This window comes from Leptolyngbya sp. DQ-M1 (assembly GCF_039962505.1).
Taxonomy (GTDB): Bacteria; Cyanobacteriota; Cyanobacteriia; order Leptolyngbyales; family Leptolyngbyaceae; genus Leptolyngbya.
The window spans coordinates 1-43,481 of the sequence record NZ_JAMPLJ010000014.1; the positions used below are offsets into that span (position 1 = coordinate 1).

The following is a 43,481-nucleotide window of genomic DNA, read 5'->3' on the forward strand; positions in this document are numbered from 1 at the left end:
TAGTTTTTCTCTCAAACCTATCACGTTCGCCTATTTCAGCCATCGGGAGGTGTGTAGCAACTAAAGTCTCCCACTGAAGTGGGTAGTTTCGACTAGCGTGCTGGGACAATGAAACCGAGTCGTCAAACGAATTTTGCTTTGCAGCAGTAGTTCTACTTTCCTGTACAGTAGTGATTGCTATACAGCATGGCTAGATCTCCATTCATCAGCATCTATACTATATTCCTCTTTCCACTCCAGGCAGAAGAGAGGCTGAAACTCATGCTTAGAGGGCTACGATGTTGACAGCCAGAAAATTGATTGAGTATCCGAATCAAGTCCGCAAAACCTCGTTCCAATACTGGAATTGCAAATACTGATAACCTAAGTAGCACTGCTTATGTCTTACAGCTTGAGAATTCTATCTGCCATTCGAGGCTAATCAGCGATAAGTGAGCAGGATGAGCAATGAATTCTTTGGCAGCCAGCAAGCCTGCAATGCTCCAGGTTTGATACAATCGAGCTTCTTTTCCAATCAAGCGTCCGGAGCGACCGTCATAGTATTCTGGATAGTCGTCCTGCACTAAACGATGTTCGGCGATCGCAATCGCACGTTCTGCTAACTCCACTCGACCTGTTTTTTGCGCCGCGATCGCAAATGCCCAAAGTAACACCACCCAGTTGCCTCCATTGTGATACGACCAAGGCGAATTTTTGGGATCACAGCCCGTGAGTGTGCGCCATTCTTCTCCCTCGATCGCAGGATAGCAAAGCTTCACGGGCATATAACCAATTAAATCCTGCCAACGCTGCTCAAACAAATTCATAATACTTTGAGATTCAGCTTCATTCGCCAGTGAGAAGACGATCGCTAACAGGTTCCCCAATGCGAAAAAGCGAAAATCGAGCCGTCCAGGTCCCAAGTTTCCAGCGAGATAGCCTCCACTTTCAGGTAACCAATCCGTTAACCAAGCAGGAATCGATTCTGGATAGATATTGAACTTGTTTGCAATGTTCTCACCATATTCATCGACCTCAAACCGATAGATTTGATTGAGGCGCTTTAGATCAATCCAGTAGTATTCCCACACATGATAGTGCAATGCCCCTAGACGCTGGTTAACCGCTTTGAGGTAGCGTTCTTCTTCTGGCAGTAGAAATTCCTGTGCGACTCGCAATGCTGCATAAAAAAGCACCTGAATCTCTAGAGGATGACCATACACACCCATGCGTCGATCGATCATAAAAGCACCATCGGGAACAAGCAGCGTCGGATAGAGCGAGAACCGATGAGCCAAACATAGATCGAGAATGAGCTTAATTCCGGTTTGGAATTTGGGCTGGTGTGCGAGTGCTACGTCTCCGGTTGCTTGAACGTAAGCTCGGAGTAAGATCAGCCACCAGAGACATGAATCAGTAGGCGGAACTCGTGCGATCGCTGCTTCTCCAAAATCCGCCTCTAACCACTCTTTCCCATCTGCCTGAACCACTTTGAAGCTTGCAGGCATCAATCCCGTTTCTGCTTCAAAGCAGTCCATTTCTTTCGGTTGGCTTTGCAAGTTCAGTGTTTCAATCAAGAAGTTCCGAACAATATCGGTTCGACCTTGCATCAGGAAGACCAAGGCAGAGGGAACAAAATCGCGAATAAAACACTGATCGTAGTTCAGAGCATTGGCGGTAGGATCTTGTGCAGCGATCGTGCCTACAGGCTGACCTCGGTAATACAGAATTGACTTATTGAGGAGGTTTACTGCCTCGTTTAAGTGACGATCTGTGGATTGTTGAATGTTCATTGAAGAATTGTCGCAATGAGTTTTAATTTGGATTGAAAAATCACTTGATCAGCTTTCAATCTAGGCAGACCAAGATTCCCGAAAATCGGCGTAGAGCGTTAGTCCGCCATCAATAAACAAAGTTTGTCCCGTGATGTAAGTTGCTTCGTCAGAAGCGAGAAAGGCAACCGCAGCCGCCATTTCCTCAGGGGTTCCGGCGCGACCCATTGGAATGTGGCTTTCGACGATCGCTTTCTGCTCCGGATCATCTGTCCAGGATTCATTGATTGGCGTAACCGTTGCACCAGGAGCGATCGCATTGACTCGAATTCCTCGATCGGCATATTCCAGCGCTAAGGTTTTCGTCAAATTCCCCATACCGCCTTTACTGATTGAGTAAGTTAGATACGTCGGTCGAGGAATGACTTCATGAACGCTAGAGACATTGATGATCGTGCCAGGTTGATTCCGAGAAACACAATGCTTAATCGCTTCTCGCGCACATAAAAATGCACCCCGCAGGTTAATCGATAGAATGCGATCGAACTCCTCGATCGGAATTTCATGAGAGGGACGCTCTGTTTGCACTCCGGCATTGTTGATCAAAATATCCAAGCTGCCAAATTGATCAATGGTTGTGTTTACCATCTTGAGAATGTCTTCCTCTTTGGACACATCCCCTTGAATCAAGAGAGACTTGACCCCACAAGCGTCAACTTGACCACAAGCTTTTTGCAGCGCAACATCCTCTGTGGTTTCAGCTTCCTCGGCACTCTTGCGATAGTTGATGGCAATATTGCAGCCTTCTTGAGCGAGACGAATCGCAATGGCTTGCCCAATCCCGGAACTTGCTCCTGTAATGAGCGCATTCTTTCCAGCTAATCCTTTCATCACGTTTCCCTCTCAAGTATCCGTTATAGATTCACGCTACAGATTCACGCTACAGATTTACATTGGGTGGCAAGATGATGCGATCGACAATATGCACCACCCCGTTTGCTGCTTGTAAATCCGGTTGGATGACGCGCGCCTCATTCACCCGAACCTGCTGTCCATCCACTTGCACGTTGACTGAGTTCCCAGCTTGCGTCTGGACTTGACCGGGCTGCAATTGACTTGCGGTTAAACTGCCAGGAACCACATGGTAAGTCAGGATTTGGCGGAGTAATTGTCGATTCTCCTCTCGAAGCAGGCGCTCACGAGTTTCAGCAGGAAGGGCTGCAAATGCTTGATCCGAGGGTGCAAATACGGTGTAAGGTCCGCCTTGCCCCAATGTATTGCTTAAATCTGCCTCATTGATGACAGAAGAGAGTGTGCTGAGCGAAGGATTATTACGAATGAGATCCGTTACATTCCCAGCGTTTGCTTGTGTACCTGGAGCAGGGGAACCTTGAACGCCCGGAGAAGCAGGAGCAGTTGTCGCTTCAGGAGCAGGAGTGGGTGCCTCTGCGGTGGGTTGTCCACCACAGGCAGCGACGATCGGCATCAGAATAGCGCCTAAAGCAGTTGCTGCAATTGTTTTTTTCAGTTGTTGTCTCATGATATGACTCTAAATGTTTTCGTAAGTGTGAATAGATGATAGTGAGCGAACTTATTGTTTGAGATTGGCGGGAACGTTTTCTGGAACGGTCCAGTAATAGATTGTTCGCCCATCGACATTTTCAACTCGTTCCGGTTGCCAATCGCCCATGTCAAAAGCGTGAGAAACAATGCGAGTACCGGGTTTCAGTTCGCTGAGCAATTTGGGACGCAATCGTAGATTGACTTCAGGCAGTAAGTAAAGTGTGACAACGGTTGCTTCGCGCAAGTCGGTTTGGAATAAATCTTGCTGGCGAAACTCTGCACGATCAGTCACATTCGCTTGTTGGGCATTTTGGTTTGCTTCTTGTACCCGTTGAGGATTGATATCAACCCCGATCGCCCGTTGGACATTGAATTGCCGAACAGCAGTAATCGGAATCCGACCATCGCCACTGCCTAAATCGTACACCACATCATTTTGATTCACATTCGCAATCTGTAGCATCCGATCCACAACAGGCTGAGGAGTCGGGACATACGGAACATCCGGAGAACGATCTGGCGCTGGCGCTTGAGGCGGTTGAGCGATAGTGGGATTAGTCTGAGCCTCGGCTTGAAAATCGCGCTGTTGAGTGCATCCGACACCCACTCCTGCAACACTCAGCCCAATCACAAATCTAGCTAACACACGTTTAAACCGCATAGTTCTAACTCCTAAATTGTTTTATGAACGACGATGTTGAATGCGAGACCAATACAAAAACGGGATACCCAGAGCTACAACAGCGATGCCAACGATCGCACCTAAGCCTGTATAAACTATGCTGGAGTACAACAGATAGCCACAGACAGCGCAAAAGAGAAGCGGTGTCACTGGGTAAAGTGGAACTCGAAACGGGCGAGGTCGATTTGGCTCTCGCGCTCTGAGTAAAAATACAGAAATGCCACTCAAGAGAAAGAAGAACCAAAACACCGGAGCAGTGTAATCAACCATTGCTTCAAATCCGTTGCGGGTGAAGGTTCCCATGAGAACAAGAAGCAGTGAGATCGCGCCTTGTACCAGAAATCCGGTCATGGGCGTTCCTGCCTGAGACCGCCAGCGCCCTAGAAAGCTAAACAAAGGGATATCTTGTCCAAAGGCATAGTTTGTTCTTGCTCCCGTGAAGATTGAAGCATTCAATGAGCCTAAAGCAGTCATTGCGATCAGCACACTAATTAAAATGGCTCCAGGCTCTCCCAAAACTTGTCGCATTAAATCGGCAGCGATCGCTTGAGATTGTGCCATACCGGACACACCCAATCCTCGCAAAAATGCCACATTAATCAGCAAGTACAGGGCAGTGATAATGCCAATGCTCCAGAGCAGCGATCGCACAATATTACGCTGAGGCTTTTGAATTTCCGCAGAGATGTAAGCGGCTTCATTCCAACCCCCATACGATAACAGCACAAACAGCATTGCTGAACCCCAGTTACTGGATGCAAGCGCAGGCGCTGTTAACTGAGGTGAGGGACGAGCTAACACCAACCCTAGAACAATGATCGTGACAAGTCCCAGAATTGTGATGACGGTCAGCCAATTCTGAATCCGCTTGCCTTGTTGAACGCCGATCACATTGAGGCTCGTTAGAAGCGCGATCGCACCGACAGCATAGATCGAAGATGACCCCGATCCCAAACTGAAGAGTTGAGACGCATAATCACCAAACACAAAGGCGAGTAGAGCAATTGATCCGGTTTGAACCACGGTCATCCGTGCCCAAGCAAACAGAAATGCGACATTCTGTCCAAATGCCCGTTTCAGGTACTCATAGTTTCCTCCAACGTGCGGATAGGTTGTAGCTAACTCGGCATAGCATAAGGCTCCAACTAAGGAGACAGTTCCACCCACGAGCCAAGTGAGTAAGACAATAAAACTGTTACTGCTATTTGCAGCAACGAGCGCAGGAGTTTCAAAGATGCCTGCTCCAATCACAATGCCAACAATAATGGCGATTGCATCGGGAAGCGTCAGGGTGGGTGACTTCAAAGCTGAATGACTAGCAGATGAATTCAAAGAATAAGGTGTGTCTAGTTTAGTCACAGGTTCCTCGCAGTTCCCAAAGAGTAATCGCGTCTCAGGTTCATTGATTTAGACAAGTTCTAGTTGAGTTTTAATTGAACTGGTCTGCAAGCCGTTGAATCACTGTTCCAGTTGAATTAAAGGTAATATTTGTCCCGTCTGAGCGAGTAATTGAGTAGGTATTTAATGTACCTGATTGTGCATCTGGGATACCTACAACAGTCACAGGCTCATTCGGCTGTAGATCGATCGCTTCTCGCTTGTTCACAGTCAATAACCCAAGATTAGAATTGAGGCTAAACTGAGTTCCACGAACTTGTTTAATACGTCCATACACCATAATTAGAGGCGCACTATTATTCACCTGAACGCTGGCATCCTGAGAGGATTGAGGGCGATTTGCAGGTGGTGCAACTTGTGCAACAGCCGGAAATGCTGTACCCGTCAAGACAGCGGTAGATATCAGCAACCAAACTCGTCTCATGATTGACTTCTCCTAATACGGCGTGTGCATTATTCATAAACCTCGCGGCTAGTACGACGAACTGTTAGAGAATGACATGCTTGAACTGCAAGCGATAGATGCTTTATTCTTAGCGTCAATAGTAAATGTGACGCGAAAGTGACAAAATTAATAAATTGCTCATAATTGCTAATAAAGTCCTTAAGATATCTCTAAAGTAGTAGTTGAAGAAAACGCTGTTTTGCAAATTGAAGTAACAGTATTCAAAGCGTATTGCTAAAAAATCATCCAACTTTGGATAGATTTAAAGTTAGAAAAGATAAATGTGGTCGTTCACATAGATGACTGAAGCGGAAGCATAATTTGGAATACTGAGCCTTGTCCAACTGAACTTCGAGCGGTAATCGTTCCGCCATGCGCCGCAATAATTTGCTGTGCGATCGCAAGCCCCAATCCCGTTCCTCCCTTCTCTCTAGAACGTTCCCGATCCACCCGATAAAACCGCTCAAAGATATAAGGCAAGTCAGCATCGGGAATCCCGATTCCAGTGTCTTCTATTTGAACGATCGCTTGGCGAGACTGAACAAACAATCGGAGGTTAACCCGTCCATCAGCAGGCGTATATTTACAAGCATTCGTGATCAGATTTGTGATCGCTTGCTTCAGAAGTTCCTGATCTGCCCGAATCGTGACAGATTGTTCAGGAAAGTCTAAGCTCAACTGAACCCACTGAGCAGCCGTCCGAATCGTGGGTTCGTTGATCAGCTCCTGTAACACATGGCTTAAATCTGTCGCCTGTAGTGCTTCATCCGCAATCCGACCGGAACGCCTTGCCAAAAACAGAAGATTGCTAATTAAAACCGTCATTGATTTCGCAGTTGCAGTAATTTTTTCGAGTCGCTGATGTTTGCTCTCTCCCTTTTCCATCGGAGCTAGCAATCCAACTTGAGCATTACTCAAAATTGCTGCAAGCGGAGTGCGGAGTTCGTGAGACGCATCGGCGGTAAATTTCTGCAAGTGATCATAGGATTCCTGAATCGGTCGCATTGCCACGCCGCTTAATGCCCACGCTGCAACTACGATAGCAGTTAGAGCAATCAGAATGGCGACCAAGGATACCAGTAAATCTTGCTGTAATTCACTTTGCAAGGGAGCAAGCGGAACTGCAACTTGCAAGTAGCCCAACAATTCCCCCCGATATTGCACAGGCAGCGTAATCTGCCGCACTAATGTTGGTCGATTGCTCAGGAGTCCTGCTTCAATCGTCAAAGTTTGTAACTCTGGAACATCTTCCAACAGTGCAGGCGGCGAAGCAATTCCAAAAAACTGCTGTAATCGTCCCTGGGGGTCATACCATCGTGCGTACACTGCATCACTTCCCGGTGGCAACGGAGACTCTCCCAGAAACGGAACATTCTTGAAGTCAATTTGGCGTTGTCCATCTCGCTGCTTGTACTGCACCGTCGCGGCAACCACCTGAGCTTTCTTATACAGCAGTTGATCCAGATACCTCAGGCGCTCGATCGCAGTCAGATAATAGCGAGTAACCGCAAAGACCATCAGAATACTTCCCATTGAAAGCATAAACCAACGAGAAAGATTCCGACGGCTGCGCGTGAACATAAACGGGCAAACTCCTACACTTTCGGACTCAGGCGATAGCCCATGCCATAAACAGTTTCAATCCAGTTCGCAACCTCAAGGGATTCCAAACGCTGCCGGAGTCGCCGGACAAGAGCGGTGATAGCGTTGCTTTCCGGTTCGTCCCCCCACTCCCATAACGCTTGCTCTAACTGGTCGCGGCTGAGAACTTGACGCGGATGGCGCATCAGATATTCCAGCAATTGAAATTCTCGGGTTGAGAGTTGAATGGCACGATCGTCGCGTTCCACAGAGAGCATCGTTAAGTTGAGCGTGAGGTCTTCGAGGTAAAGCGTTTCGCCCTGCCACAGTGGAGAACGTCTGCCCAATGCCCGAACTCTTGCCAGCAATTCAAACAGATCCACAGGCTTAACAAGATAGTCATCCGCTCCCGCATCTAAGCCAGTGATCTTATCGCTTGTGGTATCCTTTGCCGTGAGCATGAGCACAGGTGAAGCTTTCCCGGCGCTTCGGTATCTTCGACAAAGATCAATTCCACTGACCTCGGGCAGCATCCAATCCAGAATCAGCAGATCATAGTGACGCTGCGACAAAATCCACTGCGCGATCTCACCGTTTTGTACTGCATCAACAATATGCCCCACCTCCGATAACGCAGCATGGAGGGGTTCGAGTTGTTCAGGATCATCTTCAACGAGTAGAATTCGCATTGCTGACTAAAATGCTACTCCTCCAAATTATAGAGATCGATGTTCACAAGCGTCCTGCTCTGGCAAGATTTCAAATCTTTCTTCAGGCATTAGACTAGCCAACGGTCTAGAGAAGATGGATATGAAACGACTCCGACGAGTCATTCAACAAGTTAAATTGATCGGCGCAGAGTTTTGGTTGGCGTTAGTAGTCGCTGGCATTCTATTCTGGCTGACGGGAAGCGCGATCGCGCATCAAGTCTTGCACGGCTCCTATACCAGCCCAAGCCAGCTTCAAGCTGATACCCAGTTGGAAATGAAGCTGTCGGTCACAGTTTTGGTGATTCATGCCGAGATTGATCAGCGCCGGAAAACAACCGCAGTCTCGATTAAAACAACTGACTCCAATCTAAAGAAATTAGAATACGAGTTCCCGATCATTGATGCGAGACAAGTTGAATCTGTGATCGCTGAGGAGATAGGGCTACCCATTCAAGAGGTAAGAAAGCTCGTTCGCTATCGAATCGTCAACTGATGCAATATTTGTTTTTCCAAACTGGTACCAGACAGAGATACTGGAGAACATTGTTATGCACGACACACCAGGTCAAAATTTTTCAGTGCAGTACGATTTTGATCAGTTGTCGGACGGTTCTGCATCCAAGCGAAAAAAGCAGCCGTACCGAGTAGAACAAGCGTCAAAAATCCGACCAGTTGAAGCATAATACTGTAACGCATGGTCTTTCTTTGTTCCTCCGTTGATTCATGCTAAGTTGTAATGCTCTAAATGCACATTCGTCACGGGTACATTTAGTTCGTGCAGAGCACGCTCCACTTGATCCATCATTTTGGGAGACGCACAGGTGAAATAATGCCGAGTGCCTCGACGCTTGGGAATATGACGATCGAGCAATTCTTTATCGACATATCCCGTTTCTCCTTCCCAACCCTCCGGGGCTTCACGCAGCACAAGAACGATCTTTAGATCCAGTTTTGTTTTAAGCTCTTCGATCGCTTCGCGATAAGTAATTTCATCCCAAGTCTTGTTTGCATAGATAAGGGTGTAGGGGCGATCGTCCCCTCGCTCTGCTGCTGTAATCAACATACTCATAATCGGTGTGATTCCAATGCCGCCAGCAATTAACACAAATCCAGCCGCATCTTCATAACGATCCGTTGTAAACACGCCATAGGGACCATCCAGATAGGCTTTTGTTCCAGGTTTATAGTCCTTGATGCGACTGGTGAAATCTCCCACTGCCTTGATGCCAAACTCTAACCGCTCCGAGTGTTCTCCACTCGATGACATCGAAAAGGGATGTTCCCGCATACTAAATGGGGTGATGTTCAGGGTGATCCAAGCAAACTGACCAGGCTGAAACTGGAAGCCATCATGACCAACGGGGCGCAGGGCAAGCGTCCAAACATCACCGCGCTCTGGCTTGATTTCCTCAACCAGAAACGGCTTTTTTGTCATGAGCCAGGGTTTAACCAAACGAATGTAAACAATCAACCAAAGTGAAACCAGTGCGATCGCTGACCACAAGACAGCTTTCCAAAACAATCCGAGATAGTTCCCTACCCCCAATGCGTGTCCCAGTCCTAATGCCACCGCTAACACCGACAAAATCGAATGAGACAAACGCCAAGGTTCATAGGGAATCTTGAGGGGCTTGCGCCAAATTGTTGTCACAATCAGAGCGATAAATGCCAGGGTAGACAATACCGCCATTTGTGCCCGCAGGGGAGCCACGGGAAAATTCAGCAATCCAAGGGTACTAGGTTGCACCCAGAACAGAACCAGCGGATGCACCAACACCATCACAAAAGCAACAAACGAGGTGTAACGGTGAAACGACAAAATCAAATCGATTCCGTAAGAAGCCTCAACTCGATTGATTCGCGCTGTCAGTGCAAACTGTAGCGCCATGAGTGCCAAGCCAATGAAGCCAAGCGCTACCGAAAAGTCAAGCCAAAACCCTCGGCCCGCTGGAGGTGGATAGATAAGCAGAACCAGTAGAGGTAAAACCGTAAAGAACAGAAATGCAATGATCCAACCGAGTGCAACCACGATCGGGCTGTGCATTAATAAGCTTCGCATCCTTAACCCCCCGTCTGTTGTTGTGAAGCCGCTTGAAATCGACGATTAATCTCGTTCCAGTTAACAACATTCCACCAGTTATTCAGATAGTCAGCGCGGCGATTTTGGTAGCGGAGATAGTAAGCGTGTTCCCAAACATCGTTCCCCATGATGGGATAGTTACCTTCCATGATTGGATTATCTTGATTCGCAGTTGAGACGATTTGGAGCTGTCCTTGAGGATTTCGCACCAGCCAAACCCAACCGCTCCCGAAGCGCTCGCCCCCCGCTTCATTAAACTGCTTACGGAAATTCTCAAAACTTCCAAAGCTTTGATTGATTGCTTGAGCGATCGCTCCTGTTGGTTGTCCGCCCCCATTTGGACTCATGATCTGCCAGAAAATCGTGTGATTGAGATGGCCTCCCGCATTGTTGCGAATCGTGTTCCGAATGTTTTCAGGAACAGCGTTAAGGTCACGTAGCATCGCTTCAACACTCAAATTTTGCAAGTTTGGCTGATCTTTGAGGGCATTATTGAGATTGGTGACATAGCTTTGATGATGGCGATCGTGGTGAATTCGCATGGTTTCAGCATCGATCGCTTTACTGAGTGCGCCTGGATTATAGGGCAAGGGTGGCAATTGAGCAGGAGAAGCACTCAAGGGACGATCGACATAGGCAACTGGAGCAGAAGCGGTAGGCAACGCAGTTTGGCTCTGTGTCGGGGCTTGCTGAGTGGAGGCTTGCGGCTGGCAAGCAACAAACAGTAGACCGACGATAAAGGGAAGAAGTAACGTAATCGGATGCTGTGAGAATTTACGCATAGAACCAATTCCTGCAAGCTTAAATAAAAGACAGAAGAATCGAATTGATGATTGATAAAGCGATCGAGCCAATCAAAGCGCTCCAAAATCCATAGCGCAATCGGAATCCCTCAACGATCGCTGCTGCAATGCCGAAAATGATTGCATTCAGGACAAATAAAAATAATCCGAACGTAACGAGAATGAGGGGAAATCCAAGAAGGAATAAGATTGGTCGTAGCAACGCATTCAGTAGCCCGAAAACAGCCGCAGCGATTGCAGCTTTCCTAAAACTAGCAATCTCGACACCGATGGGCAGCCTGGAAATAATGAGAAAGCTAACAGTCGTCACAAGCCACGTCAAGAGAATGTCGCCCATTCCAACCTCCTTGCTACTTTAAATTTCAGCTACTTCCACAATTTATTGAGATTGTGACCCAAAAATGACAACTCAACAAATTTCAGCGGGATCTAAACAGCAATAAAGCCCTACCAAATGAATCTTACCGTGAGAAGAACATTCGGAAATACCCATCAAGCTAGAGTTTTTGCTTGTCAAGCAAGTTAGTATTGAGTTGAGTAAAGGTGATAACACTTGAAGCTAGGAACCGAACCGATTGTTCCAGGAGAAGAAAGAGAATTTGGGACGATTGGATGAAGTCTGCTTAGAATTTATTGCTGGCTCGATGACACTGACAGGCTGAAGTGTAATTAAACCCGTTTGCACTATGGATTGCACGACAGGAATAAATTGAGCAATCATCTCTGCTTGATCAACGATCGTAACTACCACTGGTAGGTCAGTTGAACTCGCAAGAGTATTAGTAGTCCGAATTCTAGCTTTTTCACCAAATCCCGCGATTTCTCGCGTAACTGTTGCACCTGCTAGCCCGTGAGCATGAGCAGTTTCAACTAAGACAGCGTGAAGCGATTGCTGCTTCCAGTGATTGGCTTCACCAACATAAATATTGAGCTGGTGCCATTCATTCATCATTGCCTCCCATTCCAATCTAATTGAACTAAACAAACCTACTGAGTTAAAGCGTGTAGAAATCTATTCAATGACTCAAGGTAATGCAAGAGCAACTGAAGCAGTGAACATCGCTTTACTTCAGAAGAAACGAACTTAAATTGCCAAAGCAGAAAGCCAGGTATTTACGATCGATACCTAGCTCTTGATGAATTATTTATCGTTGTGATTGATTGTTCGAGTTAATTGCTTCTCGTCCGACAATGCGCTGAGAGGCAGGACATTATCAGCCAACGGCAACAACCGCCCTTGATTAACTAAGGCTTGGTGGATAAAAGCTGCCATTTCACCACGAGTTGCAGGCTGATTTGGTTTGAGCAACCTCCGGTTTGGATGATTGACAACGATTCCTGCCCGTGTCACGTTAGCAACTGAATCGATCGCATACTGAGGAACTTGATTAGCATCATCATAATAGCGACTCAGCGTCGTTCTAGCAGGAACTTGAGCCGGATCGCCCGTTGGTGTAGGAGTTCCCGCAGCTTGTTGAGTGGGTTGAGCAGGTTGAGATGCAGCAGCAGGAGTACGCATCAATGGTTGTATTAAAGTTAGGGCTGCAATCGGGAAGAAAATTTGTCGTCTTGCTCGTTGACGGGTCGGTTGTGCTGCCGTTTGAGTGGCTTGTGTTGGAGTGGCTTGTGTTGGAGTGGATGCACTTTGAGGAGTGCTTGGAACTCGCTGCCTCAGTTCTAAGTTTCTTGATAACGAAGTCAGCGCTTCGACTCGCGTTACGGATTGTCTTGGGCGAAACGTATTATCTGGGTAGCCGCGCATAAATCCCATTTCGTAAGCTTCTTTGATTTGTGATTCTGCCCAGTAGCCCTGCGGTACATCCCGGTAAATGCTGCCACTGGCAATCTGTCTCTCCCGATCTTGATTAAAAGCTTCCCGAATAATGGCAGCGAATTCATCCCGCTCAACTGGACGAGTGGGACGAAAGGTGCCATCTGGATAGCCATTGAGAATGTTGCGTTGAGCCAGGGCAGCAATAAAGGGTTGTGCTCAGTGGTCTTGAGTATCTGGAAAATTTGCAGCCGTGTTATCTTGAGGAGTCGATTGAGCAACCGCAACAGACTGCGGCTGAGATGAAGAAGATACCAAGGCTACGATCGTCACTCCTGTAATGAAACCTCCAGCAATGGATAAGCGAGATAAACGATTCACAAGCTGTGCTCCTTAAAGTCTACTTTGTAGTTTTCTTAAGTGTTAAATTCTTGATCTAAAACCGTTTTTAATGCTCGAAGGCACTTTCTCAGACATAGCAACACCTCCGGCTCAAGTGTTGAGGGTGTATCTACGTTCGCTTGAGATTGTGAGTTGTAATTATGACGAAAAAGTGACAACTTCTCAGAACTAATAGACCAATCAAGAATTCAAAGGGGGACGATCGCTCAAATCTCTTAAATTTCGGACTCTAAATTGTCACTTTCTTGTCATATTTCTACGGCACATATTGGAGGTAAGACAACTTTAAAGTCCACGCTTTCCAATTCGTTGAGCAACGCAAACGATGCTGTCAACACGATCTTCTCGCTCTCAGAGATTGACTCGTAGACGGTTTACAACGCTTTCTACGATGAGCTTTCTGAGCCTCATGGCATCCAGTACAGGAGCTGTTGTGGCATACCCACAGCTTAAGCATCTAGTACGAATGGCTAACTCGTTCAGGTTAGGGACTACATTCAGCCAACTTCAGTGTGAGTATCTCAATCTAGACTATAAAGAAACATTCCGCCAGATCTGTGATCTTGGTTTCTACCGAATCCGTCTCTGTAGCTATTGGAATGAACTAGAACCGATCGAGAATCAATATAACTTTAGCGTTCTCGATTGGCTCTTAGAAGAAAGCGATCGACGTAAGTTGGAAGTAGTACTGACTGTTGGAATGAAAGCACCAAGATGGCCCGAATTCCATTTCCCAAAATGGTTAGAAGCCCAACAAGACACTCGAAATACATCTCAACCCATCGATTACAATCGGGAGATCGCGGATCGTACCCTTCGATTGGTCGATCGTGTCATCCATCATACTCGTACGGCTCGGAGCGTGCGCTATTGGCAGGTCGAAAATGAACCGTTTGCGCGGATGGAAATTACGGGCGATCGCTCTCTCAGTCCTGAGTTTGTGAGGCAGGAGGTCGAGTTGGTGAGAAGTTTAGCGTTGCCTCGGCAAAAGGTGATGTTAAGCAATGCCATCGATCTTCCTACTTATATTGAGGAAGATGAAAAGGCATTCCAGGTTAGCTTAGCCTTAGCAGATGCGATCGGGATCAATGTTTACACAAGAGTTCCTGATGGTGATGATGGCTACCTAGAGCCACATGAATCCTATTGGGAGAAACTAAAAGACTGGCAGGAAGCGATGAAGCGGAATCGCAAGGAAGCTTGGATTGCGGAAGCTCAGGCTGAACCCTGGGAACCGAATCAATTGGTTGCAATGAATGATATTCACTATCCTAGTGCATCTCCAGAGCGCATGGCTGAACTCATCAGTGTGGTGAAGAACTTTGGTTATAGCACAGTGATGCTTTGGGGTTGTGAGTATTGGTATTGGCATCAGCGAAACGGACGAAGCCATTGGTGGCAAGCCATTCAAAATCTTGTCGAAGTCTAGCAGTCAGCAAACACTGAGCAATCCCGTCCACCTAATTTAGACAAAGTATTTGAGCAAGCTCTAAATCAAAGTCAATCGAAGCCGTTATGAATGAGCCAACTCGTCAATCAATTTGGGATAACCTCAACAATGCAAAGTTAATTCGCTATGTATTACTATTTGCATTGGCATGGGCAGTGGTTCAAGTTCTCGCTTATTTTGAGACGGTTATTATTATTTTTGTATTTGCTGCTATTTTTGCATTCCTGCTCAACTTTCCCGTTCGGTGGGCATCACGGATTATGCCAAGGGGATTGGCAATCGTTCTGGTTTTCCTATTCAGCTTGTTGCTGACTGCTAGTATTGTAGTAACACTGGGAATTGCAGCATTTTCGCAAGCGCAACAGTTGGTCGAACAAGCACCTCAACTGTTGAACAGTGCGATCGAACTTCTGGATAATCTGCAAAGCTTGCTTCAACGGTGGAATCTAAATGTAGATTTCAGTGAATTAGAAGGGCAATTACGTAATGGGGCGCTCTCAACGCTGGGGCTAGGCTTTACAACCGTGCAAAATGTGCTTGCCAATGCACTTGATTTAATTGTGATTGCGGTGGTTGCATTCTTCATGCTGCTGGATGGCAAGCGTCTTTGGGACTTGATTCTCCGAATTTTTCCCAGGGGAATGCGCGATCGTATTACCACTGCTGTCCGCAAAAACTTCCTCGGCTTCTTCTGGGGACGTTTTATCTTGTCTGTATTCTTTGGCGTTTCGGTTTACATTGTGTTTATTTTGCTGGGTGTGCCCTATGCCTTGGGATTAGCCGCGATCGCAGGAGTCTTCGATCTAATTCCGGGAATCGGCGCAACGCTTGGGATCACTTTAGCTTCGATCATCATCCTGCCACAAGGGATTGGACTAGCGCTAACGGTATTAGTTAGTTGCATTCTACTCCAGCAAGTTGAGGAGAACTTGTTGATGCCACGAATCATGCAGGGATCAATCAATATGAACCCCGTAGTAATGTTCTTTGCTCTACTTGTCGGTGCAAGAGTCGCAGGATTAGTTGGAGTATTTTTGTCGATCCCGATCGCGGGAGTGTTGATTAGTTTATTTGAAGTGGAAGAAATGCAGGGAAAGCAGGATTAGCGTTAAGTCGGTCTTTGCCAGCGATCGAGAATGTCTTTGAACAACACTTCCTCGATCCACGCTTTGACCACAACTGCGAGGGGTAGTGCCATCACTAACCCTAATGCACCAAAGAAGGTCGTAAAGAAAAATTGAGCCGTTAACGTAATCGCAGGGAGAAGGGCAACTTGACTTGCCATCACCGTAGGCGTGAGCCAGTAGCTCTCAATGTTCTGAATCACAATGTACAACACCAAGACAGCAACGGCTTTCCAGGGTTTATCCAGGAAGGCGATCGCAATGGGAAAAATCGCGCTCAACGTTGGTCCAAGATTCGGAATAAAATTCAGTACACCTGCTAAGACTGCATGAGCGAGAACTAATGGAACTTGCAGAAACCATAGACCAATCCCGCTTAGAACTCCAATGAACATCATTTCGATCAGAGCGCCTTTTGTCCAATGTTCGAGACCAGTGGCGCAGAGCGTTAATACTTCATCGACGCGCGCTCGATAAAAGGCTGGAAAACATCGAATGAATGCTTGGCGGTAGGGTTGGGGATTGATTAATAACATCAACGTCAGTACCAATACGACAAACAGTTCAAGCAGTGCATTGATCGAGTTTGCAAAGAGGATAAATGCCTGTGTGGATAGATTCGCGACAAAGGGCTGGAGTCGCGTCATGATCCAGTTAAAGTTAGGGATATTCGGAAAGTAGGGATCTAAAATCTGGCTCTCAATCCAATCGATGCCTTGCTGGATGGCGGTCAGTGCGATGGGAAAGATCGTGATTAATTCAGCGAGTTGCGAGATTAGATTGGGGACAATCAGCACGCCGACCACCAGTGCTATCATCAGCAAGGTCATCAGTGTCAGCAAGACTGCCCAGCCTCGCTTAAGTCGAGATTGCTGCAATCGTTGCACAACGCCATTCAGTGCTGTAGCAAGCACGATCGCGGTAAATCCTAACAACATAAGTTGCCGAACTTGCCAAACAATATAGAGTGCAGCAACAAGCGCAATTAATCCAAGCCATTGCCCAATTTTCATAACGGATAGTTCTAGAGAGTTTTCTTTTACATGGGCACCGATCCTTAATTTATCTAGGGATAGATGATTAGAACAGACGAAATCAACATGCTGCAGACAGAGATTGCCTAAAGAACGGGCTAACAGAAACGATTGCTTACTTAATAAAATGCAACGCTAGATACATAGAACTGAATCCATAAAAAAGTAGCTCTAATTTTCCTAATGATTCAGCTTGTCACTTCTATGTCACATTTACAGAAAATGCTGGTGGGTACCGACTCCAACAAACAAACGATTAAGTTAGACAGATTGTGACTTCTCTCGATCGGTAGAGACGATTTTACTCATGAACTGATATTAAATTTGGAGTTAACTTGACTTTGAGCATTCTGTCCCTAGCTCCCAGTCTTATAGCTCAATCGTTTTAGGTGGAGCGCTGGTATATAAGCTCTATATTTTATTTTGATGAGGAGATGTAAGTGATGGATTGGCAGAGCCTTTGGCATTGGTTGTATATTGGTGGAATGTCGATCGGAGCAATTTATTTTGCACTGTTAGGGCGGAATCCTCGTGGTCTTCCGAGACTAGAATACTTTGTGGCAACTTTCATCCCAATCTGGTCGGGCTTGATGTATCTAACGATGGTGCTACCCACGAGTGGAGATGGATTAGAACAAGGAAAGATTGCGATCGCGGGTCAGATGACTCATTTTGCTCGCTATGCTGATTGGATTGTGACAACGCCACTCCTGTTGTTATCGCTCTCTTGGACAGCAATGCACCATCACAAACCGAAGGATTGGACGCTGACTTTTTCGTTGATGGCAACTCAAGTGATTGTGATTGTAACTGGGTTGATTGCTGATCTTTCAGATGTTCCTTGGGTGCGGTATTTGTGGTATTCGATCGGCTGTGTTGCCTTTCTGATTGTGCTTTGGGGAGTTTGGGGACCCTTGCGTGAGAAAACGAGAGGAGATGCAGAGCTATCCAGCTTTTACAATGGGCTAACGACATTTTTTACGATTACTTGGATTTGCTATCCGTTGATTTGGATTAGTGGACCTTCTGGTTTACGCTTGTTTGATCAGAATGTGGATACCTTTCTCTTTTGCTTAGTGCCTTTTTTCTCAAAGGTGGTGTTTAGCTTTCTTGACTTAAATGGGCTACGGAGCTTAGGACATCGGGAAGAGCAAAGTCCTGAAGAGCGGTTTGTTAGCAGTACAATGCGGTTCATGAATTCCTTCTCTCTAAGGCAGCCGAGACGCTCCCGTAGAAGACCGCGAGCCTTTCCGGGAAGTCTGCAATAAGCTCAAGAATTGCAATGACTTCACTGATCTGCTGTTTCCAGGATTGATTTTTTGGATTGCTTTCACTCAACTTCACGGAGAAATTATGAATAAGATTGTTGCACTGTTAGTCTCACTGATTGGTTTGTCAGCTTTTCTTAGCGCCTGTGGACCGACTGGAACTGGAGAAACCGGAACTGGAGGAACGGGTACTGGAACAACAGAGTCGCCAGCAGCTTCTCCAACCGTATCTCCAACCGCTAGTCCTACTACATCTCCAACTGCGAGTCCTACTGCCTCACCCACTCCAACGACTTCGCCTTAATTCGTGAAGTTCAACGATCGCTGCCGATATGGAGGACTCTATGGGGCAGCGATACTATTGTGTTTGACTTGTGTGTTTGACTTGTAGATTGATTGTCGGTTTGCCACCTAAAGCGAGATCTCTTTACCCATCGTTAGGAAACGACGATCGCTGCCCGTAATGTCTAACCCTTTTTTCATGAGGGAGTGTTATTCTTCAGAATCTTCGTGGATAAATCACAATGAGTCAGCATGAGATCCAGCTATATGAACCTATCCATTGTCTTAAGCAGATCGATCAGGATATTTGGATTGTCGATGGTGCGATCGTACACATGTCAATGTATGGAATGAAGATTCCCTTTTCAACGAGAATGACCCTTGTACGACTTAGTAATGGTGAACTATGGTGTCATTCCCCGATTGAATTGACCACAGAACTCAAAGCCCAAGTTGATGCGCTTGGTAGAGTGCAACACCTAATTTCACCAAACAAGATTCATTACGCACACATTAATGCTTGGTCGCAGGCTTATCCAGGTGCGATCGCTTGGGCATCTCCAGGCGTTCGAGAGCGTGCCGCACAACAAAAAATTGATGTTCGTTTTGATGCCGATTTAGGGGACGAACCACCTCCAGAATGGATTGCTGAACTAGATCAATTGATCTTTCGAGGCAGCCGATTTATGGAAGAAGTGGTCTTTTTCCATCGTAAAAGTGAAACGCTCATTCTTGCTGACCTAATTGAGAATTTTGAGCTTAACAAAGTAGGGAAACAACTTCGTTGGCTTGTGAAGTTAGCTGGAAATGCTGATCCAGATGGAAAAGCCCCACTGGACTTGCGGGTGACGTTTTGGGGACAGAAAGAACAAGCTCGTGATGACTTCCATCGAATGCTTAAATGGAGTCCTGAGAAGGTGATTCTCGCGCATGGTCGCTGGTATGAGACAAACGGGACTGCGGAGTTACGTCGCGCTTTTCGCTGGCTCAATTAATTCTTAAGCTACAACCCGTTCTCTACGATCGTCAGGTGTCATCTTTCTGTCACTTTCGCAAACGACCCTAAAACTAGGGAGCACCACGACATTGAAGTAAATCAGCAGGCATGGCAGCTTAGGGGGATGTATTAGTATGACTCAGATTAAGCTTGTAACGAATCAAACGAGCCAGTCTTCTCCAGAGCCGATTACTCCGATCAATCCGTCGCCTACAGACGCTGCATCAGGATCTAGTCTCGGTGCAATCCACCTTTTGGGATTTGTAGCGATCTGGGGAACAGCACTGTGGTCAGTAGCCAGAAGTAGAAAGGATTCACCTAAAGCGCAAATCCATTCGCCAGAAAGCAATATTCCTTGTCAAAATTGTCAATTTTTTCATAATAACTTCTATCTCAAATGTGCAGTAAACCCTTCGATCGTGATGACTCACTCTGCGATCGAGTGTTCGGATTATTGCCCATCTGAAAAAGCATTGAAGATACAACAGAGATCTTTTTCTCGGCGAAACTTACCGTGACACGATCTCGATGGAAAATTTTTAGAAGGGTGGCAGAAGTCCGTCTGGCTCGTTCATGCTGTTTCAGCAATTCACGTCCCCCCGAAATCCCCCTGATTTTCCTCCGAATTGTTCACAGGGAGGCGCTACGGTAAAGTTATTGGTCACTATTGTATTTATGTTTGAGTTTCTCGATTCGGCATTGATCGAATCAGAACCGATTGCTATTGTGACTGTCCTAACTTCAGAATAGCTAGCAATAACAATGATCCGTTTCCAAACTGCATTGAAAAAGATCGAACAACTGTTTTCCGAAAGTAGGAAGCTATCGTGACTCAATTTCCACAAAATCTCACTCGACAAGAGTTAAGGGAGTGGGTACGATCGCAACTTCAAACGCTGTTGGAGCAAAAGGACTTCCAAGCAGCCAAAGCGCTCCTCGTACCTATTCAGCCGATTGATATTGCAGACGCAATCGAGGATCTTCCATCGGTCATGCAAGCGATCGCATTTCGGCTATTGTCCAAAGATGAAGCGATCGAAGTTTACGAGTATCTTGATCCTGCCATTCAAGAAGCACTCCTGGAGGATTTTAAGCGACCCGATGTTTTAGAAGTGATGGTAGTGCCCTTTAGGAAATGATGGAGGAAAAAGGCTGACTTTATGCGATAGCTTGTCGCCGTTGGTCGTTGTAGTAGTGGATGAAGTTCCAGACCGCAGCAATGTGATTGTCCAAGTCTTTCGAGAACGACAAGGTTTTTCGCACTAATCGAGAAACTCTTTGTCTTAGAGTATTGTTGAACCGCTCAATGTAGCTGGTCAATCCGCTGCTCTTATCGACAGCCCGATGCCGCTTGCTGGGGAGAGCAGCAGGGTAAGACGCCCAGAAATCGGTATAGCAAACTGCACACTGACGATAGAGCGCAGGCAAGGACTGCCAGAGGGCTTTGGCTGACTCACCCGAACGGTCTCCGACATAGCCCCGACAATCTCTCGCGTCTCGGCATCCAGTGCCAACCACACCCATTGCTCATTGCCTTTTCATCGACGAATGACCACAGCTCGTCCATCTGCACGCTCAATCGTCTTCGGGCTTTCGGGTGCACCTGCACTTGTTGAGAAACCGTTGCATAATACGCATTAACATATTGCTGCAACCAACTTTCACTTACTTGCACACTCCGAGCAATTCCAACCAGTGGAATCTTTTCTAGCAGCATTCGCCCTATGGTCGCTTTCGTCTCATCGCCAATACGCCTCCACTTGGGATTTTCCACGAACTGTCGCCCACAATCCCTACATTTGTAGTTCTGATTGCCATGTCGCGTCGTGCCATTCTTGTTGATGTCATGCGCGCCACAGGTTGGACAAGTAAGTAAGGGCTTAACCATCAGTGTTATAACGTGAAGTCGATCTACTGCTCTATTCTCGCTCCCTCCTTTTTTACGTTCTTCCCTAAAAAGCACTACCCGCAGGGCGAATCATGACATCAGAGTATGTCTTCCTCAAAGAATCATGGACAGTCGCTCAGGCACTAGAACGGATTCGCCAAGTCGCTCGATCGACGGAAACAATCTATTATCTCTACATCATTGATACCAGTCGGCACTTGAACGGAATTCTCTCACTCCGAGAACTGCTCATGGCTGATTTGGAAGTACTGATTAGCCAGATTATGAATCGAGAGGTGGTCAGTGTCGAGACAAATACCGATCAAGAAGACGTGGCGCGAATCATCCAGGACTACGATTTAATTGCTGTTCCAGTTGTCGATCGTGAGCATCGTCTAGTAGGCATGGTGACGGTGGATGATGTCTTAGATGTGTTGGAGCAGGAAGCAACAGAAGATATTTACACATTAGGCGGCTTGCAATCTGATGGTGATGACTATTTTCGTTCCAACCTTTTCACGATTGCCCGAAAGCGTGTCGTCTGGTTGTTAGTTCTTTTAGTGACCAATACTGCAACAAGCGCCGTGATTCGCAGTCAGGAAGATGTGTTAGAGCGGGTGGTTGCACTGGCGGCATTTATTCCATTGTTGATTGATACTGGGGGAAATGTTGGGTCACAATCGTCTACGGTCATTATTTGGGGCTTAAATACTGATAATGATCAACTCCGGAACCGCTTTGGTGTGATTCAACGAGAAGCGGTGGCAGGGAGCATTCTAGGAGCAATGTTAGGCGTGATTGTGACAGTGTGGGCTTATCTTTTACAAGGGGATTTAGGAGTCGAGATCGCGGTGGGGATCAGTTTATTTGCGATTTCATTGATTGCCTCGATCGCGGGTTCGGGTCTACCGTTCTTGTTCCAATCGTTCAAACTCGACCCCGCATTGATGTCTGCTCCGTTTATTACAACCGCCGTAGACGTATTCGGCGTATTAATTTACCTCAATGTTGCACGGTGGATTTTACGTCTCTAAAGAAGGCAGCCCATTGAAAACAAATAGTTCCTCTGAGTGATGTTGGACTGGAAATGCAAACTACAAAATAGCAATAGTAGCCGATCATTCTCGTTTTGCTACTTTCTTCAGCGTAGTTTCTCAGTCATTGACAGGAGTTTTTAATGGTTTGGTCGAAGCGTATTTTAGCGGGTCTTTGCTTAGTGGGATTACTCGCCTGCGATCGTGCAGCCCTGCAACCTCCTGCTGATGCAGATCCAGCGACTCCGACTCCTACAACTCCAGCAAACACTACACAAGCTCAACCTGAAACTCAATCCCTTCAAAGAACTTGTCAACTTGTTAAGGACAGGTTTGGTTCCTCTGGCACAGTCAATGTGCAAGTTGAGGAAGTTGTTCGCGGGCTAGATGTTCCTTGGGGCATTGCCTTTCTTCCCAACAACGAGATGCTAGTCACGGAGCGTCCAGGACGAGTGCGGTTAGTTCGCAATAATCAGCTTCAGCCTCAACCTGTTGCAACTCTATCGGTCACGGCGAGAGGGGGAGAAGGCGGATTACTTGGAATTGCGGCACATCCTCAGTTTGCTACGGATCGATTGTTCTATCTGTATTACACAACCGATCAAGATGGGCGCCCTGTGAATCGTGTGGAACGCTGGCGATTGTCTGAGAATGGTCAGCAGGCACAGCGAGATCGTTTAATTCTTGATAACATCCCCGTTGCTGCCTTCCACAACGGCGGTCGTTTGCGCTTTGGTCCCGATGGAATGCTGTATATTGGTACGGGAGATGCAAGAGAACCAGGAAGCTCTCAAGATGCGGATAGTTTAGCGGGTAAAATTTTGCGGGTGACTCCTGAGGGAGAAGTTCCGTCCGACAATCCTACACCAGGGAATCCTGCTTTTATTTCAGGGCTACGGAACACGCAGGGGTTTGATTGGCTCGATCGTAATACCTTACTCGTCACTGATCACGGTCCTACAGGTGAACTCGGCAGAACTGGACGGGATGAAGTGAGTGTTGCGAGAGCTGGAGACAATTTAGGATGGCCGACCCTTTATGGCTGCCAGACGCGATCGGGTTTCGTGACTCCCTCGATTAGTTGGGTGACGGCTGTTCCTCCAGGTGGAGCCGCAATCTATACAGGCAATGCAATTCCTGAATGGAAAGGAAGCTTAATCATCGGTACGTTGGGATCGCGTCACCTGCATCGAGTACAGTTTAATCCCAACAATCCAGGGCAAGTGCAACTGAATGAGGTCTATCTGCAAGGAGAGCAAGGACGCTTACGAGAGGTCATCATGAGTCCAGATGGAGAGTTATATGTCACAACGAGTAATTGTGATGCAAGGGGACAGTGCCCACCCGAACGTGACAAAATTCTTCGCATCACTCGGCAGTAGTCTCAATGCGAATTCGCCAATCGTGTATTTTGTGAGGTGATGAGAGCTTACTAGAGTGTCAACTATCGAGTCGTTATCCTACCGAAATTTCCCTGCTTCCTCTCGAATTTCCTACAGTAAAACGCTAGAGTGAAGACAACAATAATTTTAGATATTTTGGGTCATTCCTGATTCAGCGGGTACTGGATCAGGAATGACCATTTCCCCCCGAAATCCCTCCGATTATCCTCCGATTTCTTAACGCTTATTTGATAGAGTGTGCGGGCAATACGACCCTAGAAACAATCAGGGACCGTAGACGTTACGGTTGAAAGCGGAGGCGAGATGACCGAGGTTTATTATCTAGACCACATTATTAAGGCTGTTTCCAATTCTGGAGGATGGCAGGTCCATGTGATCGATTCAAATCTTGAGCCGATTCAGGTTTGTACTTCTTCTGCCATCTATGCAACTGCTAAAGAAGCGAGCGATTCTGGAAAAGAATTTGTGCGACGGCAAGCTGCTTTATCCTCGATGTGGGAGTTTCTGTGTGAATGTCATGAGTCGGGGAGAATTAATGCAATAGAGTTAGACACACTCTCTGCTTCGCTCTGTTTTTTCTGTTGCTTTCGAGATTCCTACTCGCCCCAGAATTATTGGTATCGATAAAATCTCCGGACAAGAACTCCCAATTATGATTGATCCTCTCAGCGTTTCAATGAATCGATTTCCTTGGGGAACTCTAGCGCTCTTGTTACCGGCTTACACACTACTGGGTGGAATTTTATCAGGGTTCATCTACCCGTGGGGAATCCTATTGTTTGCCCTCGGTTGGATCACTCTCCGAATTTTAGTATTCATCGCACCAGACCTGAATCTAGAAAACTGGCTGTATCGTTGTTTTCGGTCTAATACGCTCGGATTCACGACCCTAGTTATTGCAGCGGCGCTCGTCTCGATCGTGGTGATTTGGCTTCACATTTTTTACAACTACTGATGATTGTTGCCGCCGAAATTTTGGCTCGAATTGATCTGAGGGCTATGTCTTTAGATAGTTTAACTTGTTTTTGCTTGCTACTATTTATTCCACTCCTGGGTGTTGTTTTGGGATGGATTGCCTCCAGATTTTATTTAGGGGCAGCCTTTTTGATTTAATCAAGATTAGCTTTTCCTGCAATTTAGCTAGCCACATCTGCAGGCAGCTATCCAGTTATGAACGCAGCTCTAAGGGCAGCTGTCTTAAGCCTTGGAGCGCTCTTTTGCATCCTATTCATTCACCTGTTCAATGCAATTCACCAATCGAATTCGATTCAATAACATCAGAGGGGATCTCTTTGGCGGTATCACTGCCGCGATCGTCTCGCTTCCCTTAGCGCTAGCATTTGGGGTTGCTTCGGGTGCAGGCGCGATCGCGGGCTTGTATGGTGCTGTGTGTGTTGGCTTCTTTGCGGCACTCTTTGGCGGCACGCCCACGTTGATCTCTGAACCCACTGGACCTATGACCGTGGTGATGACCGCGATCGTTGCCAGTCTCACAGCAAGCAATCCCGATCAAGGCTTGGCAATGGCGTTTACGGTTGTCATGCTTGCAGGGGTCTTTCAAATTCTCTTTGGCATCTTCAAGCTGGGGCGATACATTACGTTGATGCCGTACAGTGTGATTTCTGGCTTCATGTCGGGAATTGGTGTGATTCTGATTATTTTGCAAATTGCACCCTTTATCGGACAACCGACTCCTAAAGGCGGCGTGTTGGGCATTGTGCAAAACCTGCCTCAGCTTTTGTCCAACATTAATCCGGCAGAAGCAACCCTCGGCATTCTGACACTGGCTATCATTTTCTTGATGCCGAAAAAACTGAAGCGGCTAGTTCCGCCGCAACTGGTCGCGTTGATTGTAGGCACGATCGTCTCTTTAGTTGTTTTTCAAGATGCCAACATCCGTCGGATTGGAGAGATTCCGGTTGGATTACCCACCTTGCAACTGCCGACATTCACCGCAAATCAATTGACCCTCATACTGGTGAATGGAGTGATGTTAGGCATACTCGGCTGTATTGATACCCTATTAACTGCCGTCATCTCAGATAGCTTGACTCGAACTGAACATCAATCTGATAAAGAATTGATCGGTCAAGGCATTGGAAATTTAGTTTCTGGCTTGTGCGGCGGGCTGCCGGGAGCCGGAGCCACGATGGGAACAGTCGTCAATGTTCAAGCGGGGGCAACATCGGCGCTGTCTGGTCTAACTCGTGCGATCATTCTGCTTGTGGTGGTTCTGGGAGCAGCACGACTGACGCAGCCCATTCCGATGGCAGTGCTGGCGGGGATTGCGCTCAAGGTTGGAATTGATATTCTCGACTGGAGTTTTCTCAAGCGCGCTCATAAGGTCTCTCTACGCGGCTCAATCATTATGTATGGGGTGCTGCTCCTGACGGTGTTTGTGGACTTAATTGTGGCAGTGGGTGTCGGTGTGTTTATCGCTAATATTTTGACGATCGAGCGTCTCAGTAATCTTCAATCGCAAGAAGTTAGAACGATCACAGATACTGACGATGAGTTATTACTGACACCAGAACAGAAATATCTGCTAGATAAAGCCAATGGGCGGGTTCTGCTCTTTTATCTGAGTGGTCCGATGATCTTTGGCGTTTCTAAAGCGATCGCACGAGAACACAATGCCATGAAAGAGGTTGATGTGCTGGTGCTGGATTTGAGCGATGTTCCTTTGTTAGGGGTAACGGCTTCGCTCGCGATCGAGAATGCAATCCGGGACGCTCATGATAAAGGAGTTGAGATTTTTGTCGTGGGAGCAACGGAGAAAATTCGACAACGCCCCGGAAAATTGGGCATTACCGAGTTAGTGTCTGCCGATCGTTTCTTGAGCGATCGTACCAAAGCCCTCAGCCAAGCGGTTGAGCAAGTTCATCTCAAGGCTGCAGTTAGTTGACGTTGAGAAGCTGTGAACGGTAAGGGCGAGTCAAACCCTCCGTTCCAGGTTTCCTGTTACTCATCACCAGAAACGATAATTATGGGACCTGTATGGAAGAAACTGATCCAAAACCTCTCATGCTTTTTTGCTGATGATATCTATGTCAGTTCGATTCAACGATTTGAGAAATTTGTTTCCAAAGTGCTATCAGTTGCGATGCTGATTGTGATATCTGTTGCATTAATTGACCTAATTCTGATTTTAGCTAAGGATTTGTTGCAGGAGCCATTTGGATTTTTCAATCGAGCATTAATTGACATTTTCGGACTGTTTCTCAACATCCTCATTGCGCTAGAACTGCTTGAAAACATCACAGTTTACTTACAAGAAAACACCGTTCGATTGGAACTCGTGATTGCAACTTCATTGATTGCGGTCGCACGTAAGATTATTATCTTTGATTTCAGTAAGTTCAATAATTCGGATCTCATTGCTTTAGGCATTGCAATCTTGGCGCTTTCCATCAGCTATTGGTTAATTAAACGCCTCAATTCTCAACTGCGATCGTCCTAGCCCCGGTAGTTGATATACATCCCACCAAGATATAAAGCAATAATTGCGATACCATCCCAGGTGAGATACAGCCGAGTTCTTCGTGCTGCTCGGTACAGTAATCCCACTAGAGCAACTTGGGTCATGATGATCGCGACGATCGCAGTTAACAAATGAACTGAATGATTGATATTGCTGAGTAAGTTTCCTCGAACATAAGCAAGATCGTATATTCCCAGAATTGCTAGATTGAATAGATTTGAGCCAAATATATTAGACACAGCAAGATCAACCGCATTTAGGCGAATTGCCGCTAATGAAGCGACAACTTCTGGCAGTGACGTTGCCGCCGCTAGTAAGAGAGCGCCCACGAAACTTTGTCCTAGTCCGGTTACTGCTGCAATTTGATCTCCCAAGGCTGCCAACCAGATCCCCAACACCACGATCGCGGCTGCTAGCAGCACAAACGTCAGGTAAGCTCGATTGCTGGAAATATGCCTATACTGAAAAATTTCTGACTCCTGCTCTAATATGTCTTCCCGCCGTCGCAACTCAAACTGAGCAATCAAACGGGCACTAATTCCATACAAGAGCAGTAATGCCAGACTCGGCAATCCAATCCAACCCAAAGTTAATGGAGTTTGTTGGGCGGACAGCAATATGCCTAAACTTGCCACACCCAGCATTACACATCCTAGCCCAGCTGCTAGTCCATGACTCGTTTGTGCCTGCCGCAGTAATGGTTCTGGACCTGTGAAAATGTCTAGAATGGCAAGAATCAAGAGGTTAAATAAACAACTTCCTAGAATGCCACCGACAGCCAGATTTGGTGCATCAAAAACGGTGACTGCACTGATTCCGGTTGCTAATTCCGGCAATGAGGTTGCTCCTGCTAATAAAATAGCACCGACCCAAGTGCGTCCTAATCCTGTTTTTTCTGCCAGAACATCCGCGTTTCGCGACAGCCTTGATCCTACGACAATGACTAACGCTACACAAACGATCGCTTGAATGAAAAGCACCATAGCATCAATGGCTTTGAAATAGGGGATGTTGAAATCACAAGAAATTGGAGCGAACAAGTCCAGGGTACAGTCATTTATACTGAGTCTATTTCAGATGCTTGCTGCATCAGAGGAGCGAGTTCTTGATTTAGTTGACCGGATTGAACTAGCTCGGCGTAGGTTTCGGCTTCTACTGCCAAAAGTTCCTCACGGAGTTGATCATTCGCAAACCCATTGAGGCTCGGATACTCAGACTGGAGTTGCTCTGCTTCTTGGCTGAGGCGCTCGATTTCTCCTTTCACTAAAGACTCTTGGTAACGATAGAATTCTGGCTCAATGCCCGGACGCTGTTGGACTTGGTGCAGGTGATCCAATACTCGATTCATCGCGGTTAAACGCGCAATTACCTCAGCATACTGCTGACGGAGTGGCTGATCACCGAGCAGTTTCAAAACTTCTAATAATGGTTTGATGGTTAAGCCTTGAACCAGCAGGGTAAAGAGAACCACACCAAACACAACGGTAATAATTTCCTCCCGCTCCGGTAAGGTGATCGGGACGCTCAAGGCAAGCGCGATCGCAACTGATCCCCGTAAGCCACCCCACCATAGCAAGGTTTGCTCTCGCATCGAGATATCTGTCGATGTGAAAATATTACTCAAGCGTCCTAAACCGTAAACCGTGATTGCTCGCGCCAAAATCATTCCGAGAATCGTCACAACGATCGTTTTCCAACTGTCGTCGAGAACTGAGAAGTGGATCTGATCCCCGATGAGCAGAAACACGATCGAGTTAACAAAAAAGGCAAGGAATTCCCAAAACTCGGTCACAATAATCCGAGTGCGGGGATTCATACCAATCCGAGAGCCAAAGTTCCCTAAAATCAGTCCGACAACTACCACTGCAATGACACCAGAGCCACCCAAATCCTCAGCAATTAAGTAGGTCGCATAGGCAGAAACTAGCGTGAGGGATTGTTCAACTAACGGTAAATCAAATCGTTGGGTGAGGTAGGAAATGCTAAATCCGATCAAGCTGCCAACTGCAACGCCTACTCCGACAACGACGAAAAGCTGACCCAAAATCGATTGGAGTGACAGGGTTGCGGTTCCCAGGGGTAATCCCACTAGCAGACTAAAGGCAACGACTGCCATTCCATCGTTGAATAGGCTTTCGCCTTCCATCACTGTTGATAAGCGTTTACCGACCCCTAACTCTCGGAACAGAGCAATCACTGAAACGGGATCAGTAGCGGATAAGCTTGCTCCAATTAACAATGCTGTAGTTAGCGGTAGACTGACCAGATAATGTAAGCCAAATGCAACTCCTAAGATGGATATAACCACGCCCAACACTGCATAAAGACTGATCGGAATCCATTGCTGCTTTAGCTCTGCCCATCTCAGATTCCAGGCTGCTTCGAACAGAAGGGGGGGCAAAAAGATAGAGAGAATTAACTCCGGAGAAAGATTGACAAGACGAACATCGACAAATGCTAAACCTAGACCCACAATGACGAGCAGCAGCGTGTAGGGAATGCGACGAAACCAGCCAAAGAACTGAGGCAGGGTTGCCACACTGAGAGACACCGCTAGAACCAGTAAAAAAGGTTTGAGGTTGCTTTCGATCGTTGCCTCTGCGATCAATGTTGTTAGCATTAGATGCTCCATACCATTCAGGGCTTACCCTTTCTAGTGATACTCACTTTGACTCAGTTAGAGAATTACCCTAAGTCATGATCTTGTGGTTTAGCCTGGGAAATTTGCACCGTAAAGGTCGATCCGCAGCCCAGTGTACTCTCCACGTCAATCTGTCCTTGATGTAAATCGAGGCACTTTTTCACGATCGCTAACCCTAATCCAGTGCCTAAGATGCCTCTCGCATTTCCCCCGCGACTAAAGGGATCATAAAGTTTGTGTTGGTCTTCGATGGCGATGCCAATCCCTTCATCCTTGATCGCAAAGATGAGACTGTCAGGCTGATCTCTGAACATGAAATAAATGGTGCTGTCGGGTGGAGAATATTTAATTGCATTCGAGAGCAAATTGCTGAGGATTGAATAGAGTAATTTCTCATCGACCCAAGCATGGGTTAAATTGCATTGCTGAATAAATTTAATCGATCGTCGCGTTTCACTAAACAATTGCGAATCTTCGATCAGATTGAGGCAAAACGTTTGCATCTCAACCCAAGCAGGATGGAATTCTAATCGCCCTGCATCAGCGCGTGCCAACGTCAACATATCGCCCAGCACTTGAGTCATTCCTTTAGCAGCAGTATGAATGCGATTTAGGTTCTTGAGCTTAATCGGATCAAGCATGGGTTTGAGGCTTTCTGCTAAAAGTTGTGCTGATCCAACAATCAAACTCAGCGGGGTGCGGAACTCATGCGACACCATTGAGAAGAACTGGAGCTTCATTTCACTGAGTTCTTTTTGTTGAGCTAACTTTTGCTGCAACGCTTCGGCTCGATGGCGTTTGATCATTTGTTGATAGAGCAAGGCATACACACCTAGTAGCACCATAAACGTTAAGACTGTTCCTAACACCTCAATCAGCATTCTCACTTGAAGATTCGACTGCGATCGCTGCATTTGAGTCTGCAACAATTCTTCCTCGGTCGTGCGTAACTCGTTGATCACTCGGCGAATGGCATCTTGATTCTCCTTGAACTGGGCCGACAGGAGATTTTGAGGCGTTGTGCGTTGATTTGTCTGACCGTTTACGGCTTGCTGTAGCAATGTAATTCGTTGAGTAATGAGCGTCTTTAGAGCATCAACGTGCTGTTGTTGTTCGGGTGTACTATCTAAAGCTGTTTGCAATCGAAATACTTCAGTGTTGAGTGCTTTGACAGCCGCTTGATAGCGCTCTAAATCTTCGCGAGTTTCGAACAGAATATACCGCCATTGTCCCGATTCTGCTTCCGTCAACGTAGCAGAAATATCAGTAAGCGATTGCAAGACCGTATTCGTTTGCCGTACCTGTTGGGAGCTTTCCATTAATTGGGTGGCATTCTGGTACGACACGAAACTGACCGCCCCCATTAACAGAAAGGCTAGCCCCAATCCTGCTCGAATCCATTTTCCTTCCAATGACTGGTTCATAAGCGCTGATGGTAAGGCAAATCTGCGATCGCGACGCTGCAAAAAGTCTTGAACTAACGGCATAATCTAACTAAACTCTAGCGTCTCATCATTCAATTGCCGATGCGAATTTTAATTGTAGAAGATGATATTCAAATCGCAGAAATGTTGACGGAAGCACTCACCAATCGTCAATACACCGTCGATGTGGCACAAGATGGAGAAGCTGCGTGGAATTGGGTCGAAATGACGGACTTTGATCTAGTTCTATTGGACATCACGCTGCCAAAAATTGATGGGATTCGATTTTGTCAGCAGTTGCGCGATCGCAATGCTTCGATTCCGGTGTTGATGTTAACGGCACGCGATACGATCGCGGACAAAATTATTGGACTGGATGCAGGCGCTGATGTTTACATGGTGAAGCCGTTTGACCTCGAAGAACTGATGGCGCAAATTCGCGCATTGCTCAGACGCGGCGGTACGACGATTCGCTCGAAGCTGTGTTGGGGTAAGTTATGCCTTGATCCCACGACCTACGAGGTGATGTATGGAGAGCAACAACTAACCCTAACGCGCAAAGAATATTCACTGCTAGAATTACTGCTTGCCAATGGTCGTAGAGTCCTGAGTAGACCTGGAATTATTGATCGGCTCTGGTCGATCGATGAGTCACCCACTGAAGAAGCCGTGAAAACGCATATCCGAACGCTGAGGCAAAAATTGCGAAACGCTAGCGCTCCTGATGATTTGATTGAAACGGTGCATGGCTTAGGCTACCGTATGAAGCAACTCGATTGATCCAATCCCCCCGAAATCCCTCCGATCTACCCCCAGTTTTCTAACAACTCTTTGCTAACAATAAGATAACCAATGCTCGGAAAACGCTTTGGGCAATGCTGAAAAACGGTTCGTCGTTCCTGGTTCTTTGCCCTCCTTACTTGCTCCAGTTCTTTAATGTTTTCTGAAGAGTGGGGACTTTTTTCTATCCATTAATTATCAACAATGGTCAAAATTCTTGTACTAGAAGACAATGTTCTCAGTCAGGATTTGCTGCGTAGCATACTGATTCCACAGGGTTATGAAGTTGTTTGCGTAGCAGATGGATGTTCAGGACTCGCTCAAATTAAAGAACAACAGCCGGATTTAGTCATTTCAGACATCGATATGCCTAGACTCAATGGGCTAGAAGTCTTACGCCAACTCAGGCTAGATAGTGCAACAGCAGCACTGCCTGTCATTCTCTGTACGAGTGCAGAAGACGATTGTTATCGCCGAATCGCTAAGAAGCTCAATGCCGTATACATCACAAAACCATTTTATCCTACGGCAATGTTAGAAGTGATCGCACAGCAGCTTTCCCATTATTCAGAAGCATAGCGATTTGTCACTCATGTTTTTTGCGCTATTTAGGAGATGCTTCATTCTCCGTTACTAAAAGATAACCGCATTGATTGCGTTGTACTACGATTATGACTCCGACCACCATCTCTCAGCCTTCGTCTCGCCCTTACTATGAACTAGCGACTACTGAGGTTGTTCAGCAGTTTGACAGTGACTTCAAAATAGGATTGTCTTCTGAACAAGTTCGCCGCAATCAACAACAGTATGGATTGAACGAACTCACCGTTAAACCAAACAAGCCTGCTTGGTTGAGGTTTCTGCTCCAGTTTAATCAAGCCTTGCTCTATATTCTGATTGTGGCAGGCATCATTAAAGCATTTCTAGGATCATGGACGAATGCGGCGGTGATTTGGGGTGTGACGGTCATCAATGCGATCATTGGGTATGTGCAGGAGTCGAAAGCAGAAGGTGCGATCGCTGCTCTTGCTAAGGCTGTCACCACAGAAGCAACAGTGATTCGCAACGGACAAAAACAACGCATTCCTTCACAAGAGCTTGTTCCAGGGGATGTGGTACTCCTCGCTTCAGGCGACAAGGTTCCTGCAGATTTGCGCTTAATTACCGTTCGTAACTTACAAATTGATGAATCAGCACTAACCGGAGAATCCGTTCCCGTTGAAAAACTTGCTGAACCACTGCGACCCGATACGCCGTTAGCAGAACGACAAAATATGGCATATGCAGGCAGTTTTGTCACCTTTGGGCAAGGAAGCGGCATTGTAGTCGCAACGGCAAACGAAACCGAAGTAGGCAAGATCTCGCGATCACTCGACCAACAAACTGATCTCAGCACTCCTCTGACACGCAAATTCGCCAAATTCAGCCATACCTTACTCTACATCATTCTGGCGCTGGCAGCGCTGACGTTAGCTGTGGGTGTGGGACAAGGACAATCGCTGGCGGGAATGTTTGAAGCAGCGGTAGCGTTAGCCGTAAGCGCGATTCCTGAAGGATTGCCTGCGGTAGTGACAGTGACGTTAGCGATCGGGGTAAATCGAATGGCGCGGCGACACGCGATCGTGCGAAAACTGCCTGCCGTGGAAACACTTGGAAGTGCGACCGTCATTTGTTCGGATAAGACCGGAACGCTGACCGAAAACCAAATGACTGTACAAACGATCTGTGCAGGCAATCAAATCTATCCAGTGAGTGGAACGGGCTATAGTCCCGACGGTAGGATTGCCGGCTCCACTGGAGCAGCCGTAAGTTTACACAAGGCACAAGCTTTACAAGAATGTCTAACTGCCGGACTCGCCTGTAATGACTCTCATCTAGAGGAGGAGAACGATCGTTGGACAGTAATAGGCGATCCAACCGAAGGCGCATTAATCGCTGCTGCAAACAAAGCAGGACTCTCTTTGACTCAAATCTCACAGTCACTGCCTCGTATCGATTCGATTCCGTTTGAGTCGCAATTTCAATACATGGCAACTCTGCATGAGGCTGCAACAGAGCGCGTCATCTATGTGAAAGGCTCAGTCGAAGCAATTCTCAAACGCTGTGAACAGACGATCGATCACCATCCGCTAGATCGTCGCCGCATTGAACAACAAGTCGAAACGATGGCACAAGAAGGCTTACGAGTGTTAGCGTTTGCGAAGAAAATCGTATCTAAATCTAAGTCGTCGATCGACCATCATGACATTGACTCCGGCTTGGTCTTCTTAGGCTTACAAGGCATGATTGATCCGCCTCGGTCTGAAGCGATCGCGGCAGTCCATTCCTGCCAATCCGCAGGTATCCAAGTGAAGATGATCACGGGCGATCATGTCACAACCGCAAAAGCGATCGCTCAACGCATCGGACTCCAAAATGCGGGTCATGCGGCTGCGATCGGTGGACAGCAACTCGAACGCATGGATGATCGAGAACTAGCCCAGGTCATAGAGGACAGTGTGGTATTTGCGCGGGTTGCTCCGGCTCAAAAGTTGCGGCTCGTCGAGGCATTGCAATCCAAGGGCGAAATCGTTGCCATGACCGGAGACGGCGTGAATGATGCACCTGCATTGAGAAAAGCAGACATCGGTGTTGCCATGGGTGGCGCAGGAACCGATGTGGCAAGAGAAGCCGCAGATATGTTGCTCACCGATGATAACTTTGCTTCAATTGAAGCCGCTGTGGAAGAAGGACGCACCGTTTATCAAAATCTTAAAAAAGCGATCGCGTTTATTCTTCCAGTCAATGGTGGTGAATCAATGACGATTTTGATTAGTGCTTTGTTTGCCAGAGCCTTGCCGATTCTATCGCTGCAAGTCTTGTGGCTCAACATGGTGAACTCGATCGCCATGACTGTTCCCCTGGCATTCGAGCCAAAAGCCGAGCGTGTGATGCAACATCCACCGCGCAATCCGCGTGAACCCTTACTATCAAGACCTCTAATCTACAGAATTTTAGCCATCTCCATCTTTAATTGGATTTTGATCTTCGGGATGTTTGAATGGGTCCGTCAAACGACCGGAAATCTGCCACTAGCGCGAACAATGGCAATTCAAGCACTCGTTGCCGGTCGGATTGTTTACCTACTCAGCATTAGTCAATTAGGTAAAACCCTGATTGCTAAACTTCGCGGGAAACAATCCATTTCATTCGGTGATACCCGTGCCATTCTGTATGGAATTGCTGGAGCCGTTGTTTTACAGGTAATCTTTAGTCAATGGAGTGTGATGAATGCTTTGTTTGAAACGGCTCCCTTGAACCTGAATCAATGGCTGATCTGTTTATTGCCTGCGTTGCCGATGATTCCGGTTGCACTTTTGGCGAATCGCATTGATCCCTTTGATTGAGCTAGAAACGATGCTGCCATTGTTTGATCAGGAGTCCCAGCAAGCCAACGAGCAGGGCGATGATTGGCAATGGGAAAGCACAAAAAATAGGAGCCAGAATTTTACCCTCCGACCCCGCTTGCTATCCTTAGAAAAATCTTTTGATTTGAGAATAGCTTACCAAATTAAAGTCAGAAAATCGGAGGGATTTCGGAGGGATTTCGGAGGGATTTCAGAGGCATTACTGAGATAGATGGATAGACGCTAAAAAATCAATAGAGTATTGTAATTGCTGCTTGTATCCAACAAGTTTTTGCAAAATTGCAGCACTCAAATATCCTTCCATTATTATAAATGAGCCGCCTTGGAGATCACTTTACATGAAGACTGAATCGGTAGGTCGGATGCCCTGGTTGGCTCTGTGGGTATTATGGTCAGCGTATGCGCTGCTGGGATGGTATCTAGCTACACACCACATTATCTGGATTGCGGGGGCTGCTGTGATTGCGGTGATGTTGATAGCGGCTGGAAAAGGAACTCCTATCCTCAACCAGTTGACATGGTTAACTTCTCAAGGCTTGTTCATCACGCTCGCGATTAGCCTTACCGTTACCATCTGTCTGATTCTGCTTGTGACTGATTTTCAATTTTTAGGGTTGATCTTCCTTCCTGCGGTTGCAACGTTCTGGGCGAATCTTGAGATGCGATCGATTCAATCTGAACCGCATCGCATCTGGGTGCAGCTTGCTGTGATCGCGAGTTTGGGAATTGCCTTTGGTGAAGCGTTCGATCTTCTGCTCATTCCCAATATGCGATATTGAAGCCGTAAGGATGTGCATTAAATAGCATGATTAAGAGTGTGAAACAGGCTTTCTTGCGATTTCTCGTTCTATGCCTCGGTAGTTGGATTTTACTGGATGTTGTTGCCCGACTTGGAGCCGAATTCCTTTGGTTTCAGGAAGTAAACCATCTCCCCGTATTCCTGCTTCGACTCACGACTCAAGGAGTGCTATGGACGATCGTGACAGCAGTCACGATCGTCTATTTTCGATGGAACTTAAAGACCGCAAACCGATTGAAGTACCCGTCGCTATCGATTGAGGCTGAGAAGCAATCTGATCCACGCTTCAAATTCACCCGAACCTCTGCATCAACTCGCTACCCTTTACAGTCCAAGCCCCACAATGGCTTTAACCCAGATCCACTAGCGATTCTTGCTTTACGGTTTAGAACTCTAATACCGCTTGCTTTTGGTTTAAGCTTGCTCGTTGGGTTAATGTTCATTCACTACGCTCAGATTGCTATCCAATATTGGCAATTAGAGGCTGCAAGCATTCCAACATCTATCTCAATCTTTAATGTTGTTGCCATTTGGCAGATTGGACAACAACTGAGTGCTCAACTATGGTACATAGGGCTTGCAATTGCAGCCGCGATCGCCGTCCTGGTTTATCCTCAGTTTCTACTTAATGCGATCGCGCTGATTTTCAGTTTACTGCTAGGATTTATTGCTTCTCAACAGTGGGCAAACGTCCTGCAATACCTTCATCCCTCAGCATTTAATGCAACAGACCCTCTATTTAACCGAGATATTGGATTTTATATTTTCACGCTGCCCTTTGGAGAACTTCTGGCACTTTGGTTGATTGGACTTTCGCTCTACGGCTTTATTTCGGTTTGCTTAACTTATTTGACATCGGGAGATAGCCTAAGCGAGGGCTGGTTTAGAGGATTTTCGCCACTTCAACAACGGCACTTGTTCGGAGTGAGCGGTCTTTTCATGGCGACGATCGCATTTGGCTACTGGTTGAGTCGCTATGAACTGCTGTATTCTGCTCGTGGAGTCACCTATGGCGCAGGTTATACCGATGTGAATGCCCAGTTGCCTGCCTACATCGTGTTGGGACTGACAGCCCTGATCATTGCAGCTTATCTATTGTGGCGTTGGATGTTTTGGCGACCGAAATCAAAACGCCGTCGTTGGGTGGGAATTGGCTTAGTGATCTATGGCGTATTTGCCGCTGCTGGATTAGTTGTACCAGAAGTAATCCAGTATCTCATTGTGCAGCCGAATGAGCTTGTTCGAGAACGTCCCTACCTTGAACGCACGATCGCTCTGACTCGACAAGCGTTTGCACTGAACATGATCGATGCCCAAACCTTCAATCCCCAGGGACAACTCCGCGAAGCTGACCTCCAAGCCAATCCGCTCACAATTCGCAACATTCGTCTCTGGGATCAGCGTCCACTCCTTGATACGAATCGTCAACTTCAACAAATTCGGCTCTACTATCAATTTCCAGATGCAGACATTGATCGCTATACCCTACAAACAGAAGCACCTGCACAGCGACCGACCGCACCCAAAAATCCCTCCAGTCGCCAATCGCCTCAGTCTCAAACCGAGCAGCGACAAGTCCTAATTGCGGCACGCGAGCTAGATTATACGGCTGTTCCCCAAGAAGCCCAAACCTGGATTAACCGCCATCTCATTTACACGCATGGATATGGGTTTACGCTCAGTCCAGTGAATACGGTTGGGGCAGGAGGATTGCCAGAGTACTTTGTGAAAGACATTGGTGATGCTGAAGGGGGAGCGCTGGTCACATCGAGCCAAGCGATTCGTGCCAGCATCCCGATTGGACGACCTCGAATTTATTACGGAGAGATTGCAAATACCTATGTCATGACTGGAACACGGCAGCGCGAGCTAGATTATCCGAGTGGAAGTGATAACAGCTATACCGTTTATGACGGACGCGGCGGCATTCCCCTCAACTCATGGTGGCAGCGAGGATTATTTGCGCTGTATTTGAAAGATTGGCGAGTTTTGATCACGCGGGAGTTTACCCCGGAGACCAAAGTGCTGTTTCGACGGAATATCAATCAGCGGATTCGAGCGATCGCGCCGTTTCTGAGCTACGATCGCGATCCTTATCTCGTTGCCGCAGATACCACTTCTAAGGCTCCGGGTCAGAAACCTTCTCCAAACCAAAACTATCTGTACTGGATTATCGATGCTTATACAACCAGCAATCGCTACCCTTATTCTGAACCAACAACTGACAAGGTGAACTATATTCGCAATTCTGTTAAAGCGGTGGTCAATGCTTATAACGGCTCTGTTAACTTCTACGTGGCAGATAACACTGATCCAATCATCCAAACTTGGTCTAAGATTTTCCCTAGCTTGTTTAAGCCATTGAGCGCAATGCCGGAAACTCTACGTCAACATATCCGCTATCCAGTTGATTTCTTTAATCTACAGTCAGAGCGGCTGATGACGTACCACATGACTGATCCACAGGTATTTTATAACCGAGAAGATCAGTGGCAGATTCCGAATGAAATTTATGGAAATGAATCTCGTCCAGTAGAACCCTATTATTTAATTACCAGTCTGCCTGCCGTACCGTTTGAAGAGTTTATTTTGCTCTTACCCTACACACCTCGTCAGCGGACAAATTTAGTGGCTTGGTTAGCAGCGCGGACAGATGGTGAAAACTATGGTCGCTTATTGCTTTACACCTTTCCGAAAGAACGTTTAGTGTTTGGTCCTGAACAAATTGAAGCACGAATCAATCAAGACCCTGTGATTTCTCAACAGATATCACTTTGGAATCGCCAAGGTTCGAGAGCAATTCAGGGCAACCTGTTGATTATTCCGATCGAGCAGTCACTCCTGTATGTGGAACCTATCTATTTAGAAGCAGCGCAAAATAGTTTGCCGACCTTAGTTCGCGTAGTGGTAGCTTACGAGAATCGGATTGTCATGACTGAAACATTAGAGCAAGCCCTTCAGGTCATTTTTAGACCCGAAGTGACTCCTGCGCCTGCGATTGTTCGCCCGATCGAGGAGCCAAGTCCCGGATCACAGTGATTCGTCTTTGGATAAAGCGATTCAAGGTCAGATTGAGAAGTTATCGATAGTTGCAATCGGAGAAAACACAGCGAGGATCGGGTAAATGTATCAAAAGTTGAATTGCGTGACACTGCTTGAGGTTGTAAGCTTTTGTCTGAATTCCAACTGGGCTTGGATCAGCATGAATCTTATACTTATTTCTATTTACTATGTTTGAGAAGATCCTGATTTGTACAGATTTTGCTGATGGTTTGCATCGTCTTACGCATTTTGTAAGCAGTCTCGCTGCTGGAGGCATCAAACAGATTGTTTTTCTGCATGTTGTTCCACTATCAGAGAAAGGGATTATTCCTAAGGTAGATAATGAGCAAATTGAGCAAGCTCAAAGCCGTTTGAGTGGAGCTATTGACAATTCCTTGGCTGGAGTAGATGTCAAAATAGAAGTTCAATCAGGGCGACCCGTTGAAATGATTCTTCGTGTAGCTCAGGGCTATCAATCTGAGTTAATTGTGCTAGGCTCACAAGCGCATAGCTTACTAACCGAAAAGCTAATCGGTAGCATTATGGCTGACCTTTCTCACCAAACGACAATTCCGCTACTGGTGCTTCGTCCTCAGTTAATTGCTGCTTTTACTGCTGAAGAATTAGCCCTCCGATGTCAGCATCTGCTGCGCTATTTGCTAGTTCCTTACGACGGAAGTGAAACCTCCAATTTTCTAGTACAGCAAATCAAGCAGTTAGCGCAAAAGCAGCCGAGACCGTACCTGGAGTGCTGTAGGCTTTGCTGGATCACCGATCTCCAACTACTCAGCCAGTTAGAACGCGACACGTTATCCCAAGTGAAAGCTGATTTAGAAACCGCAGCGTTGCAGGTCAAGGCAGAATTTCACCGAGGATCAGTGCTGACTGAATTGTTGGAGTTGGCTCAAATGGATGGGATTAGCGCGATCGCTATCGCTTCAGGCACGATCGGGACTTTCCAGGAATGGCTTGTTTCCAGCGTTGCCGCAGAACTACTTCGTCAAAGCTGGTGTCCGGTGCTATTCTTTCCAAGCAAACAGTGAAAAACTGGACGTTCCTTATCGCAGTTGATCGCGACACAAGTGGGGTTTGTGGGATTTGATTGTTTCGGCGTAAGCACAGGTCAAGTCATTGCTAAACTTACAGGCTGTGTTAGCGAGAGGCTTAACGCAGATGCGGTAGATCTGTGCAGTAAGCAGGTGATGCGATCACCAACTTGCCATGCTTCATTAGAAAAAATAATCCGCAAATCCTGGTCACGCTCGATTAACAGTGGCAGTATCTCATTCGATGCGATTAACGTTTGTAATTCTGTTTGCTGTGCGGAAAACGATGGCAAGTTCAAGACAATTTCGACGAGTTGCGCCTCATTCTGGGCGAGAAACTGATTCCACATCTCTAGAGGAATCTGCGGAGCAAAAGCAATCTGAATTTCTGGTACGATCGCGCTGAGGCTTTTTCCATTCCCTAACGGTGATGAAGACAAGATTGCAATTAAATCAGGACGAAACAGTTCTAAAGCACGTTGGGCTAGGATTCCATTCAGTTCTGGACTATTGGTTAAAGCCAAAAAGGTGCTAAATGCGGATATCCCTTCGGCTTCTAGTTCCTCTAATCTGAGGCGATCGCTTAATACCGGAATGTCATTTAATCGGTCTGGGCTTACCTCATCAACATCAAAATCGATCAGCATTGCTGCTTCTCCTTTTTGTTGGAGCAACTGTGTCAGCAATCGTGCTAAAGGATGCTGACCCACAATCACGGTTCTAACCCGACCTGCGCGCAAATCAAGCCACCGCGCAATCCAACCTGCTGTCATCCCCTGAACAAATACAGTCATGAGAATCGTAAGAAACACCAATGCTTTTAACGTATCGCCTCCGCTCATGCCTTGATTACTCAGAGAAATTGCGAACAACGATGCCATTGATGCTGCTACGATTCCACGCGGAGCAACCCAAGATAAAAAGAATTGTTGTCGCCAGTTAAAGCCACGATTCCAAGTTGAGACTAGGATGTTGATAGGACGGACAACTAGCATCAGCACTAACACTGCAACTACACCTTCTTGCCCTAAATCGAAAAGCTGCTCGATCGAGAGGTCAGCCGCAAGCAGAATAAATAGCACTGAGTTAGCCAAGATTCCGATCTGTTCATTAAACTGCCGCAACAACCGTTCGTCAGGAACGCAAGCGGCTCGCAAGACAATACCAATCACTACAACAGCAAGCAATCCGGACTCGCTCCGCAAGGCTTGTGCAATGCTAAATGATCCCCAAACAGCTGCTAATACAACGAGATTCTTCAGTTCTTGCGGAAGAATCTTAGATTGCTTTAACAGCAAGCTCAGCAAGCCGCCTGAAATCAATCCGATCGCCACTCCAATTCCTAAGCGTAGAAGCAATCCTCTCAGGATTAGAAGTGGAACTGCCGTGTCACTCAAGACGAGTGGAACTGCCTGACCACTCAGCACAATGTTGAGCATAATCACCGCGAGAATGGCTCCGATCGGATCGATGAGAATTCCTTCTCCTTCTAGGAGCGTTGCCACTCGCCGTTCTACACCGACCAGCTTTAATAAGGGCGTAACTACGGTTGGACCTGTGACAACGACTAAAGAAGCATAGAGGAACGCGATCGGCCAGGGAAAATCGAGCAATAGGTGAGCCGCAATTGCACCTCCGACCAGTGTGATGCCGACACCGATCGTAATTAAATTGCGAAGGCTAATCGAAACGCTGCCCAGGTCACGAAACTGTAAATTTAATCCTCCCTCGAATAGAATGATTGCGATCGACAAGGAAACAATAACTTCCAGCCCACTGCCTAAAAGAGAGGGTTCGATCCAACGCAGCCCGCTCGCCCCCAGAGCAAGACCCGATAGGAGCAAGAGGACAATACTGGGGATCTGTACATATCGAGCGATCACCTGAGCGCCAATACCAATACCAACGGCGGTACTGATCAAAACTGTGAGAGTCAAAGAGCCTTCCATTCATCTATAAAAAGCGCAACGATCGCTTTATTCTGGCATTTCCAATCATTGATTACGAGCTAGATTTGTTTGTCAAATATTCCTCAGAGAAACTTGCTCCTGTTTCAGTTGTCTCTGAAGCGGATAGAACGGTGTCTCAAATCAAAGCTGAAGGAGCGGTCTGCCACTCCCGCTTGCGATCGGAATGGTTTCAGCGTGTCTTTTTCACTGTCGTTGCATGACTGTCTCGTTGTCACTAGCCCCCAGCTACCGTTGATTGGTGCAGCTGGGGGCTAGAAACTCTGCAATTTTTTGATCGTTCACCCAATTTCACGCCACAATCATTCGTTAACTAACCAATTGTAATCTCGTAAAACCGTTACTCACTTGCTGCCGTTCCGGCATCGGTTTCATCAAGCACCAAACCCGCTGCAAAGGAACAATTGCAACAACCCAATAGCCGTCGCTTTGGTGTTTCAGTTTCTTAAGATGGCGACGCTACGCTCGATTAAAGCCACATCCGGTTTGCTTTTGTCGAATCTAATATTTAACGAGGGGAAACTACAACAGTTTGATACTCGGTTGCGGCAGAGTTAGAAAGCGTTGGAGGTTCCGTTTACGACTGCGCTATTGAATCGGTTGAGGGAAGACCTGGCAAGAACGAAGAGTTTCACCTGATGGTAAGCCTGTAGCAATAACAACAGAGGCTGAAGGTGAGGTACTGGCTTTCCGATAAGTGAGCCTGTAGGGTTGCTTGCGAGAATGTAGGGAACATATTTTTTGGGGAGCCTTAGACGGCTCCCTATTTTTTGTCCTTACTATTCTTCCAAACCTTTGTCCTTGATGCTTTAGAACGGTGTTGTCACTCGTTAAGGGCTTCTACAGCAATCCACGATATCGAATAAAAATCAGGACAACTGCCCATGATCCCAAAGCGACCTTAATTGCAACCAGAATGTTGAGCAGGGGAATTGCTCCACCACTGATGAGGGAACCTAACTGCCCATAAGGTAGATCAAACCCGATCAGTGTAATGACTGACAAAACAATAAAAACAATCACTGAAACCTTTTCCCAAGTGGCTGCTCGCCAACGCTGATATATTGCCTCCATCCATTGAGAAGATGAGGTGATTGCCACTAGCCCGATCGCAGGGTTATGTCGCAAAAATGGTAAGGTGTGGAAGCCCAATTTTCTCTGATCCTGCTCAAAATGACGGCGAACTCTCTGTTCAAATGGCATCATTTTCTCCCAGAAATCATCTTGC

The 43,481-nt window shown here is 46.8% G+C and carries 38 protein-coding genes and 4 pseudogenes; 19 read left to right on the forward strand and 23 right to left on the reverse strand.

From position 1 onward, the window contains the following. Positions 1-377 precede the first annotated feature (377 nt). The 8 genes from NC981_RS23125 to rppA form a co-directional block, all read right to left on the reverse strand. A complete protein-coding gene (locus NC981_RS23125; protein WP_348245099.1) occupies positions 378-1,772 on the reverse strand; it encodes a glycoside hydrolase 100 family protein in 1,395 nt (464 codons plus the stop codon). Between the two features lie 60 nt (positions 1,773-1,832). Beyond that, positions 1,833-2,642 carry a glucose 1-dehydrogenase gene (locus tag NC981_RS23130; RefSeq protein WP_348245101.1) on the reverse strand — a complete coding sequence of 270 codons (810 nt, stop codon included), beginning with the start codon at positions 2,640-2,642 and terminating at the stop codon, positions 1,833-1,835. A gap of 49 nt (positions 2,643-2,691) precedes the next feature. Beyond that, positions 2,692-3,291, reverse strand: a complete 600-nt coding sequence (locus tag NC981_RS23135) for a fasciclin domain-containing protein (RefSeq protein ID WP_348245103.1) — start codon at positions 3,289-3,291, stop codon at positions 2,692-2,694. Between the two features lie 51 nt (positions 3,292-3,342). Next, positions 3,343-3,975: a methyltransferase domain-containing protein gene (locus NC981_RS23140; protein ID WP_348245105.1), complete on the reverse strand. Its 633-nt coding sequence runs from the start codon at positions 3,973-3,975 to the stop codon at positions 3,343-3,345. A gap of 21 nt (positions 3,976-3,996) precedes the next feature. Then, positions 3,997-5,328 (reverse strand): amino acid permease, encoded by a 1,332-nt coding sequence (locus NC981_RS23145; protein ID WP_348245173.1) that lies wholly within the window; start codon positions 5,326-5,328, stop codon positions 3,997-3,999. A gap of 97 nt (positions 5,329-5,425) precedes the next feature. Then, positions 5,426-5,818 carry a hypothetical protein gene (locus NC981_RS23150; RefSeq protein WP_348245107.1) on the reverse strand — a complete coding sequence of 131 codons (393 nt, stop codon included), beginning with the start codon at positions 5,816-5,818 and terminating at the stop codon, positions 5,426-5,428. A gap of 312 nt (positions 5,819-6,130) precedes the next feature. After that, positions 6,131-7,420, reverse strand: a complete 1,290-nt coding sequence (locus NC981_RS23155) for an ATP-binding protein (RefSeq protein WP_348245109.1) — start codon at positions 7,418-7,420, stop codon at positions 6,131-6,133. 14 nt (positions 7,421-7,434) lie between these two features. Further along, positions 7,435-8,109, reverse strand: coding sequence for a two-component system response regulator RppA (gene rppA, locus NC981_RS23160; RefSeq protein ID WP_348245111.1), 675 nt, complete (start codon positions 8,107-8,109; stop codon positions 7,435-7,437). A 121-nt stretch (positions 8,110-8,230) separates the two neighbouring features. On the opposite strand from rppA, the gene NC981_RS23165 reads away from it, so the two are divergent. Then, positions 8,231-8,623: a hypothetical protein gene (locus NC981_RS23165; protein ID WP_348245113.1), complete on the forward strand. Its 393-nt coding sequence runs from the start codon at positions 8,231-8,233 to the stop codon at positions 8,621-8,623. A 53-nt stretch (positions 8,624-8,676) separates the two neighbouring features. Here the strand turns inward: NC981_RS23165 and NC981_RS23170 are convergent, their stop codons facing one another. The 7 genes from NC981_RS23170 to NC981_RS23200 all read right to left on the reverse strand — a co-directional run bounded on the left by NC981_RS23170 (position 8,677) and on the right by NC981_RS23200 (position 13,165). Next, the gene (locus NC981_RS23170; RefSeq protein ID WP_348245115.1) at positions 8,677-8,826 is read right to left on the reverse strand and encodes a hypothetical protein; all 150 of its coding nucleotides are present in this window, start codon (positions 8,824-8,826) and stop codon (positions 8,677-8,679) included. Between the two features lie 25 nt (positions 8,827-8,851). Beyond that, positions 8,852-10,189 carry a ferric reductase-like transmembrane domain-containing protein gene (locus NC981_RS23175; RefSeq protein WP_348245117.1) on the reverse strand — a complete coding sequence of 446 codons (1,338 nt, stop codon included), beginning with the start codon at positions 10,187-10,189 and terminating at the stop codon, positions 8,852-8,854. Positions 10,190-10,191: 2 nt separating this feature from the next. Beyond that, positions 10,192-10,992 (reverse strand): superoxide dismutase, encoded by an 801-nt coding sequence (locus tag NC981_RS23180; RefSeq protein WP_348245119.1) that lies wholly within the window; start codon positions 10,990-10,992, stop codon positions 10,192-10,194. Positions 10,993-11,011: 19 nt separating this feature from the next. Further along, complete coding sequence (locus NC981_RS23185; RefSeq protein ID WP_348245121.1) at positions 11,012-11,350, reverse strand: phage holin family protein; 339 nt, start codon at positions 11,348-11,350, stop codon at positions 11,012-11,014. Between the two features lie 222 nt (positions 11,351-11,572). Beyond that, on the reverse strand, positions 11,573-11,962 hold the full coding sequence (locus NC981_RS23190) for a DUF190 domain-containing protein (RefSeq protein WP_348245123.1): 390 nt from the start codon (positions 11,960-11,962) through the stop codon (positions 11,573-11,575). A 192-nt stretch (positions 11,963-12,154) separates the two neighbouring features. Then, the gene (locus NC981_RS23195; RefSeq protein WP_348245125.1) at positions 12,155-12,784 is read right to left on the reverse strand and encodes an S-layer homology domain-containing protein; all 630 of its coding nucleotides are present in this window, start codon (positions 12,782-12,784) and stop codon (positions 12,155-12,157) included. A gap of 219 nt (positions 12,785-13,003) precedes the next feature. Next, entirely contained in the window at positions 13,004-13,165 is a 162-nt protein-coding gene (locus NC981_RS23200) for a hypothetical protein (protein WP_348245127.1), read from the reverse strand. Between the two features lie 346 nt (positions 13,166-13,511). Between NC981_RS23200 and NC981_RS23205 the strand changes: the two genes are divergently transcribed. Further along, entirely contained in the window at positions 13,512-14,615 is a 1,104-nt protein-coding gene (locus NC981_RS23205; protein WP_348245129.1) for a beta-galactosidase, read from the forward strand. 86 nt (positions 14,616-14,701) lie between these two features. Continuing rightward, entirely contained in the window at positions 14,702-15,742 is a 1,041-nt protein-coding gene (locus NC981_RS23210) for an AI-2E family transporter (protein ID WP_348245131.1), read from the forward strand. Between the two features lie 2 nt (positions 15,743-15,744). On the opposite strand, the gene NC981_RS23215 is transcribed toward NC981_RS23210, so the two are convergent. Then, on the reverse strand, positions 15,745-16,773 hold the full coding sequence (locus NC981_RS23215) for an AI-2E family transporter (RefSeq protein WP_348245133.1): 1,029 nt from the start codon (positions 16,771-16,773) through the stop codon (positions 15,745-15,747). Positions 16,774-17,237: 464 nt separating this feature from the next. Here NC981_RS23215 and NC981_RS23220 point away from each other — a divergent pair, with 464 nt between their 5' ends. From NC981_RS23220 to NC981_RS23235, 4 genes and pseudogenes are all read left to right on the forward strand, one after another. Beyond that, positions 17,238-18,062 (forward strand): bacteriorhodopsin, encoded by an 825-nt coding sequence (locus NC981_RS23220; RefSeq protein ID WP_348245135.1) that lies wholly within the window; start codon positions 17,238-17,240, stop codon positions 18,060-18,062. Between the two features lie 85 nt (positions 18,063-18,147). Beyond that, positions 18,148-18,366 carry a hypothetical protein gene (locus NC981_RS23225; RefSeq protein ID WP_348245137.1) on the forward strand — a complete coding sequence of 73 codons (219 nt, stop codon included), beginning with the start codon at positions 18,148-18,150 and terminating at the stop codon, positions 18,364-18,366. Positions 18,367-18,586: 220 nt separating this feature from the next. Beyond that, positions 18,587-19,339 (forward strand): DUF4336 domain-containing protein, encoded by a 753-nt coding sequence (locus NC981_RS23230; RefSeq protein WP_348245139.1) that lies wholly within the window; start codon positions 18,587-18,589, stop codon positions 19,337-19,339. A gap of 829 nt (positions 19,340-20,168) precedes the next feature. Further along, a pseudogene (locus NC981_RS23235) lies at positions 20,169-20,459 on the forward strand (magnesium transporter); the annotation flags it as partial. A gap of 40 nt (positions 20,460-20,499) precedes the next feature. Here NC981_RS23235 and NC981_RS23240 read toward each other — a convergent pair. Further along, positions 20,500-21,229: pseudogene (locus tag NC981_RS23240) on the reverse strand (IS1 family transposase). Positions 21,230-21,309: 80 nt separating this feature from the next. Between NC981_RS23240 and mgtE the strand changes: the two are divergent. The 6 genes and pseudogenes from mgtE to NC981_RS23270 form a co-directional block, all read left to right on the forward strand. After that, positions 21,310-22,263 (forward strand): annotated as a pseudogene (mgtE, locus tag NC981_RS23245) (magnesium transporter); the annotation flags it as partial. 143 nt (positions 22,264-22,406) lie between these two features. Continuing rightward, the gene (locus NC981_RS23250; RefSeq protein WP_348245141.1) at positions 22,407-23,645 is read left to right on the forward strand and encodes a PQQ-dependent sugar dehydrogenase; all 1,239 of its coding nucleotides are present in this window, start codon (positions 22,407-22,409) and stop codon (positions 23,643-23,645) included. Between the two features lie 324 nt (positions 23,646-23,969). Beyond that, on the forward strand, positions 23,970-24,293 hold the full coding sequence (locus NC981_RS23255) for a hypothetical protein (protein WP_348245143.1): 324 nt from the start codon (positions 23,970-23,972) through the stop codon (positions 24,291-24,293). A gap of 25 nt (positions 24,294-24,318) precedes the next feature. Further along, positions 24,319-24,621 carry a hypothetical protein gene (locus NC981_RS23260; protein WP_348245145.1) on the forward strand — a complete coding sequence of 101 codons (303 nt, stop codon included), beginning with the start codon at positions 24,319-24,321 and terminating at the stop codon, positions 24,619-24,621. A 288-nt stretch (positions 24,622-24,909) separates the two neighbouring features. After that, entirely contained in the window at positions 24,910-26,571 is a 1,662-nt protein-coding gene (locus NC981_RS23265) for a SulP family inorganic anion transporter (protein ID WP_348245147.1), read from the forward strand. Positions 26,572-26,652: 81 nt separating this feature from the next. After that, positions 26,653-27,126: a phosphate-starvation-inducible PsiE family protein gene (locus tag NC981_RS23270; protein ID WP_348245149.1), complete on the forward strand. Its 474-nt coding sequence runs from the start codon at positions 26,653-26,655 to the stop codon at positions 27,124-27,126. Here NC981_RS23270 and NC981_RS23275 read toward each other — a convergent pair. From NC981_RS23275 to NC981_RS23285, 3 genes are all read right to left on the reverse strand, one after another. Continuing rightward, complete coding sequence (locus NC981_RS23275; protein ID WP_348245151.1) at positions 27,123-28,130, reverse strand: sodium:calcium antiporter; 1,008 nt, start codon at positions 28,128-28,130, stop codon at positions 27,123-27,125. The genes NC981_RS23270 and NC981_RS23275 overlap by 4 nt on opposite strands. Before the next feature lie 74 nt (positions 28,131-28,204). Then, on the reverse strand, positions 28,205-29,767 hold the full coding sequence (locus NC981_RS23280) for a Na+/H+ antiporter (RefSeq protein WP_348245153.1): 1,563 nt from the start codon (positions 29,765-29,767) through the stop codon (positions 28,205-28,207). A gap of 65 nt (positions 29,768-29,832) precedes the next feature. Next, the gene (locus tag NC981_RS23285; protein ID WP_348245155.1) at positions 29,833-31,275 is read right to left on the reverse strand and encodes an ATP-binding protein; all 1,443 of its coding nucleotides are present in this window, start codon (positions 31,273-31,275) and stop codon (positions 29,833-29,835) included. Between the two features lie 39 nt (positions 31,276-31,314). Between NC981_RS23285 and NC981_RS23290 the strand changes: the two genes are divergently transcribed. The 6 genes from NC981_RS23290 to NC981_RS23315 all read left to right on the forward strand — a co-directional run bounded on the left by NC981_RS23290 (position 31,315) and on the right by NC981_RS23315 (position 40,283). Next, positions 31,315-31,992, forward strand: a complete 678-nt coding sequence (locus NC981_RS23290; protein ID WP_348245157.1) for a response regulator transcription factor — start codon at positions 31,315-31,317, stop codon at positions 31,990-31,992. A gap of 204 nt (positions 31,993-32,196) precedes the next feature. Beyond that, entirely contained in the window at positions 32,197-32,571 is a 375-nt protein-coding gene (locus NC981_RS23295; RefSeq protein ID WP_348245159.1) for a response regulator, read from the forward strand. A 92-nt stretch (positions 32,572-32,663) separates the two neighbouring features. Next, positions 32,664-35,378 carry a cation-transporting P-type ATPase gene (locus NC981_RS23300; protein ID WP_348245161.1) on the forward strand — a complete coding sequence of 905 codons (2,715 nt, stop codon included), beginning with the start codon at positions 32,664-32,666 and terminating at the stop codon, positions 35,376-35,378. A 359-nt stretch (positions 35,379-35,737) separates the two neighbouring features. Next, positions 35,738-36,178, forward strand: a complete 441-nt coding sequence (locus NC981_RS23305) for a hypothetical protein (RefSeq protein ID WP_348245163.1) — start codon at positions 35,738-35,740, stop codon at positions 36,176-36,178. 26 nt (positions 36,179-36,204) lie between these two features. Then, positions 36,205-39,237: a UPF0182 family protein gene (locus tag NC981_RS23310; RefSeq protein WP_348245165.1), complete on the forward strand. Its 3,033-nt coding sequence runs from the start codon at positions 36,205-36,207 to the stop codon at positions 39,235-39,237. 191 nt (positions 39,238-39,428) lie between these two features. Continuing rightward, positions 39,429-40,283, forward strand: a complete 855-nt coding sequence (locus NC981_RS23315; protein WP_348245167.1) for a universal stress protein — start codon at positions 39,429-39,431, stop codon at positions 40,281-40,283. Between the two features lie 80 nt (positions 40,284-40,363). On the opposite strand, the gene NC981_RS23320 is transcribed toward NC981_RS23315, so the two are convergent. The 3 genes and pseudogenes from NC981_RS23320 to NC981_RS23330 form a co-directional block, all read right to left on the reverse strand. Then, complete coding sequence (locus NC981_RS23320) at positions 40,364-42,223, reverse strand: cation:proton antiporter (RefSeq protein ID WP_348245169.1); 1,860 nt, start codon at positions 42,221-42,223, stop codon at positions 40,364-40,366. 492 nt (positions 42,224-42,715) lie between these two features. Next, positions 42,716-42,989, reverse strand: a pseudogene (locus tag NC981_RS23325) (IS4 family transposase); the annotation flags it as partial. A gap of 104 nt (positions 42,990-43,093) precedes the next feature. Then, the coding region (locus tag NC981_RS23330) for an MnhB domain-containing protein (protein ID WP_348245171.1) at positions 43,094-43,481 on the reverse strand (388 nt) is incomplete at its 5' end.

Excerpts from the sequence above, each read along its gene's own strand:
- rppA (WP_348245111.1), bottom strand. The coding sequence starts at position 8,109 with ATGCGAATTCTACTCGTTGAAGATGATCCTGAACAACTCGAACCCCTC.
- NC981_RS23195 (WP_348245125.1), bottom strand. The coding sequence starts at position 12,784 with ATGGGATTTATGCGCGGCTACCCAGATAATACGTTTCGCCCAAGACAA.
- NC981_RS23125 (WP_348245099.1), bottom strand. The coding sequence starts at position 1,772 with ATGAACATTCAACAATCCACAGATCGTCACTTAAACGAGGCAGTAAAC.
- NC981_RS23285 (WP_348245155.1), bottom strand. The coding sequence starts at position 31,275 with ATGCCGTTAGTTCAAGACTTTTTGCAGCGTCGCGATCGCAGATTTGCC.
- NC981_RS23170 (WP_348245115.1), bottom strand. The coding sequence starts at position 8,826 with ATGCGTTACAGTATTATGCTTCAACTGGTCGGATTTTTGACGCTTGTT.
- NC981_RS23210 (WP_348245131.1), top strand. The coding sequence starts at position 14,702 with ATGAATGAGCCAACTCGTCAATCAATTTGGGATAACCTCAACAATGCA.
- NC981_RS23300 (WP_348245161.1), top strand. The coding sequence starts at position 32,664 with ATGACTCCGACCACCATCTCTCAGCCTTCGTCTCGCCCTTACTATGAA.
- NC981_RS23290 (WP_348245157.1), top strand. The coding sequence starts at position 31,315 with ATGCGAATTTTAATTGTAGAAGATGATATTCAAATCGCAGAAATGTTG.
- NC981_RS23215 (WP_348245133.1), bottom strand. The coding sequence starts at position 16,773 with ATGAAAATTGGGCAATGGCTTGGATTAATTGCGCTTGTTGCTGCACTC.
- NC981_RS23280 (WP_348245153.1), bottom strand. The coding sequence starts at position 29,767 with ATGCTAACAACATTGATCGCAGAGGCAACGATCGAAAGCAACCTCAAA.
- NC981_RS23180 (WP_348245119.1), bottom strand. The coding sequence starts at position 10,992 with ATGCGTAAATTCTCACAGCATCCGATTACGTTACTTCTTCCCTTTATC.
- NC981_RS23230 (WP_348245139.1), top strand. The coding sequence starts at position 18,587 with ATGAGTCAGCATGAGATCCAGCTATATGAACCTATCCATTGTCTTAAG.
- NC981_RS23255 (WP_348245143.1), top strand. The coding sequence starts at position 23,970 with ATGACCGAGGTTTATTATCTAGACCACATTATTAAGGCTGTTTCCAAT.
- NC981_RS23165 (WP_348245113.1), top strand. The coding sequence starts at position 8,231 with ATGAAACGACTCCGACGAGTCATTCAACAAGTTAAATTGATCGGCGCA.
- NC981_RS23130 (WP_348245101.1), bottom strand. The coding sequence starts at position 2,642 with ATGAAAGGATTAGCTGGAAAGAATGCGCTCATTACAGGAGCAAGTTCC.
- NC981_RS23155 (WP_348245109.1), bottom strand. The coding sequence starts at position 7,420 with ATGTTCACGCGCAGCCGTCGGAATCTTTCTCGTTGGTTTATGCTTTCA.
- NC981_RS23220 (WP_348245135.1), top strand. The coding sequence starts at position 17,238 with ATGGATTGGCAGAGCCTTTGGCATTGGTTGTATATTGGTGGAATGTCG.
- NC981_RS23265 (WP_348245147.1), top strand. The coding sequence starts at position 24,910 with ATGCAATTCACCAATCGAATTCGATTCAATAACATCAGAGGGGATCTC.
- NC981_RS23305 (WP_348245163.1), top strand. The coding sequence starts at position 35,738 with ATGAAGACTGAATCGGTAGGTCGGATGCCCTGGTTGGCTCTGTGGGTA.
- NC981_RS23310 (WP_348245165.1), top strand. The coding sequence starts at position 36,205 with ATGATTAAGAGTGTGAAACAGGCTTTCTTGCGATTTCTCGTTCTATGC.
- NC981_RS23250 (WP_348245141.1), top strand. The coding sequence starts at position 22,407 with ATGGTTTGGTCGAAGCGTATTTTAGCGGGTCTTTGCTTAGTGGGATTA.
- NC981_RS23175 (WP_348245117.1), bottom strand. The coding sequence starts at position 10,189 with ATGCGAAGCTTATTAATGCACAGCCCGATCGTGGTTGCACTCGGTTGG.
- NC981_RS23260 (WP_348245145.1), top strand. The coding sequence starts at position 24,319 with ATGATTGATCCTCTCAGCGTTTCAATGAATCGATTTCCTTGGGGAACT.
- NC981_RS23295 (WP_348245159.1), top strand. The coding sequence starts at position 32,197 with ATGGTCAAAATTCTTGTACTAGAAGACAATGTTCTCAGTCAGGATTTG.
- NC981_RS23140 (WP_348245105.1), bottom strand. The coding sequence starts at position 3,975 with ATGCGGTTTAAACGTGTGTTAGCTAGATTTGTGATTGGGCTGAGTGTT.
- NC981_RS23205 (WP_348245129.1), top strand. The coding sequence starts at position 13,512 with ATGCTGTCAACACGATCTTCTCGCTCTCAGAGATTGACTCGTAGACGG.
- NC981_RS23190 (WP_348245123.1), bottom strand. The coding sequence starts at position 11,962 with ATGAATGAATGGCACCAGCTCAATATTTATGTTGGTGAAGCCAATCAC.
- NC981_RS23275 (WP_348245151.1), bottom strand. The coding sequence starts at position 28,130 with ATGGTGCTTTTCATTCAAGCGATCGTTTGTGTAGCGTTAGTCATTGTC.
- NC981_RS23270 (WP_348245149.1), top strand. The coding sequence starts at position 26,653 with ATGGGACCTGTATGGAAGAAACTGATCCAAAACCTCTCATGCTTTTTT.
- NC981_RS23225 (WP_348245137.1), top strand. The coding sequence starts at position 18,148 with ATGAATAAGATTGTTGCACTGTTAGTCTCACTGATTGGTTTGTCAGCT.
- NC981_RS23315 (WP_348245167.1), top strand. The coding sequence starts at position 39,429 with ATGTTTGAGAAGATCCTGATTTGTACAGATTTTGCTGATGGTTTGCAT.
- NC981_RS23150 (WP_348245107.1), bottom strand. The coding sequence starts at position 5,818 with ATGAGACGAGTTTGGTTGCTGATATCTACCGCTGTCTTGACGGGTACA.
- NC981_RS23185 (WP_348245121.1), bottom strand. The coding sequence starts at position 11,350 with ATGGGCGACATTCTCTTGACGTGGCTTGTGACGACTGTTAGCTTTCTC.
- NC981_RS23135 (WP_348245103.1), bottom strand. The coding sequence starts at position 3,291 with ATGAGACAACAACTGAAAAAAACAATTGCAGCAACTGCTTTAGGCGCT.